The sequence below is a fragment of the Corynebacterium sp. 239_CJEI genome (assembly GCF_001055995.1).
Classification (GTDB): domain Bacteria; phylum Actinomycetota; class Actinomycetes; order Mycobacteriales; family Mycobacteriaceae; genus Corynebacterium; species Corynebacterium jeikeium_D.
Genome location: NZ_JVOW01000035.1, coordinates 57672 through 109585, shown reverse-complemented (window position 1 = coordinate 109585; position 51914 = coordinate 57672). Strand labels below are relative to the sequence as shown.

The 51914-nt window shown below is 56.6% G+C and carries 51 protein-coding genes, 7 tRNA genes and 1 pseudogene (1 of these 59 only partly in view); 36 read left to right on the top strand and 23 right to left on the bottom strand.

Going from position 1 to position 51914, the window contains the following annotated elements; translation table 11 throughout:
* The 3 genes and pseudogenes from ADB08_RS11710 to ppgK form a co-directional block, all read right to left on the bottom strand.
* Nucleotides 1-230: pseudogene (locus ADB08_RS11710) on the bottom strand (IS30 family transposase); the annotation flags it as partial.
* Between the two features lie 193 nt (nt 231-423).
* On the bottom strand, nt 424-1986 hold the full coding sequence (locus tag ADB08_RS10855) for an RNA polymerase sigma factor (protein ID WP_016422651.1): 1563 nt from the start codon (nt 1984-1986) through the stop codon (nt 424-426).
* Nucleotides 1987-2381: 395 nt separating this feature from the next.
* Nucleotides 2382-3137: a polyphosphate--glucose phosphotransferase gene (gene ppgK, locus ADB08_RS10850; RefSeq protein ID WP_042388657.1), complete on the bottom strand. Its 756-nt coding sequence runs from the start codon at nt 3135-3137 to the stop codon at nt 2382-2384.
* Between the two features lie 118 nt (nt 3138-3255).
* Between ppgK and ADB08_RS10845 the strand changes: the two genes are divergently transcribed.
* Entirely contained in the window at nt 3256-4149 is an 894-nt protein-coding gene (locus ADB08_RS10845; protein ID WP_239660062.1) for an inositol monophosphatase family protein, read from the top strand.
* A 9-nt stretch (nt 4150-4158) separates the two neighbouring features.
* Here the strand turns inward: ADB08_RS10845 and ADB08_RS11430 are convergent, their stop codons facing one another.
* Nucleotides 4159-4767, bottom strand: coding sequence for a LytR C-terminal domain-containing protein (locus ADB08_RS11430; RefSeq protein ID WP_161798523.1), 609 nt, complete (start codon nt 4765-4767; stop codon nt 4159-4161).
* Nucleotides 4768-4970: 203 nt separating this feature from the next.
* Here ADB08_RS11430 and ADB08_RS10835 point away from each other — a divergent pair, with 203 nt between their 5' ends.
* Entirely contained in the window at nt 4971-5267 is a 297-nt protein-coding gene (locus ADB08_RS10835) for a DUF4193 family protein (protein WP_016422655.1), read from the top strand.
* A gap of 109 nt (nt 5268-5376) precedes the next feature.
* On the opposite strand, the gene ADB08_RS10830 is transcribed toward ADB08_RS10835, so the two are convergent.
* Nucleotides 5377-5853: a DUF3093 domain-containing protein gene (locus ADB08_RS10830; RefSeq protein ID WP_049173043.1), complete on the bottom strand. Its 477-nt coding sequence runs from the start codon at nt 5851-5853 to the stop codon at nt 5377-5379.
* A gap of 166 nt (nt 5854-6019) precedes the next feature.
* On the opposite strand from ADB08_RS10830, the gene dut reads away from it, so the two are divergent.
* The 3 genes from dut to ADB08_RS10815 all read left to right on the top strand — a co-directional run bounded on the left by dut (nt 6020) and on the right by ADB08_RS10815 (nt 8770).
* Nucleotides 6020-6472: a dUTP diphosphatase gene (gene dut / locus ADB08_RS10825; RefSeq protein WP_049173041.1), complete on the top strand. Its 453-nt coding sequence runs from the start codon at nt 6020-6022 to the stop codon at nt 6470-6472.
* Nucleotides 6473-6590: 118 nt separating this feature from the next.
* The gene (locus tag ADB08_RS10820; protein WP_049173039.1) at nt 6591-7370 is read left to right on the top strand and encodes a DUF3710 domain-containing protein; all 780 of its coding nucleotides are present in this window, start codon (nt 6591-6593) and stop codon (nt 7368-7370) included.
* 134 nt (nt 7371-7504) lie between these two features.
* Entirely contained in the window at nt 7505-8770 is a 1266-nt protein-coding gene (locus ADB08_RS10815) for a class I SAM-dependent RNA methyltransferase (RefSeq protein WP_016422659.1), read from the top strand.
* On the opposite strand, the gene ADB08_RS10810 is transcribed toward ADB08_RS10815, so the two are convergent.
* Nucleotides 8771-10072, bottom strand: coding sequence for an HRDC domain-containing protein (locus tag ADB08_RS10810; RefSeq protein ID WP_016422660.1), 1302 nt, complete (start codon nt 10070-10072; stop codon nt 8771-8773).
* A 40-nt stretch (nt 10073-10112) separates the two neighbouring features.
* Nucleotides 10113-10667, bottom strand: coding sequence for a DUF3000 domain-containing protein (locus ADB08_RS10805; RefSeq protein WP_053087331.1), 555 nt, complete (start codon nt 10665-10667; stop codon nt 10113-10115).
* Between the two features lie 170 nt (nt 10668-10837).
* Here ADB08_RS10805 and hemE point away from each other — a divergent pair, with 170 nt between their 5' ends.
* The 3 genes from hemE (at nt 10838) to hemQ (ending at nt 14314) form a co-directional block, all read left to right on the top strand.
* Nucleotides 10838-11947, top strand: a complete 1110-nt coding sequence (hemE, locus tag ADB08_RS10800; protein ID WP_049173035.1) for a uroporphyrinogen decarboxylase — start codon at nt 10838-10840, stop codon at nt 11945-11947.
* Nucleotides 11948-12052: 105 nt separating this feature from the next.
* On the top strand, nt 12053-13531 hold the full coding sequence (gene hemG, locus ADB08_RS10795; protein ID WP_049173033.1) for a protoporphyrinogen oxidase: 1479 nt from the start codon (nt 12053-12055) through the stop codon (nt 13529-13531).
* Between the two features lie 84 nt (nt 13532-13615).
* Nucleotides 13616-14314 (top strand): hydrogen peroxide-dependent heme synthase, encoded by a 699-nt coding sequence (gene hemQ / locus ADB08_RS10790; protein WP_049173031.1) that lies wholly within the window; start codon nt 13616-13618, stop codon nt 14312-14314.
* Nucleotides 14315-14405: 91 nt separating this feature from the next.
* Here the strand turns inward: hemQ and msrB are convergent, their stop codons facing one another.
* The 3 genes from msrB to ADB08_RS10775 all read right to left on the bottom strand — a co-directional run bounded on the left by msrB (nt 14406) and on the right by ADB08_RS10775 (nt 17036).
* A complete protein-coding gene (gene msrB, locus ADB08_RS10785; protein ID WP_048733231.1) occupies nt 14406-14831 on the bottom strand; it encodes a peptide-methionine (R)-S-oxide reductase MsrB in 426 nt (141 codons plus the stop codon).
* The gene (locus tag ADB08_RS10780; RefSeq protein WP_222865028.1) at nt 14824-16080 is read right to left on the bottom strand and encodes a glycosyltransferase family 87 protein; all 1257 of its coding nucleotides are present in this window, start codon (nt 16078-16080) and stop codon (nt 14824-14826) included. Before ADB08_RS10780 ends, msrB begins: the two co-directional genes overlap by 8 nt.
* Before the next feature lie 143 nt (nt 16081-16223).
* Nucleotides 16224-17036 (bottom strand): dihydrofolate reductase family protein, encoded by an 813-nt coding sequence (locus ADB08_RS10775; RefSeq protein WP_049173027.1) that lies wholly within the window; start codon nt 17034-17036, stop codon nt 16224-16226.
* 103 nt (nt 17037-17139) lie between these two features.
* Here ADB08_RS10775 and ADB08_RS10770 point away from each other — a divergent pair, with 103 nt between their 5' ends.
* A complete protein-coding gene (locus ADB08_RS10770; protein WP_049173025.1) occupies nt 17140-17637 on the top strand; it encodes a ferritin in 498 nt (165 codons plus the stop codon).
* A 335-nt stretch (nt 17638-17972) separates the two neighbouring features.
* On the opposite strand, the gene ADB08_RS10765 is transcribed toward ADB08_RS10770, so the two are convergent.
* From ADB08_RS10765 to ADB08_RS10740, 6 genes are all read right to left on the bottom strand, one after another.
* A tRNA-Gly gene (locus tag ADB08_RS10765) sits at nt 17973-18045 on the bottom strand.
* Nucleotides 18046-18072: 27 nt separating this feature from the next.
* A tRNA-Val gene (locus ADB08_RS10760) sits at nt 18073-18147 on the bottom strand.
* A gap of 64 nt (nt 18148-18211) precedes the next feature.
* A tRNA-Gly gene (locus tag ADB08_RS10755) sits at nt 18212-18284 on the bottom strand.
* 27 nt (nt 18285-18311) lie between these two features.
* A tRNA-Val gene (locus ADB08_RS10750) sits at nt 18312-18386 on the bottom strand.
* 32 nt (nt 18387-18418) lie between these two features.
* Nucleotides 18419-18489: transfer RNA gene (locus tag ADB08_RS10745), tRNA-Cys, on the bottom strand.
* Nucleotides 18490-18555: 66 nt separating this feature from the next.
* Nucleotides 18556-18628, bottom strand: a tRNA-Gly gene (locus tag ADB08_RS10740).
* Between the two features lie 351 nt (nt 18629-18979).
* Between ADB08_RS10740 and ADB08_RS10735 the strand changes: the two genes are divergently transcribed.
* From ADB08_RS10735 to ADB08_RS11190, 3 genes are all read left to right on the top strand, one after another.
* A tRNA-Val gene (locus ADB08_RS10735) sits at nt 18980-19054 on the top strand.
* A gap of 203 nt (nt 19055-19257) precedes the next feature.
* Nucleotides 19258-19830, top strand: coding sequence for a DUF6230 family protein (locus ADB08_RS10730; RefSeq protein ID WP_049173023.1), 573 nt, complete (start codon nt 19258-19260; stop codon nt 19828-19830).
* Between the two features lie 88 nt (nt 19831-19918).
* Entirely contained in the window at nt 19919-21016 is a 1098-nt protein-coding gene (locus ADB08_RS11190) for a DUF6114 domain-containing protein (RefSeq protein ID WP_053087330.1), read from the top strand.
* 7 nt (nt 21017-21023) lie between these two features.
* Here ADB08_RS11190 and ADB08_RS10720 read toward each other — a convergent pair whose 3' ends face one another.
* From ADB08_RS10720 to ADB08_RS10705, 4 genes are all read right to left on the bottom strand, one after another.
* Nucleotides 21024-21737, bottom strand: coding sequence for a TetR/AcrR family transcriptional regulator (locus ADB08_RS10720; protein WP_049173022.1), 714 nt, complete (start codon nt 21735-21737; stop codon nt 21024-21026).
* A gap of 49 nt (nt 21738-21786) precedes the next feature.
* The gene (locus tag ADB08_RS10715) at nt 21787-22878 is read right to left on the bottom strand and encodes an NAD(P)/FAD-dependent oxidoreductase (RefSeq protein ID WP_049173020.1); all 1092 of its coding nucleotides are present in this window, start codon (nt 22876-22878) and stop codon (nt 21787-21789) included.
* Nucleotides 22875-23051: a rubredoxin gene (locus ADB08_RS10710; RefSeq protein WP_049173018.1), complete on the bottom strand. Its 177-nt coding sequence runs from the start codon at nt 23049-23051 to the stop codon at nt 22875-22877. The genes ADB08_RS10715 and ADB08_RS10710 overlap by 4 nt, the downstream gene beginning before the upstream one ends.
* Before the next feature lie 93 nt (nt 23052-23144).
* Nucleotides 23145-24362, bottom strand: coding sequence for an alkane 1-monooxygenase (locus ADB08_RS10705; protein WP_049173049.1), 1218 nt, complete (start codon nt 24360-24362; stop codon nt 23145-23147).
* A gap of 354 nt (nt 24363-24716) precedes the next feature.
* On the opposite strand from ADB08_RS10705, the gene ADB08_RS10700 reads away from it, so the two are divergent.
* From ADB08_RS10700 to ADB08_RS10640, 13 genes are all read left to right on the top strand, one after another.
* Nucleotides 24717-25286, top strand: coding sequence for a copper resistance CopC family protein (locus tag ADB08_RS10700; RefSeq protein WP_049173016.1), 570 nt, complete (start codon nt 24717-24719; stop codon nt 25284-25286).
* Between the two features lie 4 nt (nt 25287-25290).
* On the top strand, nt 25291-25899 hold the full coding sequence (locus ADB08_RS10695; protein ID WP_049173013.1) for a copper chaperone PCu(A)C: 609 nt from the start codon (nt 25291-25293) through the stop codon (nt 25897-25899).
* A gap of 286 nt (nt 25900-26185) precedes the next feature.
* Nucleotides 26186-27412 carry a Dyp-type peroxidase gene (locus ADB08_RS10690; RefSeq protein WP_049173010.1) on the top strand — a complete coding sequence of 409 codons (1227 nt, stop codon included), beginning with the start codon at nt 26186-26188 and terminating at the stop codon, nt 27410-27412.
* A 159-nt stretch (nt 27413-27571) separates the two neighbouring features.
* Nucleotides 27572-29566 (top strand): threonine--tRNA ligase, encoded by a 1995-nt coding sequence (thrS, locus tag ADB08_RS10685; RefSeq protein WP_239660064.1) that lies wholly within the window; start codon nt 27572-27574, stop codon nt 29564-29566.
* Nucleotides 29567-29716: 150 nt separating this feature from the next.
* A complete protein-coding gene (locus ADB08_RS10680) occupies nt 29717-30352 on the top strand; it encodes an HIT family protein (RefSeq protein WP_042388668.1) in 636 nt (211 codons plus the stop codon).
* A complete protein-coding gene (pgsA, locus tag ADB08_RS10675; RefSeq protein WP_049173006.1) occupies nt 30346-31047 on the top strand; it encodes a phosphatidylinositol phosphate synthase in 702 nt (233 codons plus the stop codon). Before ADB08_RS10680 ends, pgsA begins: the two co-directional genes overlap by 7 nt.
* Nucleotides 31048-31058: 11 nt before the next feature.
* A complete protein-coding gene (locus ADB08_RS10670) occupies nt 31059-31961 on the top strand; it encodes a phosphatidylinositol mannoside acyltransferase (protein ID WP_049173004.1) in 903 nt (300 codons plus the stop codon).
* A gap of 2 nt (nt 31962-31963) precedes the next feature.
* Nucleotides 31964-33106 carry a glycosyltransferase family 4 protein gene (locus ADB08_RS10665; RefSeq protein ID WP_049173000.1) on the top strand — a complete coding sequence of 381 codons (1143 nt, stop codon included), beginning with the start codon at nt 31964-31966 and terminating at the stop codon, nt 33104-33106.
* Nucleotides 33107-33159: 53 nt separating this feature from the next.
* Nucleotides 33160-33663: a hypothetical protein gene (locus ADB08_RS10660; protein WP_016422677.1), complete on the top strand. Its 504-nt coding sequence runs from the start codon at nt 33160-33162 to the stop codon at nt 33661-33663.
* A gap of 139 nt (nt 33664-33802) precedes the next feature.
* On the top strand, nt 33803-34705 hold the full coding sequence (pdxS, locus tag ADB08_RS10655) for a pyridoxal 5'-phosphate synthase lyase subunit PdxS (RefSeq protein WP_049172998.1): 903 nt from the start codon (nt 33803-33805) through the stop codon (nt 34703-34705).
* A 2-nt stretch (nt 34706-34707) separates the two neighbouring features.
* On the top strand, nt 34708-35586 hold the full coding sequence (locus ADB08_RS10650; protein ID WP_049172996.1) for an acyl-CoA thioesterase: 879 nt from the start codon (nt 34708-34710) through the stop codon (nt 35584-35586).
* A complete protein-coding gene (gene pdxT, locus ADB08_RS10645) occupies nt 35586-36206 on the top strand; it encodes a pyridoxal 5'-phosphate synthase glutaminase subunit PdxT (protein WP_049172994.1) in 621 nt (206 codons plus the stop codon). Before ADB08_RS10650 ends, pdxT begins: the two co-directional genes overlap by 1 nt.
* Before the next feature lie 79 nt (nt 36207-36285).
* Nucleotides 36286-37038 (top strand): YebC/PmpR family DNA-binding transcriptional regulator, encoded by a 753-nt coding sequence (locus ADB08_RS10640; RefSeq protein ID WP_049172992.1) that lies wholly within the window; start codon nt 36286-36288, stop codon nt 37036-37038.
* Nucleotides 37039-37193: 155 nt separating this feature from the next.
* Here ADB08_RS10640 and ADB08_RS10635 read toward each other — a convergent pair whose 3' ends face one another.
* Complete coding sequence (locus tag ADB08_RS10635) at nt 37194-37658, bottom strand: DUF3817 domain-containing protein (RefSeq protein ID WP_049172991.1); 465 nt, start codon at nt 37656-37658, stop codon at nt 37194-37196.
* A gap of 115 nt (nt 37659-37773) precedes the next feature.
* Between ADB08_RS10635 and ruvC the strand changes: the two genes are divergently transcribed.
* The 8 genes from ruvC to ADB08_RS10595 all read left to right on the top strand — a co-directional run bounded on the left by ruvC (nt 37774) and on the right by ADB08_RS10595 (nt 47109).
* Nucleotides 37774-38331, top strand: coding sequence for a crossover junction endodeoxyribonuclease RuvC (gene ruvC / locus ADB08_RS10630; protein ID WP_049172989.1), 558 nt, complete (start codon nt 37774-37776; stop codon nt 38329-38331).
* Nucleotides 38332-38413: 82 nt separating this feature from the next.
* Nucleotides 38414-39034: a Holliday junction branch migration protein RuvA gene (gene ruvA, locus ADB08_RS10625; protein WP_049172986.1), complete on the top strand. Its 621-nt coding sequence runs from the start codon at nt 38414-38416 to the stop codon at nt 39032-39034.
* Nucleotides 39035-39100: 66 nt separating this feature from the next.
* Nucleotides 39101-40213, top strand: coding sequence for a Holliday junction branch migration DNA helicase RuvB (gene ruvB / locus ADB08_RS10620; protein WP_049172984.1), 1113 nt, complete (start codon nt 39101-39103; stop codon nt 40211-40213).
* Between the two features lie 68 nt (nt 40214-40281).
* Nucleotides 40282-40743: a preprotein translocase subunit YajC gene (yajC, locus tag ADB08_RS10615; protein ID WP_049172982.1), complete on the top strand. Its 462-nt coding sequence runs from the start codon at nt 40282-40284 to the stop codon at nt 40741-40743.
* Between the two features lie 300 nt (nt 40744-41043).
* Nucleotides 41044-42969 (top strand): protein translocase subunit SecD, encoded by a 1926-nt coding sequence (gene secD, locus ADB08_RS10610; protein WP_049172980.1) that lies wholly within the window; start codon nt 41044-41046, stop codon nt 42967-42969.
* Between the two features lie 6 nt (nt 42970-42975).
* A complete protein-coding gene (gene secF, locus ADB08_RS10605) occupies nt 42976-44193 on the top strand; it encodes a protein translocase subunit SecF (RefSeq protein WP_049172978.1) in 1218 nt (405 codons plus the stop codon).
* A gap of 110 nt (nt 44194-44303) precedes the next feature.
* Nucleotides 44304-44840, top strand: a complete 537-nt coding sequence (locus ADB08_RS10600; protein WP_049172976.1) for an adenine phosphoribosyltransferase — start codon at nt 44304-44306, stop codon at nt 44838-44840.
* Between the two features lie 7 nt (nt 44841-44847).
* Nucleotides 44848-47109, top strand: coding sequence for a RelA/SpoT family protein (locus ADB08_RS10595; RefSeq protein ID WP_038628875.1), 2262 nt, complete (start codon nt 44848-44850; stop codon nt 47107-47109).
* A gap of 122 nt (nt 47110-47231) precedes the next feature.
* Here ADB08_RS10595 and ADB08_RS10590 read toward each other — a convergent pair whose 3' ends face one another.
* A complete protein-coding gene (locus ADB08_RS10590) occupies nt 47232-48104 on the bottom strand; it encodes a peptidylprolyl isomerase (protein ID WP_191620908.1) in 873 nt (290 codons plus the stop codon).
* A gap of 608 nt (nt 48105-48712) precedes the next feature.
* Here ADB08_RS10590 and ADB08_RS10585 point away from each other — a divergent pair.
* Together ADB08_RS10585 and hisS are read left to right on the top strand one after the other, a co-directional pair.
* A complete protein-coding gene (locus ADB08_RS10585) occupies nt 48713-49384 on the top strand; it encodes an MBL fold metallo-hydrolase (RefSeq protein WP_049172972.1) in 672 nt (223 codons plus the stop codon).
* A gap of 43 nt (nt 49385-49427) precedes the next feature.
* The gene (gene hisS / locus ADB08_RS10580) at nt 49428-50711 is read left to right on the top strand and encodes a histidine--tRNA ligase (RefSeq protein WP_016422691.1); all 1284 of its coding nucleotides are present in this window, start codon (nt 49428-49430) and stop codon (nt 50709-50711) included.
* Between the two features lie 27 nt (nt 50712-50738).
* Here the strand turns inward: hisS and ADB08_RS10575 are convergent, their stop codons facing one another.
* The gene (locus ADB08_RS10575; protein ID WP_049172971.1) at nt 50739-51626 is read right to left on the bottom strand and encodes a neutral zinc metallopeptidase; all 888 of its coding nucleotides are present in this window, start codon (nt 51624-51626) and stop codon (nt 50739-50741) included.
* Nucleotides 51627-51897: 271 nt separating this feature from the next.
* Between ADB08_RS10575 and aspS the strand changes: the two genes are divergently transcribed.
* Nucleotides 51898-51914: the beginning of an aspartate--tRNA ligase gene (aspS, locus tag ADB08_RS10570; protein ID WP_016422693.1), read on the top strand. 1813 nt of this gene lie beyond the right edge of the window; the window shows 17 of its 1830 coding nt (coding positions 1-17); it begins with the start codon at nt 51898-51900; its stop codon lies off the right edge, out of view.

Here is a 51914-nt window from a genome sequence, read left to right as displayed (position 1 = left end):
GAGCCGGCCATAAGCATCTCGTAGATCACGCGATGCTTATCCATCATCGATAACTTCGGGTAGTGCGATTGGTGCTGGATCTCAATTCCGGCTTGTCGCGCCCACCGCCTGACAGTTGGTGAGGGAATCGCTAAATCGCGCCCAACCGCGCTTGCTGATGCCCCGTTGGCAATGTGTTGAAGCGCAATCGGTTTGATGGCACTGTATTTCGTTCGGCGGGTTTGCTTCACTACTTCTCCTGGTCGAAAGTGGTGATGCATTCACCGCCTGAACCTACCAGGCTATTTTTGACATAAACGCAGTCAGTAACTCACTAGCGCTGACACCAAAAGAAGAATCGGGCTTGAATAAGGTGTGAAACCTCATTCAAGCCCGATTCTCTGGGGCTAGCTGTTAGCCCCTGAACAACTTCAGGTTAAAGCTTTACTCCAAGTAGTCGCGCAGAACCTGCGAACGCGATGGGTGACGCAGCTTGGACATCGTCTTGGACTCGATCTGACGGATGCGCTCGCGTGTCACACCGTAGACCTGGCCAATCTCGTCAAGCGTACGCGGCATGCCGTCGGTAAGGCCGAAGCGCAGGCGGACGACACCGGCTTCACGTTCGGAGAGAGTCTCCAGAACGTCGCCAAGCTGGTCCTGGAGGAGCGTGAAGCTGACGGCGTCCACAGCGATGACTGCCTCTGAGTCCTCAATGAAGTCACCGAGCTGGGAGTCGCCCTCGTCACCGATGGTCTGGTCCAGCGAAATGGGTTCACGAGCGTACTGCTGAATCTCGAGAACCTTTTCCTCGGTGATGTCCATCTCCTTAGCGAGCTCTTCCGGAGTGGGCTCGCGGCCCAAATCCTGGAGCAACTCGCGCTGGATACGACCGAGCTTATTAATGACCTCGACCATGTGAACCGGAATACGAATGGTTCGAGCCTGGTCGGCCATTGCACGAGTAATGGCCTGGCGAATCCACCACGTTGCGTAGGTGGAGAACTTGTAGCCCTTGGTGTAGTCGAACTTCTCGACCGCACGAATCAGGCCGAGGTTGCCTTCCTGAATCAAGTCGAGGAAAGCCATGCCACGGCCGGTGTAGCGCTTTGCCAGGGACACCACAAGACGGAGGTTGGCCTCGAGCAGGTGATTCTTGGCGCGCTGACCGTCGCGAGAAATCTCGCGCAAGTCGCGCTTTTGGGCGTAAGCGATGCGCTCGCCGGCTTCCTTGGCCTCGTCAATCTTGTACTGCGCATACAGACCGGCCTCGATGCGCTTTGCCAGACTGACTTCTTCCTCGGCAGTCAGCAGCGCGACCTTACCAATCTGCTTGAGGTAGGCGCGGACAGAGTCGGCGGAGGCGGTGAGGGCAGCATCTTTGCGGGCCTGACGCAGACGAGCGGACTCGTCCTCGTTCCAGACCTCGTCGCCCTCGTCCTCTTCATCCTCGTCTTCGTCTTCGTCCTCGTCGTCCTCTTCTTCATCATCGTCGAGGTCGTCGTCTTCGAGGTCGTCATCATCCAGATCGTCGTGAAGATCATCGTCTTCGAGATCATCATCCAGATCCGGGTCGTAGTCCTGCTCCTGCTCCAAGTCGTGGTCGAGTTCCTCGTCCTCGAGCTCTTCGTTCTCAGTTGCGTCGAGAGCCTGCGCGTCCTTCGCCTTCGCTGCAGCAGCCTTGGCCGCGGTGGCCTTCGCAGCCGTTGTCCGCTTAGTTGCCTTCTTGGCGGCGGCCTTACGCGTGGTCTTCTTAGCGACGGACTTCTTGGCCGCCTTCTTCACGGTCTTCTTGGCCGCTGCCTTCTTAGCGGTCGTCTTCTTCGCCGCAGTTTTGGTAGCAGCCGTCTTTTTGGCAGCAGTTTTCTTCGCGGCAGTCTTCTTTGCCACGGTCTTCTTCACTGCCTTCTTGATGGCCTTCTTTACAGCCTTCTTTGCAGGAGTAGCTGAACCGGTGCCACTCCCGGTGGATTGGTCCTGAGCTTGCCCCAGTTCGTTGCCTGCCACGAACGCCCTTTCACGATGTACGTTGTGTGCGCCGCCAAAGCCGCCGCCAGCTTCTCTCGGTCGAAGAGAAGCTCAACGCGCCAGTGGTGCGCCTTTACTTCGTCTATAGCCAACTAGCCGAATGGAAAACATTCAGAGCTGACCTTTTCGTGCCACGGTCATCAGTGTTGCTTTCTGGCTCCTAGCGAAGAAGTAATCGGTGAAAATCCTCATCGAAGCAGTGCGCTGGAATTCGATTTTCCCAATCCTCCTCGAGCCTGTTGATTATTCAACCTTGCCGTGAGTCAACTTCTTATTGTAAACCAATTCTTAAAATCGCCGCCACGGGGCATGGCTTCAAGCACGTGTCACGCCCGACACGTAGCTACCAATCCCCATATAAGAAATGAAAGTGGTTAAGGGTAAAGTCCCTGGTCAGCTGCAAAGGCGGCGCCAGCAATACCCGCATTATTATCCAGACTTGCGGGGACAACTGGAGTCTTACATGTCAACAGCGGAATCCACTTTTCGTGTTCGCGACTGATTCCGCCGCCGACGATGATCCGTGACGGCCAAAACAGCGCCTCGTAGGTCTTAAGCACCTTGCTCACGCGCTCAGCCCACTCTTCGAAGCCGAGCCCCTCCACATCCTTAACTCTCGCGGATGCAAAGTGTTCGGCCTCCATGCCATCAATGATGAGGTGGCCTAACTCCGAATTGGGGTAGAGCAGTCCGTCATGAATAAGCGCGGAGCCGATGCCTGTACCAAAAGTTAGCAACAACACGGCGCCTGTCTTATTGCCCGGATCGCCAAACTGGACTTCAGCGAGGCCGGCAGCGTCAGCGTCGTTAAGCACGTGCGCCTTGTTGTTGGGCAGGTATTTAGCGAAGAGCTCTTGGCAGTTCGTATTAACCCAAGAACCGTCAATATTGGCGGCCAGCAAGGCAATCTGATTCTGTACGACGGACGGAATCGTGATGCCGACATCGGAATCCCACTTCGCAATGTCCACAATTTCTGCAATGGTCTCCGCAACCGCTTCCGGAGTTGCCGGCTGTGGCGTGAAAATTTTAATGCGGTCGCCAATAAGCTGCCCAGTTTCAAGGTCTACGCGGCCACCCTTGATTCCAGAGCCTCCCACGTCGATGCCAAATCCAATTCGTTGTCCCATAGCTCAAATTGTACGAAACAGACACAATGGGGGCATGAGCATGAACTCGCGTGGCACCGAACAACTCGCTAGCAGGGCAGATAATAGGGGGTTTAGTGCGTCGAATAGCCCCGGTTCCGTGCGACCCAGCGTCAGGGATCTGCGTGACCGCGCGGTACTTATCGCCCGCGCAGCCGCGGCGCACATCGCCAGTCGTCGGGTCGAACTCGGCTCCGATGGCGTTTTAGCAAGTTCCGAAACGAAGTCCTCAGCTGTAGACCCCGTCACCGTTGTCGACCGTGAATCTGAGGAGCTCATTCGTTCGCTTATCAAGACGTTTAGCAGCTCTGACCGCATTTTGGGCGAAGAAGGCGGGCTTGACGACGGCGCGAGTTCCCCAGCGCAGGCTGCCAACGAGGGCGAAGCGGTGACCTGGATTGTAGACCCCATCGACGGTACGGTGAATTTCCTCTACGGCATGCCCAATTTTGCTGTGAGTATCGCTTGCGCCGTAGGCGATGAGGTAGTGGCGGGTGCAGTGGCAAATGCGTCCTCGGGAGAGATTTACAGTGCAGCTAAGGGAGAGGGCGCTCAGGTTTCTCGACGGGACGGCACTGTGCAGACGCTTAGTTGTTCCCCAACGGCCGAGCTGGAAAAGACACTTGTGGCAACGGGATTCAGCTATTCCGCTAGTCTCCGGCAGGTGCAGGGCCGGATAGCGTCGCAGTTGCTGGGGGAGTGTCGAGATATTCGGCGCATGGGATCGGCGGCGCTGGATTTGTGCATGGTGGCGCACGGCCGTGTTGATGCGTATTACGAACACGACATCAAGATTTGGGATTATGCAGCTGGTGCTCTGATTGCGGCTGAAGCAGGCGCAAGGATTAGGGTCCCGGAATTCACTCAGTGTGCCAACGTTACTGGCCGGCCGGAGGGAGACCCGCTCGACTTTGGTGTCGGTGCGGCGAACTCTGAAGTTGCCGATGCGTTCTTCGAGGCATTGGATGGTGCTGTCGCGCAGGCTAGGAATTAGTGCGTCGGTCTAGGAGCAGGTGCTCGAGCCTAACGAGCTCAACCCCTCTAGGTCGGCTTGTTCGCCACGGTTCAATGCGGACATCGTTTCCTCAACCTGGCTGGCTACTTCGAGATCCTTAAACCCCTTACCCAAGGACACATCGACGGTTGCATCCGGCCGACCATCGTGGATGAGCTCAAAGCAGGGGAAAAGAGCGTGAAGCGCTGCGGCGTGGCCATTGAAGTCCTCGCCATAACGCAGCTGGCCGAAGCAACCGAGGTCTTGGTTTTCCACAATAGGGTCGTTGCCGTAGGGAACCTGCTCATCGAGGACAAAATCGAGCTGCCGCAATTGCTCGGCGACGGTTGTAGCCTGGCCGACTTTGCCGTTGGCATTATAAACGCGCACATGAACATCCGACGGTGGAACGACGTGCTCTCCGATTAGCGTGGTGGAGGAAACAGGGGGCCCAGCCGCGGGGAGGGAACAGGACACCGGATAACTTGCCGGTTGGCTGCGGAATGCCAACACCCACAACGTAGCGGCAATCACTACAGCAACGACGGAAACCACCACGTAGCGAACAATTTTTCGTCGATGTGACGTGCTCGAAGTGCTCGCGGGGCCTGAACTCATAGCCATCATGTTATCCTCTCCTCGGCTTATTGGCATAGAAACCTATTTTGACCTGCAGAGATGACAGATTGCGTGAATTGCCTTAATATCCGCTGAGAAAGGCGCTGGAGAGTACAGGGTGTCAATCGTCTCAACGCGTTGTATTCTCCGAGAAAAAGTCAGTTCACAATGTCTAGCAAAGGTCCAGAAAGAAGGTTTGGGACATGGCTGTAAACTACGATGCCCCGCGTACTCGTGAAACCGAAGAGCTGGAGACCGATTCCCTCGAGGGCCTTCAGGCTGCATCTGCTGAGAAGGAAATCGACGACACTGACGACGGCGAAATTGTTGAGCCGTTCGAGTTGCCGGTTGCCGACATCGCGGGTGAAGAATTCGATATGGATGTTGCCCCGAAGGGGGAGGATGAATTCACCTGTGGCTCCTGCTTCATGGTGATGCACCGCTCAATGATCGCAATCGATAACGGCGATGGATTCCCCATCTGTCAGGACTGTGCCTAATCCCCGCACAGCCGGGATAGCTTCCTAGGAAAAAGGAAAACCGCCACTACCACGGTTCTGGCGGCGCTGGGGCCGTCGGCAAGCGTGTAGCGGCGGTGAGAGATTTGACCTAGCGGTCGAAGAGACTGTCAAGCAGTGCCTCGGGGTGGCGGGTGGAGACCAGCCAATAGGGGGTGGGGTCGTCCGGATCGTCGAGGACTAGCAGCACCATCGTGGGAATCCACGTGTGTGTAACCAGGAACGCTGCTGGATCGAGCTGACGGCCCAACGCATTGCGCTGCGCGGACTTCGGGACCACCAGGGATTTGGCAACAACCGATGCTGGCAAAACTGCCGTGCCAGCGTGAAGCCAGCGTTCACCAGTGCTGTCCACTTCCACGGACACCGTGGTCTTCGACATAGTCAACAGCACCCACACGCCCACGGCCAGACAAATAATGCCGCCGATGACAAGCCAAATCGGTGAACGGTTAAAGCCAATCTGGGCCGTGCATACAAAAACGGCAGCAGCGCCGAGTACCCAGAACCACCAGGGAACCCAGAGCTTTTCGGAATAGACAATCGATGAATCTCCGCTCGAGCTCATTGCTATTGCCGCACCTTCAGAGACGGATGCTGAGCTGTCGTCGCGACGAGGCTGCAGGTTATCTTTTCCACTCACGGTTATCCATTCTAGGGCACGGCTATGCTCGGTACTGACAAGGCCGAAGTGCGGTTCTTAAAAGACGCGACAGCGAAGGATATACAAAGAGATGACTTATGCCCCGGTGCAAGTGAAAAAGCTCGCTAAAGACGCTGTGATTCCCCAGCGTGCGCATGCCGATGATGCCGGTGTGGATTTGAGCTCAGTGGAGGATGTCATCCTAGCACCAGGGCAGCGGGCGCTCGTGGGAACCGGTATTGCCATTGCTTTGCCGGCGGGCACAGTGGGATTGGTTCATCCTCGCTCCGGATTGGCTTTCAAAAAGGGGCTGTCCATCGTCAACGCACCCGGCACTATCGATGCCGGTTACCGTGGTGAGCTTAAAGTCTGCCTGATCAACTTGGACCCGACCAATGCGGTGGAGATCGCCAAGGGCGATCGAATTGCCCAATTGGTTGTGCAGAAGGTCGAGCTCAGCCCGATGGTGGAAGTCGATGAACTCGATGAAACTGAACGCGGTGCGGGCGGTCACGGGTCAACCGGAGTGTCCACGACGCTTTAAAACACCTCTGATAGCGCGGGGATCCTACTAAGTGTGGTTCAATGCGTGAAGAGCTCAATAAAGTGTTTACAAAAGCGTATACAAAGATTTCTTTTTAGCGAGGTGTCAATAAACCACCATGTGGCCATTTGGAAAGAAGAACCAGCCAGAAGAACCAGCTGCTGAGGCAGAGACCGTTGCCACCGACTCTGCGGCGCCAGCTTCTGAGGAGGCTACCGCAACCGTGCATGACGACGCGTCGGAAACCGCCGCGGAGAACGCACCAGCAAACGGCCCCTTCGATATCAACAGCGCTAGCCCGACGCAGTTTGATTTTTCGGACTTCGCGAAGGCCAGCCTGAACCTCGGTTCGATGCTGCTGCCTATTCCTCACGTTGGTGATATTCAGGTGGAGATGGGGCCGACAGGTCCAACCATGCTGCACGTCGCCACTGAGCATGGCCGCGTAACTCCTGTAGCATTCGCTGCTCCGACGTCGGGTGGCCTCTGGGAGGAGTCCGCTCAGGAAATCAAGGACGGTCTTGAGTCCGATGGCCTCGATGTCCATGTCGAGCAGGGGCCGTGGGGTTCTGAGGTCGTAGGTCGCACCTCCGATATGGAAATGCGAATCATCGGCGCCGACGGCCCGCGTTGGATGCTTCGCATGACGGCCTCCGGTCCGGCTGATCGGGCGGAGGAACTTGCGAATCTCGCCCGCGGTCTCCTTGCCCGTAGCTTCGTCTCTCGCGGTGAGAACCCGATGCCAGCAGGTCAGCCGCTTCCGGTTACGCTGCCGTCCCAGATGGCCGAGCAGATTCGTCAGGCATACCAGCAGCAGACCCAGGCTGCTCAAGCTGAAGGTGAACCTGGACAGGTGCCAGGCGCTACTGGTATCAACCCGGATGGTTCCACCAATTAGTTTGGTTAACCCTACAGCATAGAGAGGCTAGCTGCTTGACAAGGTAGAAGAGGATCTGCAGGTGCCACTGTGCACTGCCCGCCGCCGTCACCCGACGGCGGCTTTTCTCTTGTCAGCGGGTAGTATCACACTGCGTGAACATCGAAGTGACTATTGACCGTCCCGCTGCCGGCGGAGAATTCATTGCCAGCTATGACGGACGTATCGGTTTCGTCACCGGCGGTATCCCCGGCGAACGCGTTGTTGTCGAAATTGCCAAACCTGATGCCAAGCTTTGGCGCGGCAATGTCGTTGAGGTTCTGGATGCCTCAGAGCATCGAATTTCGCAGCGTTGCGAAGCAGCTCAGCAGGGCGCGGGCTGTTGCGACTGGGGTTTTATTGATCCTGAGCACGCGGCGCGTCTCAAGGCTGATGTCTTGACCGATTGCCTGCGCCGTCTTGGACGTTTCACCGCCGACGAGCTGCCAGCTATCGATGTTCTTCCACTGGCTCCGACCTCCCGTTGGCGCACGCGCGTGCGGCTGGGTGTGGATTCCCAGGGACGAGCGGGATTACGTCGTTCCCGTTCCCACGAGCTCGTCATCGGCTCCGAGTGCGTCCAAACAGTTCCCAATCTCATCGCTGGCTTTTCGACGGCCGGAACCATCCCTGTTGCTAAGCCTGCTCGCGGTCGAGGGAGCAAGAAGCCGAAGCCAGGAGAACTCCATGTGGCCATGGACACGGAGGGTAACCGAAGTGCTGTATACGTTTCCGGCAGCGGCAGGAACCGCACGCAAACGTTGATTGAAGGCGAGCCAACTACACAGCACACCGTTCACGGAATTACTTTCGATGTGCCGACGACCGGTTTTTGGCAAGCCCATTGCCATGCCCCTGAGTTCTATGGATCGCGCATCATCGACCTGTTGGTTGGTCAGTCTTTCTCCTGCGGTTGGGATCTTTACGGTGGCGCAGGCGTTCTGTCGGCGGCACTGCGCAAGCTAGTTGACGCAGAGGGTTCAATTCTCTCTGTCGAGGGTTTTGCCGCGGCCGCGACGGCGGGGCGCAAGGCTTTCACTGCAGCTGACCACAGTGGAAATGCGTCGCCTGCGGCACCAGTCCGGTTCGTAACCGGGGATGTCACCAAGGTAGTGCGCCGCGAAGTTGCTAATGCGGAAACACCAAACCCGGATATCGTCGTTCTCGACCCTCCGCGCTCCGGTGCTGGTAAGGATGCCATTGCCGCTATTGCAGAAGCCAAGCCACGCACGGTCGTACATTTCGGTTGCGATCCGGCGACTTTTGCCCGCGATGCCCGGTACTGGGCTGACTATGGCTACGCGTTCAAACACCTCGAGGTCGTGGACGCATTTGGTCTAACGCATCACTTTGAAACCATCGCGGTGCTGGAGCAGCTGTAGCTAGAGTGGCTGCCGCATGGGCGCAAGAACGTTGGCGCCGATCACGTCGGCAAGCAAATGTGCCTGCCATGGGCGGAAACCCTGTTCCCTGAGGTGAGCGGAGATTTCTGTAACGGCTGGCAGGCCGCCAGCGTAGTTGTCGTGGTGGCGGAATACGAATGAGCCGACTGCGCGACTGTGAATCCACCACACCAGTTCACGTGTCTGCGCGGAAGTGATGAGTGTGTCTTTGCGCAGGTGTATTTGGGCACAGACGTTGTCGATGCAGTCTCGCGTGGTTTCGAAAATCTCGGCGGCTTGTGGGGCATGTTCAGCCCAACGGCGAAAGTGGGGCATCTGGTTGGGAGCCTGCTTCTGGGGCTTCGGCCATGACGACCTGGGTTCCTGACGGGCTTCATTAACGACCTTCAACCAAGCGTCCGCGGCACCGCGACGGCGACGTGGAAATCCACGGATTGCAGTTAGTTCACGCTGCGTACCGGGGAGTTGTTCTGCGATTGTACGTAGAACGCTGTGACCCATGACGTGTGTTGGGGAGACATCACGGCGCTGCGCGATTTCGTCACGCTCAGTCCACAGTGCACGGGCGACGTGAAGTTGTTCGGGAGTGCGCAGCTTCCCAATCCCTTTGAGCCCCTGCCACGAGTGTCCGACGTGCAGACCATCGAGGTATTTACGGTTTAGAGCGAGTTCGCGTTCGCATTCCTGTTCCAGCCATTCCAAACGGTCGAGCTCAGTCAGCGCCTGACAAAGAACCTCGGCGAGTTCGATGAGCAGCTCGACATCCAAGGCTGCGTAGTCCAGCCAATCTGCTGGCAGTGGACGAGTAGACCAATCCTCTCGACCGTGCCCCTTGGCAAGTCCAACTCCGAGGAGTCGCTCTGTCAGAGCTGCTAAGTTGACTCGCTCCAGGCCGAGAAGGCGGCCGGCCAGCTCAGTGTCAATGACTTTGGTGGGGTAGAGACCCAGAGCTGCGAGGCAGGGAAGGTCAGAATGAGCGGCGTGAATAATCCAGGTCAGGTCGTTGACTGAGGAACCAAAAACGGCCATCGCCTTGCGACCATCTTCGGGATCGATGAGAAAGGTGCCCGCTCCACGGCGGCGAAATTGAAGCAGGAAGGCGCGGTCGTCGTAGCGATATGCCGAAGCTCGTTCAGTATCGACTGCGAGCCAACCGTGTCCTTTGGCCAGCTGCTCACCGGCGTCAATAATGTCGTCGATGGCAGAAAGCACGCGTGGAGTTCCCTCGGCTGGGGCAAGTCTTACTTCTACGTCGGGACTAGTTTCCACGTCGGAGCTCATCGCACGCCTCTTCGGTCGTCGGTATCAGCAGTCGCCGGTATCAGCCCAGCAGGGAAACGCCGACGGGTGGCAGACCAGCGACGTTCGCTAGTACCTGAGCGAAGGATTCAACGTGGGTGCGCAGGTCGGTGCCACGAGCAGTCCACGATGCGCGCATTTCTAATTGAAAGGCCTGTGGCTTGCCGCCGATCTCGCCATAGCGGACAGAGTTCGTAGTAGTCACCGTGCCACCCAAGTTCGACAGTTCGGCGTTGTTCTCAGCCAGAGCCTCGGTGAGCCATTGCCAGGCAACCTGGGGAAGCAACGGATCTTCCGCGAGGGAGGCATCCATATCCGCCTGGATGTATGCAACCAAGCGCATGTCACCGTCCCAGGTTTCCTCACTGCGGGGGTCATGGAGCAAAATTAAACGACCAAAGGCATCGTCGTTCGAGGACTCGGGGACGATATCAGCTTCGGGCTGCGTGACCTCAAGCGAGACAGCGTGGCTAAACGGTGCCAGCTTCTGCGGTGGCCGAACGGTGCCCAGAGCAATCTCAGGTCGCAGTTCAGCAGAGTGCATTGACTGGACCGCGGCGCGGAAGTTCTGTGGCATTGAATCGGTTCCATTCACGCGCCTGAACTTAGCCATATGACGCTTGCGTTAGTGGGAGGCGCGCCGAAAAGAGTGGGAAGCGACCAAGCGGTTCGTCGAAAACGCACAGCAGGGCGAGAGAATTTCCTGTTCTTAGTACCCCACATATCAATTTCTAAGGTAAGTGGGGCATGATTGTCCGTATGAACAATCGTCGCACTTTGACTGATGCCCCGATTCTTGATGCAGCTTACGGTCGAACTCCTTCGCGCCGCCCGGTGTGGTTTATGCGGCAAGCTGGTCGTTCACTGCCTGAGTACCGTGAGGTGCGCAAGGACATCGGTATGTTGGACTCTTGCTTCCGCCCGGAACTGCTCGCTGAGATTACTATGCAGCCGGTACGTAGGCACGACGTTGATGCTGCGATTCTTTTTTCCGATATCGTCGTGCCGCTGAAGGCTGCGGGTGTCAACCTGGATATTGTTCCTGGCCGCGGTCCAGTAATGGATACTCCGGTGCGCTCGGAAGCAGACATCAAGGCTCTACCGGAAGTCACGGAAGAGCAACTCGCTCCGGTGGCCGAGGGTATCGGCCTCATTCTGCAAGAGCTGAATGATACCCAGGCACTCATTGGTTTCGCCGGTGCACCGTTCACCTTGGCGTCGTACCTGATTGAAGGCGGTCCATCCCGCAATCACGAGCGCACTAAGGCGCTGATGCACTCGGACCCTGAATTGTGGGATCACCTGATGCAGAAAATCACTCCGATGGTGATTGCTTTCCTGCGCGCGCAGATTGGCGCTGGTGTGGACGCTATTCAGCTCTTCGACTCCTGGGCTGGCTATCTCACCGAGCGTGATTACCGCCGCTTTGTGTTGCCGTACTCGAAGGAAATCTTCCAGGCTGTCGCCGACGCCGGCATTCCGCGCATCCACTTCGGTGTGGGCACCGGCGAGCTTCTCGGTGCGATGGCTGAAGCCGGCCCAGAAGTCATGGGCGTCGACTGGCGCGTGCCACTGGACGTTGCTGCCAACCGCATTCGTGCCACGCTTTCCGACGTTCACCGAGGCGCAGACCCGGCGGAAAACAGCCTTGCATTGCAGGGCAACCTTGACCCGGCGATTCTCTTTGCCGGTGAAGATGCAATGACCCAAGAGATTCAGCGCATCTGCTCTGAGGCGGACCGTGCAATTAAGCGTGGTGACGCCCGTGGACATATCTTCAACTTGGGTCACGGGGTGCTACCGAATACCGATGCCGACGCGATTACGCGCGCCGTTGAGATCATTCACGCAACGTAAAAGCCGACGCAACAGGCGTGTAAAACACGCACTAGCTAATTTCCTACAAGTCTTATCGACCGTGCCCGCTCGAGGCGCGGGCATAGAGAAAGCGTACGAAATACCGTGGTTGCACAACCTTCTACCATTGCCGTCATAGGTGGCGGTATCTCCGGCCTGAGCGCAGCGTATGAGTTGCGTAAAAAGCTCGGACCCGCCGCAAGAATAATTGTCATCGAGTCCAGTGCACAGGTCGGCGGCAAGCTGAAGACTCGACCAGGAGCTAACGGCCCTCTTGAGGCGGGCGCTGAGGCGTACCTGGCGTTCCGTCACGATGCCACCGATTTTTTCAAGGAACTCGGGTTGGCAGATCAGCTAGTCGCCCCTTCGGGGCTGCCTTCCAAGCTCTACATTGGCGGTGAACTCAAGGACCTTCCGCGTAACACGGTCACCGGTATTCCAGGAAGTTCAGAAGGGTTGGGCTACCTCCTCAGCGAGGCCACCCTCGCCAAGATTGATGCCGAGTCGAACCCCGAGCTCACTCCAGCCTTGCACTGGGTACTGGGTGACGACATGAATGTCGGCCAGCTGGTCGCGGCGCGGCTCGGTGAGGAAGTCGTTGACCGCATCGTCTCCCCGCTGCTCGGGGGCGTCTACTCAACCACCGCATACGATCTGGGTCTGCGTGCGACCATCCCACAGTTGGCGGCAGCGCTTGATGAAATGGCTAGTGTCGGTGACCATGTCAGCCTCACCGGCGCTGTCCAGCGCGTTCTGGAAGCACGTAAGGAGGCGCAGCAGGCGCGTCTGAGTAGTGAGGCTGCGACAGATTCGACGAAGACGAAGCGACCGGTGGTCTTCCAAACGTTCCGCGATGGCTTCGAGGTTCTCTACAACACGCTTGTCGACGAATCGGGAGCCGAACTCCTCTTGTCGACGAAGGCTACTGGTCTGCGCCAGCATGACAACGGCTTTGAGGTGACAGTGGAACTGCCGTCGGAAAGCGGCACGAGCATTAGCACTATCGACGTCGACGGTGTTGTCGTGGCGGCACCTTCTGCAACCACATCGGAGCTGTTGAGCAATCTTGCGCCAGAGGCGGCCGAGCTCATTGGTGGGGTAGACACGTCGAACTCGGCGGTGGTCGGTATGTGTTTCGACTCGTCGGAAGGACTGCCGGAGATCAACGGCGTGTTGTGCGAGATTGGTGCTGACCTGTCCGCGAAAGCTTTTACAGTGTCGTCCCGGAAGTGGCCACATATTGGTGAGCGCTACGGTGCCGTTGTGAGGGCAAGCTTCGGCCGTTTTGATGATGACTCGCACGTGCATCGTAGCGACGAGGACCTCATCGCCAGGGCAAAAGCAGATTTGGCTAAGGCGACTGGCTTTGATGCCGAACCGACAGCGGTTTTCGTCCAGCGTTGGTGGGCGGGGATTCCACGCTTCGATATGGGGCATGGAGGCCTGATGGATTTTGCTCGCCAGGATTTGGCCGAGGTGCCTAAGCTTGCAGCAACAGGGGCGTGGCTCAGTGGCCCGGGCATTCCGGAATGTATCTCCAACGCCAAGGCTGCGGCCAGCAAGATTGCTGCGGAGCTGGCATAAAGCTGCGAGATTGGTGCTGAGTACGAAACTGGCGCTGACCCATCGTTTTTAAACAAACCTTTCAACCGAACTAGGAGACAACTAATGACCAAGCTCGATTTCAAGAAGCTCAACGACACCATCCGCTACACCATGTGGTCTGCCTTCAAGGTGACCCCAGGTGCACTCGGTGATAACCGCGAAGAGGCAGTGGCTAAGACCAAGGAATTCCTGGCTCGTTACGAAGACACTGATCTGATCATCCGTGGTTTCTACGATGTTTCGGCCATGCGTGCTGAAGCCGACTTCATGTTCTGGATCCACGCAGAGAAGCTGGAAGACCTGCAGGCGTTCTACAACGCCTTCCTGCGCGAGACTCCGCTGGGCAAGGCATCCACTCCGCACTGGTCGAACGCTGCGCTGCACCGTCCAGCTGAGTTCAACAAGTCGCACCTGCCGTCGTTCATCATGGGTGAAGAGCCGGGACGATGGATTGCGGTTTACCCCTTCGTTCGTTCCTACGACTGGTACCTGCTGGAGCCGACCGAGCGACGCCGCATCCTTGCTGAACACGGTATGGCCGGTCGTGACTACCCGGATGTGCGCGCCAATACTGTCCCGGCGTTCGCACTCGGTGACTACGAGTGGATCCTTGCATTCGAGGGGCCGGAGCTCGACCGCATTGTGGACTTGATGTGGAAGATGCGTTACACCGAGGCTCGTCTGCACGTCCGCGAAGAGATTCCGTTCCACACGGGACGTCGCGTCGATGACATCGCAGAGATCATCAACGTTCTGCCGTAGCTCACGCAATCAACGAGAGAATCAGCAGCGCCGCTGGTCAAGCCCCGTTAACTGACGGGATTTTGACCAGCGGCGCTGCTTCTCTATCTAGTTATTCAGCCGTCTTGTCCGGTTCGAGCGTGAGTGAAATTGAATTGATGCAATAACGCAGGTCGGTCGGAGTATTGTATCCCTCACCCTCAAAGACGTGGCCGAGGTGAGACTTGCAACGACTGCACAGCACTTCGGTACGGACCATACCGAGGCTGGTGTCTCGGCGCTCAATAATCCGGTCTCCAGCTAGTGGAGAGAAGAAGGATGGCCAACCGCAGTGAGAGTCGAACTTCTCGTTCGACCGAAACAGCTCGTAACCACAGGCCCGGCAGCGGTAGACACCTTGAGTCTTGGTATCGGTGTACTCACCGGTGAAGGCGCGTTCAGTACCTGCCTGACGCAAAACCTGGTACTCCGCGGCACTGAGGCGTTCGCGCCATTCTTCTTCGCTCAGATTCCAGTCTTCGCTATGCGAATCAACCATTCTGAATAGCCTCCTCAGACTTGAGATCAGATTCCTGATTAGACTTCCTGCCTGCTATCTTCCAGTCGCTCAGCCAGCTGAAGCCGGATGCAAAGCTACGCCCATTGACGGCATCCACAATCGTCATTCGAATGAGTGCTGCCGTGATGGAGAGAATAAGAACGGCCCATCCAATACCGCCGATTGCAACCGTGAACCACGGGAAAAAGAGGTCATCTTCATCAATCCACCAATTGGCGTAGAAGAAACAGAGTACGACTCCGAGTCCTGCGCCCCAATTCAACATGACTGTCGAACCAATATTTCCTTCATTGTCGCGAGCCAAAACCAATGGGCGAAGCACGGTGAGAACCATTGGCAAGAGCGTCATCGAGTAGTACTGCTGGCCCAGGCTGGAAAGGAAGAACGCGCCGGTGAAGAGAACTCCGGAAGTCGTAGCAATCCAGAATTTCTCATCCCTTTCGAGCCAGCGAAGAAGGAGCACGACGGATACCAAGACGAAAATGCCGAAAAAGATCTGCCACAGCAAAATCAGGGTCGGATGGGCACCTAGCCAAACAAGCTGTCCAGTCAGTGAAGCATTTGCAAAGTCACGGACAACTCCCAGGTAGGGGACGGTGATATCTAGGTAGTCACGTGGTTGGACCATGAGCGGCCACGCAATGACATTGGCTGCAATTACCACTCCGATACTGGTCAGTACCGTAGAGAACTGCCTGCGCATGAACGGTAGGAACAGCATTGGCAAGAAAACAGGTTTAATGGTGATTGCGATACCGATGATCAGGCCGGCCAGGATATTGCGCCGCTCGGTCAGAGCAATAAAAAACAGCACTAATGCAAGGAAGAGTGAACCGTTGACGTTCGTAAAATCAAGGGTGTTGGTAACGGGTTCCGTGAGGTAGAGCAGTGCTATCGACGCTGGAATGATGGGGCCAGAGCGCGCAATACCAAGCCACCTCAGCAGCAATACAATTGCCGCAATGATTGCAGCTGACTGAAACACCGCAAACCAGATTCGGCCCGATTCAAGCGAGCCGAACAAATCAATCGGGGCTAAAAGTAGGGTAGCGCCTGGGGAATACAGATAGTGCGGATCGGCTGTTACGTAGTCTTCCGAATAAACGGGTACCTGCGATACGAATCGATTAATTGCCGACCAGACGGTCGTAAAGTCATCTGTGCCAGAAACGTCTTTCGGCAAAACCCAGGTGCGGTGAAAAATCACCACAGCTGCGATAGGCCACAAGAAAGCGCTGAGTCCTCGCGACACGTGCCGAGACAGAGGGCGTGGAGCCACCGAATTTGTCTCTGGCGTGTCCTTGGACGTTTGCGTTAATGCCGTTGCGCTTGCGCTCACGTCGATTTTTGGTTTACTCACAATACTCCACCCTACTGGGTGAAGCTGCGGGAATAGCGTAGGAAGATGTGTGAGTCGGAACGTAGGATATCCCGCACTTCAAAAGCCTGCGGGTTCGTCGAGTTCCCGTCATCATCAGGGTCGTTCTCGCCGAAAGCCAGGGGACCGTTACCCACCCACATCGGCGACAACGTCAGGAACAGTTCGTCGACGCACCCCTTTTTGAATGCTTCTCGATACATCGTCGGTCCACCCTCTACGACAATGTCCCGATACCCATGTTCAGCCAGCCAGGTTAACGCCGCTTTTACCGAGGGGTTAGGGAGCTTAACGACGCGAGCCCCGGCCGACTCCATCTTTTTAGCTTTGTTCTTGTGAGCGGTCTTTGCTCCTTCATCATTAAAAGCGTCCTCAGTCGGGGTGAAGATTATCGGAGGATTGACTTCTGCATTCGCGAAAAAGTCGGATTCTATATCTAGATCCAACGAGCGCGAAAGTGTGGACATCGCCACGTGCTCGGAGCGACCTAGCTTCTGTCGAACGGCCTCTAGGTACTCCGGTATCTCAACTGGCCCGTACCCCTCGGACGCAATGGTGCCTGTACCAACGAAAACGACGTCGGCAAGCGCGCGAAGCGTGTTGAAAACCGTGGCATCGGTGTCGTTGCCAAGCTGGCCCGAGGTGCCTTCGACGGCGCCGCGTCCGTCCAAGCTGGTGACGGCGATGGCCGTGACGGTGGAGGTGTTGTGAGACGCCGCCGCTGTATCATGTGTCGTTTGCGCAGGTCGAGAAAGAAAATGCAGAATTTCGTCGGTCGATGGGCTTACGGAGGTGAGTGTAGCCATACCGCCGAGGTTAAGCCGACGATTGCAGAATAGGCAAGGCCTGGCTTATAAGGGAAGTGTTATAATCGTTGTCATTTATAAGGGTTGGACTTATAGTAGGGGCATGCGACTAACAGATACTCTTGAGAAGGCATTCAACGACCAGATCACTATGGAGCTCACCGCTTCCCACGTCTACCGCCAGCTGGCAATCGAGCTGGACCTGCTGGATCTCTCCGGCATGGCAGACTGGATGCGTGCACAGGCGGATGAGGAAGTTGATCACGCGAATCAGTTCATCGCACACCTCGATGCTCGCGACAACCACCCGCAGATTGGTGCTGTCGACGCACCGGAGGTGAAGGTCACTTCCGCAATCGATGCATTCCGCATTGCTCTCGAGCATGAAGAGAAGGTTTCGGCATCTATCCGTAACCTCCGCAAGCTTGCTGATAGCGAGGGTGATCTCGACTCCCGCCCGCTGCTGGACAGCTTCGTGGTTGAGCAGATTGAGGAAGAGGACACCGTGCGTGGCATCATCGGTCGCCTGGAGATTGTCGGCGACGACGGTTCTGGCCTGCTGCGTATCGATCGAGAGCTTGGCGCTCGCGACGCAGCCTAATATCGAGCTCGGTTTACAGTTTCGATAGAAATGACCGCCCCAGGGGCTAAGTGCCTGGAGCGGTCATTTCTATTCAGCTGGAGTATCAATTGATGGGCTTGGCGTCCAGCCAAACCGAAATTCGTGGAGCTGCCATGGGGTAAGCTTCCATAGCCTCTAGCTGAGCGAGGAGTCCAGCCAAGCCCGCCGAATTGAGAAACCCGGCAGCCGAGACGCCAGGCGGAAAGCATATTTTGCTGCTTAACCGAGGGGGAGCGGTAGGACTCAACGAAAATGGTTGTCGAACAAGGCTAAACGAAAACTCCCTCCCGGATGCCCTGGAGGGAGTTAATCTGAGCGGATGACGGGACTCGAACCCGCGACCCTAACCTTGGCAAGGTTATGCGCTACCAACTGCGCTACATCCGCAAATACGTTCGCCCATAAGGGCTTACGTGGTGCGCGATACTAGGATTGAACTAGTGACCTCTTCCGTGTCAGGGAAGCGCTCTCCCACTGAGCTAATCGCGCTGGGTTAAAAGCTATATGAAAGCTTTCATGCGCAACCCCCTTCTGAGAGAAGGGGGTTGCACTGAGCGGATGACGGGACTCGAACCCGCGACCCTAACCTTGGCAAGGTTATGCGCTACCAACTGCGCTACATCCGCAAATACGTTCGCCCATAAGGGCTTACGTGGTGCGCGATACTGGGATTGAACCAGTGACCTCTTCCGTGTCAGGGAAGCGCTCTCCCACTGAGCTAAACGCGCATTACATCGAAACCTTAAAGGAATCTCTGCTGAGGTGGAAACGGGAATCGAACCCGTGTACACGGCTTTGCAGGCCGTTGCCTCGCCACTCGGCCATTCCACCGTGAGGCTGCCGCCTCAGTGGTTGCCTCGAAGTTATACCACAGGGTCTAACTTCTTGGGAAACCAGAGCGGATGACGGGACTCGAACCCGCGACCCTAACCTTGGCAAGGTTATGCGCTACCAGCTGCGCTACATCCGCATTGCGATGCAAGGAAAGGCGAAAACGATAATCTCATTTGCTCCCTTGCGGTGCGAAAGATACTTTAGCGTGATTGTGTGAGGGATTACAAATGCCCTGGTGAATGTGTTTATTGGGGCAGTCGAGGTATGGCTAGTTTGGTGATTGTGAAGTGTTTAAATGGCAATGATGTCATTTTGAATCGGGCGGACGTTATTTGGCTGGGTCAAGCCATGTGGTAGCGATGTCGGGCGTAGTTGAAGTTCTGTATTTAAAGAGGGTGATCCTCCGAACAGCGTAATTATGGAAAATTCTAAGACGCGTGCTAACTTATTGCGCAGAGCAGTGAGGTTCACTTGAGTCGCCTGCCATAGTCCCATAGCTCAGTGGAAGAGCGTTCCGTTCACACCGGAAAGGTCGCTGGTTCGAACCCAGTTGGGACTACCACGTGTAAGGAGCTCCCAATTTTTTGGGAGCTCTTTTTTGTTACTTCGAACTGCGATGTGTCGCAGGTGCTCGCTGAATTCCATGGAAGCTGAGACATGAAGTCTCATAGCGACTACCGTTTTCCTACAAAACGTTTGTGTGTAAACAAACCTATGGTTTTCAAATATAGGTTTGTGCTGGAGCGGTAGGAGGGTGCCGTAAACATGGGTTACGTGAAGAAGGCCAGGTTTGCTGGGATTTTGAGTGTCGGCCTCTTTGTTGCTGGTGGTACAGGCGTCGCCATGGCTCAAAATGGACTGTCCGCTAACCTTGCTCTGTCTGGCACCGTGATGACACTGACCGTGGACGAATTGGTAGGAGACTCCTCAAGCCTTTTCGTTGGCGCTGAGAAGGCAGGGGAGTCGGAAAAAGGTGTGTCCAAGCTGCGCTTTGGTAAGGCATCCGGCACCGATGTGTGCCTTTCTGCACCAATAAAGAACATACCTGGCGTAGGTGAAGCCACATTCAAATTGCTTGTTCCCGGGAAGAGCTTGTCTGCGGATAATCTACTCGTAGGTGCAAAGGATATTAATGGGGCCATAACCATGAGCCATCCGCAGATCGGCATTGATGCAAGCCAAGCTGACAGTAGAGCCGGTCGGGGGACTTGGGGGTTGGTAGCTACGCAGATGATCGTTCGCAATCAGCGCTTGCAAGTCACTTCGTTAGCTGCAGACTCGCTTACCATTTCGGGAGCCAAGGTCACTGTGGAATCGGGTGAAGGTCATGGATGCTAAATCATCCGCTGGGCCACAGAATAAGGCGTCGTTAAGCGTTCGGTTTAACAATTGGCGCAGAATGAGACCCTTCGGAGCAGGGCTATGCATGATTATCAGTGGGCTGGTTATGCTAACTCCTGCGTATCTGACCATTGATGTGCAGGGCATCCTCATAAGTATTTCCACACTCTCGGGTGTGTCGACACTTTTGATCGGGCTATTGCTCATCGCTGCCGGCGTTTTAACCTGGACGGGCGGAAGCTCCAGGATTCTGACGGGCACCACTGCTCTTGTACTGTCCATTGTCGCTCTTCCGACATCGAATTTTGGTGGATTTGTACTCGGCACAGTTCTGGGGCTGATTGGGGGAGCTTTAGCTCTGTCATGGTACCCGGATTATGAGATGGAAACTGGCGACGAGGGGGACCAGAAAGACGTAGAAACTCCTAGTAGGCCGAAGGGGAAGCAGTTTCTCGTAAGCACTATTTTGGCTGTGGGAGGCGTTCTTATGGGCATGTTAGCTCCAGCTCCGCACGCTTCTGCAGCTCCTGGCTTCGCGCCACTACCGATTCCCGGGATTGCCAACTTTAATCAGCTGCCAACTCTGCCTGAAATACAGCTGCCTCCAGGGAACTCGATTACAGATTCGCCATTACCAAGCGGTGTCTCGAATTCTCTAGTCGACGAAGCGGATGGAATTTCCCTGCGGGAAGCTCCGACGCCACAACCCGGTGAACTAGGGCTTTCGGATACCCTCGAGATGATTACAGCCGATTCTGTTCGACTTATCGGAAACGTTCACTTTTCGCTTGTCGACCTGACTATGCCGGCAGGTGATAGCGTGCAGGCAATTAGATTGGACGCGAATCGAGTGGAATTGAATAATCTGGGGTTGAGCATCCCCGGCGGCGGTGTGCAATTAGCGACGGGTCCCGGGAGCGCCTCAATCTTGGATGGCAACTTCCATATCATTGTGCGGAAAATGACTGTAAGTCCTGAGGTGGCTGGATTGAAAGGCCCGTCCATTTCCCTCGATTACCAGAGTCTCCAGGACAAAGATGTGCGTTCGGTTATGAGTGAGGCTCTTGGGCTACCCGACTGGGCTACTAGTCAATTAGTGCTACATGACGTGATCTTAGAGACATACGTTGTTCGTTCCGACGCGCTCGAGCTACCGTCGACAACCCAGATTTCAAACTCGTAATCACAATCTAGCCGGCTTGTGCCATACGCCGGTCAGATTGCAGCACTCGCTTGAGCTCGGTGATGAAGACATCGTCGGATGTAGCTTCGTATTCGCACACCACTGCCTCAAGTAGTCCCGCAAGCCGTTTCGTGATGAGGTCTGCCGATTCCGTAGTTTTCTTGTCGTTGGCTCGCTGTTGTAGCCAATCACGTACCTCGTACTCGGCAGCTGCTATCCATGCTCTAAGGGCCCGACGACCCAACGGAGTTTCTTCGATGGGATAGATACGCCGAGAGATTTCGGCAGCCACGGCATCGCGCATCCCCTCTGCAATTGAGCCCTGGCCCTGATTGTCCAATAGCAAAATGACATCAGAGCGAAACATATCAGCGATGCGCAGAAACTCCCTGATGCCAGCGATCAGCTCCAGCCACTGATTGTCGAATCCGAAACCTGAAAACATTCGAGTTTGGAATGCTGTAGCAATCCGACCAATAATGCAGGCGCGGAGATCCTCGAGCCCTCGAAATATTCGATAGAAGGTCGCGCGGGAAACTCCGGCTTTTCCAATCACGTCGTCAACTGTGAAATCCGTCGGTTGGCCGGAGACATAAAGATCAGCAGCGGCGTCGAGAATTTCTTCGCGTCGCTGCTGCGCTGATAAACGACGGCGTGGAGGACTACCACCGCCGTCGTCTTCCTGAAATGAATTAATAGAGTCTCGTCTGCGCTTACCCATCACAGAGCCAAGGATAACGGCGCGTGTGAGAAATGGTCCGTAATTCCCGCTACTTGTCGTTCCAATGCTTGCCAACGGTAGCTAGAGTGCCTCGAGGATTTGGCTTTTCTCCAATAGAGACAGCGCCGATGACAATGCCATCCCGAACCACCGCTGATTCGAATGTCCCGGATAGTGGTGAGGTGGCCACGTGTTCTACGCCGGAGGATACGTCTCCGACGGTGGTGACGCGGAGACCTGCTTGCATGCTCCAGCGGCGGGAAACAGGGAGCTCGAAGGAGGGGGAATTCTTCATTTCTCCAGCATCCACGAGGATGCCCGTAGCACTACGTATGCCCGACGCGCGGGCAGATGCTAGATCCTCGTCCCGACGATGGTCATTGCCGATACGTAAAGTAGTGCAGTCGCCTGCCGCATATATCCCAGGTCTGGATGTACGGCCGAGAGCATCGACGACGATTCCATCCATTACTTCGATACCGAGGCTGTTCGCCAATTCGGTATTAGGAGTAATGCCGATGGATACTACGACGGTATCGGTGCTAGCCAATGCGGCGGAGGTTCCCAAAGCAAAGTGAGTGCCACGGCTTTCGTGGATGTGGCGGAGCCACTTTGCGGCTTGACCGGGTAAGAATCGTTGCATTACCTCTGGTGCTATATCGTGGACTACTACCTCGTGGCCGAGGGTCGTCAATGCGCTAGCCGTCTCCATGCCGAGTACCCCTGCGCCGAGGACGTGGACTGTGCGCGCGCCACCGGAAAGATGCTCTCGTAGACGTTGCGAATCTCTATATGTGCGAAGCACGAATCCATTCTCGAACGCTGGGAGTGACTTAGGCGTGCCGCCGGTTGCGAGGACTGTAGGTCCTTCTATGTGCTGGCCATCATTGAAACGAATGAGCCTGCCGTCCTTGACTTTGATCGTCTCACCTTGGTGTAAGGTAACTGACTCAGGTAGTGCGCCTAGCGCAAAATCAACAGGTGTGGCCTCACTGGTCAGAAACGCCTTAGAAACCTGTACTCGGTTGTAAGGGGTCTGTGGCTCTTGGCCATAGAGGTCAACTGACCACCCAGCTCGTCCGAGTTGGCGAGCTGCTGCCCAACCAGCAGGGCCCGCCCCAATTACGTTTGCGTGATTCAAGGGGAAACCTCAACCATTTCGAAGTCAGACTTCGAAGCCCCACAGTCGGGACAGGACCAGTCGTCAGGAATATCCTCCCAGCGAGTGCCAGGAGCAATTCCTTCCTCTGGCCAGCCTTCAGCTTCGTTGTAGATGAAGCCGCACTGGAGACATTCGTAGGTTTTGTATGGCATTGTGAACCTTTCGGATAGCGAAGTGGACTGGGGGAGAGATAGCGGGCAAATTCGCGCGGTACAAACGCTTAGTGTGGCCGCTGAACCTCCCTGTTATGCCTGGTGTCGTGCGGCAATAGCCTTCTCTAACTTTGGTAGTTTGGACGGCATGACGTTGATTCGTTCGACATCTCCTTCCGAAAGGTCAATTACACGGTTGTCCATGATCGCTCGCCACAGCGGTGGAAGCATTGCGACCGCGATCATGGCGGCATAACCCGAGGGAAGATTGCCCGCCTCGTCGAATGAGCGAAGGATCTGGTACCTACGAGTCGGATTAGCATGGTGGTCCGAATGGCGCTGCAGATGGTACAAGAAAACATTTGTCACGATGTGATCAGCGTTCCATGAATGGCGAGGTTGGCACCGTTCGTAGCGACCATTCGGTAGCTTCTTTCGGCGTAGGCCGTAATGCTCGATGTAATTGACCGTCTCCAGGTAAAGAATGCCAATGAGCGCCTGCATAATCAGGTACGGGGTAATTTGCACTCCGAATACTGCGATAAGTGTTCCGAACAAAACGATTGTGATGGCCCAGGCATTGAGAACGTCATTATCTGGGTTCCAGAAGCTGCGCTTTTGCCTTTCAGCGCGCTTTTTCTCAAGTGCGATGGAGTGAAGAAGGCTGCCCCAGCCACTTCGGAGCACGAAGGTGTAAACGGTTTCGCCCCAACGTGCTGACGCGGGATCTTCTGGGGTCGCGACGCGAACGTGGTGCCCACGGTTGTGCTCTACATAGAAGTGACCGTAAGCCGCGGGTGCCAGGGTAATTTTCGACAACCAGCGCTCGAGCTTGTCTTTCTTGTGTCCAAGCTCATGGGCTGTATTGATGCCAATGCCCGAAGCGACTCCGGCGGTGAGTGCCAATCCTATGCAGTCCCACACGGAAAGGTCTCCGCGGCCCCATAGATACGCTGCCGCAATGAGAGAGCCATATTGTAGAGGGACGTAAGCGTAGAGCACCCACTGGTAGTACTTGTCCGCCTCAAGTCGAGCCATGATTTCGTCAGGTGGATTGGAGCCATCGTTGCCGACAAAGTAGTCAAATAGCGGAATGATGATGAACACCACAATAGGGCCGCCCCACCAAACCCAGTCAGCGCCAAGCCCGGTGAACCAGATACTGAGAATCGAGTGGATGCCCCATGCAATAAGTACCGCTGCAGCAGGAATCAACCCCAGAAACCAAAGATAGCGTTTCGGGTCTTTCCATGAGTATGGACTTACCTGGGAATTGAGCTGGGGGTCGGCTGCCACTCGGCGCAACCCCATGGCCTCAGTTCGCGACCGTCGGCGGGACGCATCGATGTGTGAAGTCAATGTTCTGCTCCTGTCTATGTGGAGACACCGCGCAGGCAAAGTGAACCAACCACGGCGATAGAGGGCTATGAGACGCAATGTCTCATAAGGGGATTTTCTATGACAGGGGTCAAATTGTCAATAGGGTTTGACAACAAAAGTTGAAAATCATGGCCTCACCGGGAACTTTCATCCTCGATGCTACGACTAGTAATTGAACCACTTCGATGCTTCATCCCTCCCTATGGGTTTTATTGGCGTAAGCTTAGGAGTGGTTTGTAATGAACTGGATTCTGACCATGAGATAAATGGGGAGCGGTAGATTCTGTGAATTCTTCACGCAGTCGTTGGGGAAGGTCGAGCGCTGTTAAATCGAGTGTCGCCACGCTTGCCGTATCTGTAGCTATCTCGATTTTTGCCGCTTCACCTGCGGTAGCTCACGACGCGGTGATGTCATCAACGCCAGGCGACAAGCAGGTTCTCGATGAATTTCCGCACCACGTTTCTCTCAAGTTCTCTGGTAACCCCAAGAACAATTTCAACACCGTTGCAATTAGTGATGCGGATGCCAAGAAAGTCCTGTACTCCCATGAGCCAGAAGTAGTGGGTAACGAGGTCTCTTTGGATATCCCTGAGGATATTAATCCAGGCCCTGGTAACTACATCATTGGTTTCCAGATCACGTCCTCGGATGGCCACTCCACTCGGGGTAAGACCACTTTCTCAGTGGCTGATCCGGATGCGGTAGACGCAACTGAAGTTGGTGCAGAATCTCGTCAAACCGGTGCGCACGCCGAGGAAACGAAGTCAATACCACTATGGGCTTATGGCCTCGGTGGTGGACTCATCGTCATCATCGCCGCTGTCGTCACCGTTATTAATCGAAAGGCAAAATAGACACATGAAGCTCAATCGCACTGCAACTGCACTGATCGCTGGTTCCGCAGCTCTGACCCTTGCTCTGGCAGGTTGCTCGTCCGACGATAACACTGCTGCTGAGGTGACTGAGTCCGCAACCTCCGCTGCGACCGAAGCTACCTCTCAGATGGAGAAGAGTGATGCTGCTGTGCAGCTGGCCGATGCCTACATCAAGGAAAAGCCGGCTGACAAGGGCATGACCGCCATCTTCGGTACGCTGACCAACAACACCGATAAGGACATCAAGGTTTCCTCCTTCAAGCTTGAGGGGCTGAAGGAAGGCACGAAGTTCGAGCAGCACGATACCAAGGACGGCAAGATGTTCGAGGTGCCGGAAGGTTTGACGATTCCTGCTAATGGCGAACTCGTTCTCGAACCGGGTAGCACTCACTTCATGATCATGAACAATGATGAAGCTATGGATGTGGGAGCTGAGTACAAGCTCGTCATTGAGCTTTCCGACGGCTCTAGCATTACCCAGGACGTTGAGGTTCGTGTCCAGCCAGCAGGTGAAGAGGACTACGGTAATGACGGTGACCTGAACAACCCAGAGCACATGGGTGGCGGTGAGATGGATCACTCGGGCCACTAATTTTTGTGACAAGTTGATCAAGCAATCGTTCGTCGTAAAGCGGGCGTGAGCTCAGGTACGTCGAGGAATTGACTAGCTGAATCTAATGGTGGCAGAAGCGCTGGAGTTGGCAGGTTATTGCAGCATATGCAACGAACTCCGGCGCTTTTCTTTTTCCGAAAAAGGTTTTCGATACGGTCGAATTGGATAGGCCAGTGGTTGCGTTGAAGCTATTGAAAAGTTGGCGGATCCCCAGCCATCTCATGTGTTCCAGTTCGAAGTAATCAGAAAGGTAAGAGTGCACAAAATGTCCGAAGGCTTTTCCAGAAGGCGTTTTCTTGGCGGGCTCGGCACCGCCGCAGGAGCCTCAGCGCTCGCCCTGGGGGCGCCGGAAGCCCAGGCGATTGGGTTGGAACGTCCACAGGAAGAGCCACCGAAACCGCCTTTGCAGACAGCAACCGTACCTTTTGATGGCGCTCACCAGGCGGGGATTGCGACGCCCGCACAGGCGAATCTATGGCTAATAGCCTTCAACGTGAAGAAGGGGGTCGATCGCAATCGCCTCCAAAACCTCATGCGTGCCTGGACGGATGACGCCCGCCGAATGACAGCCGGCAAGGCTACTCGAACGGATTTGGAACCCGAGCTCATGGGGAGTCCGGCCAATCTGACTATCACAGTTGGATATGGGGAGAATTTCTTCACAATCATCGATAGGGAAGACCAGAAGCCTGAGTGGCTGGGAGATCTGCCAAAGTACGTTAACGATGAGCTCCGCCCGGAGTGGAACGGCGGAGACCTGTGCCTGCAGATTTGTGCGGACGACCCAGTAATGGTCTCCCATGCGGCCCGAATGATGATCCGAAATGCAGGTTCTTGTTTGGATGTTCACTGGGTGCAAGCTGGTTTCCAGCACGCCAATGGTTCTACGCAGGAAGGCGAGACCCCGCGCAATCTCTTCGGTCAGAAGGACGGTACGGTCAACCCGCGCACTCGTGAAGAATTCGACAAGCAGGTGTGGATTGATAGTGGTCCGGATTGGTTGCGGGGCGGTACAGCGATGGTTGTCCGCCGTATCGAAATGGATATTCCAGGCTGGGATGTGTTGGACCGCGAAAGCCGCACTGTTATTACCGGCCGAGATATCGGCACCGGCGCGCCAATTGGAGGTAAGGACGAGTTTGAGACCGTCGACCTGGCGAAGACTGATGAATATGGTCTGCCTCTGACGGATCCGAACAGCCATGTTGCACTGTCCATGCCTCCGAAGGAGAAACCTAATCAGCGGATTCTGCGACGGGTCTACAACTATGACCTGCCACCGGAACCGAATGGTCGATTCGAGACCAACACTGGCCTGGTATTCATTTGTTTCCAGAAGGACCCGTTGGAGCAGTTCAATCCGATTCAGGAGCGGCTGTCTAAGAACGACCGTCTCAATCAGTGGATTTTCCACATTGGATCCGCCGTGTTTGTTATGCCGCGAGGAACTTCTGAGGAGGAGTACTGGGCGCAGGACCTTTTCGAGGCCTGAGTTTTGACCGTGCGGTAAAGTGTGTGAACGACTGACGAAGGTCACCAGGTATGTGATTTTCGAAGACATTTTGAAAAGGAGTACACGCACGCCGTGTCAGAAGAATTTGCAACCCCAGCACCGTTTTCCGTGCCCGCAGGAGTTTCTGCGGGCGAGGCGATGAGAGACTTGGGTTTCCCGAACAAGGGCGTTGACGCCATCGTTTGTGTCCGCGATCCTGAAGGCAATTTGAAGGATTTGTCCTTTAAGCCAGAAGTGGAAACCGTCTTCGAGCCCGTTCCGGCGAATACTCCGGACGGTCGTGATGTCATTCGCCACTCTGCGACTCACGTGATGGCTCAGGCCGTGCAGTTGGAGTTCCCTGGGACGAAGCTGGGCATTGGCCCTGCCATCGACAATGGTTTCTACTACGACTTCCGTGTCGATGAGCCTTTCTCTCCGGAGGACCTCAAGCGCATCGAAAAGCGTATGAAGAAGATCATCAAGTCTGGTCAGCGATTCGAACGCTTTGCGTTCGAGTCTGCTGATGAGGCGCAGGAAGCGCTTGCCGACGAGCCGTATAAGCTCGAGCTGATTGTTGAAAAGTCGGCCGGCAAGGTGTCCGAAGATGATGAGGCCAATGTCGACGTCGGTGGTGCAGGCACGACCTTGACCGGCTACCGCAACGTCAATCCGCGTACCGGTGAGACCGAGTGGTTTGATCTTTGCCGCGGCCCGCACGTGCCGACCACCCGCTACATCCCTGCTTTTAAGATCACGCGTTCTTCCGCTGCGTACTGGCGGGGTGACCAGTCTCGCGATAACTTGCAGCGTGTTTACGGCACTGCGTGGGAGTCCAAGGAAGCGCTGGACGAGTATCTTGACCGCATGCTCGAGGCTGAGAAGCGCGATCACCGCCGCTTGGGCTCCGAGCTGGATCTGTTCAGCTTCCCAGATGAGATTGGTTCTGGTTTCCCGGTATTCCATGTCAAGGGCGGCATCATCCGCAACGAGATGGAGCAGCATTCCCGTCGCCGTCATATCGAAGCGGGCTATGACTTTGTGAACACCCCGCACGTAACCAAGGGCGACTTGTTCAAGAAGTCCGGTCACCTGGACTTCTACGCGGATGGCATGTTCCCGCCAATGCAGCTCGACGGCGAATATGACGAACACGGCAACTGCACCAAGGCTCCGCAGGACTACTACGTCAAGCCGATGAACTGCCCGATGCACAATCTCATTTTCGCATCGCGTGGTCGCAGCTACCGTGAACTTCCGATTCGTATGTTCGAGTTCGGCACCGTCTACCGCTACGAGAAATCGGGTGTTATCCACGGTCTGACCCGAGCCCGTGGCTTCACGCAGGACGACGCCCACATCTACTGCACCGAGGATCAGCTGGAAGAAGAGCTCACTAACGTCCTCGACTTCATTATTTCGCTTCTTCGTGACTACGGCCTGGATGACTTCTACCTGGAGCTGTCTACGAAGGACGAAAAGAAGTTCGTCGGCTCGGATGAAATTTGGGAGAAGTCCACGGCAATTCTCCAGCGTGTTGCCGATGCTTCTGGCCTCGAGCTCGTTCCTGATCCGGGCGGAGCCGCTTTCTATGGTCCGAAGATTTCCGTCCAAGCCCGCGATGCCATCGGCCGTACCTGGCAGATGTCGACCGTTCAGCTCGACTTCAACCTGCCGGAGCGCTTCGAGCTCGAGTACACCGCACCTGACGGCACCAAGAAGCGCCCGATTATGATTCACCGTGCGCTGTTCGGCTCCATCGAACGTTTCTTTGGCGTCCTATTGGAGCACTACGCGGGTGCTTTCCCGGCCTGGCTGGCTCCGGAACAGGTTATTGGTATCCCGGTTGCGGATGACTGTATCCCGCACCTGGAGGACTTTGCTGCACAGCTGAAGTCTCGTGGCATCCGCGTCCACGTGGATACGTCGGATGACCGCATGCAGAAGAAGATTCGCAACCACACCCAGGCCAAGGTTCCGTTCATGATTCTGGCTGGTGCCCGCGACATTGAGGCAGGTGCCGTCAGCTTCCGGTTCCTCGATGGCACCCAGATTAACGGGGTGGCAGTTGAGAAGGCTGTGGACATCATCTGTGATTGGGTTGCTTCGCGGAATAACGAACAGCCGAACAAGGAGAATGTCTCTGCTCTCTAGAGGTCGCTAACGCTCTCTAATTCGACCGTGTTGTTTTAACTGGTGAACCACGCGTGGTAATCCAAAGAAGTTGACCGCGAGGTCGTAAACTACAGCAGAGAAACATATGTGGTCGGGGCTCGAATGGGGCCCGGCCACGCAACGAAGGGGATGGCAGTGAATCAGTCGGGAAGTGAAGAGTTGCCTCCGCAACAGCAGGGCAATGCCGGCCAGCAGGAATCGTCTGATGGCGTATACGTCGACAGCGGTTACGGCGAACCGGATCGGCTCACGCGCTTATGGGCACCGTACCGGCTGGACTACATTGTCAAGCGTGGTGTGCATAACTCCAAGCCATCCCGTAACCCCTTCGTTGATTTGCCGAAGCAAAGCGATGAGGAAGCACTCATTATCGCTCGCGGCGAGTGGGTGTACGCCGTTTTGAATCTGTTCCCGTACAACCCAGGGCACCTCATGGTGGTTCCATATCGCGAAGTTGCCAACCTTGAGGACTTGACCGACGAAGAAACGGCCGAGATGATGCGGTTTGCCAAGCATGCGGTTCGTACTCTCAAATCGGTTTCGCGTCCGCACGCCGTCAACGTAGGTTTCAACTTGGGCAAGGCCTCCGGCGGTTCGGTTGCTGACCACCTGCACATGCACGTTGTGCCGCGCTGGTCCGGCGACAGCAATTTCATGACCGTGATTGACGGCACCAAGGTGTTACCGCAGGCGCTTCGTCAGACGCGCGAATTGCTTGCCGACGGCTGGCGTGCCCTCAATCAGGAGGATGGGGCAGCATGCTGAGTGTCCGTGGCAGGGCTCCAATCCGCCCAGTAGTTGAACCGGTAGCCGCTGCACTTTTGCGGGTCGGGATTAGCCCGAACACGGTCACCCTGGTGGGAACTGCAGTTTCCGTTCTGCTTGCGGTAATCCTGATTCCTACCAACCATCTTTTTGCAGCGGCGGTTTCAATCGCTATTTTCACAGCTTTTGACCTGCTCGATGGCACGATGGCCAGACTTCGAGGGCAGGGAACGAAATACGGAGCGACGCTCGATGCTTCCTGTGACCGCATTACTGATGCTGCACTGTTCGGGGCGATAGCGTATTGGGTGGTGTATCACCATGACGCGGATCCAGTGCTGCTTATTCTGACACTGATTACCATGGGGTCTTCCCAGGTCATTTCCTACGTTAAGGCTCGGGCAGAGGCCAGCGCCCTTAAGGTCAACGGTGGTCTCGTCGAACGTGCGGAGCGCCTGATTATCGGCCTAATCGGCATTGGGCTCCAGGGGCTTGGCGTCGACTATGCCCTCTACGTCGCGATGTGGCTCCTAGCGATTGGGTCGGTATTCACCGTCGTCCAGCGCTTGTACATGGTGGCTAAGCAGCCAGGAGCGTTGGATCCCATCGCCCCGCCAGAAGGCGCAGCTGATAGTTCATCTATTAACCCTGACTCTGCTCCGAAGTCCACGGGTTCGGCTGATTCCAACAACTAAAGGAGGACACAGTGACTAGTTTCTTCCTGCCTCGATCGAAAGAAGATTTCGTTGCGCTCGGCTATATGGCCGGGTGGAAAATTTTTGGTCTGCTGCCGGAACGCGTGGCCTACCGTATCGGCAACATAGCCGCCGATCGTGTAGCAGCAAATCCCGCGACTACCCGCCAGCTTCGCAAGAACTTGGCTCGCGTTATGGGCTGTCCACCTGAGGAAGTGCCGCAAGGTCTTATTCGGGCTTCCATGCGCTCCTATCTACGTTATTGGGTGGAGGCATTCCGGTTGCCCTCCATCGCGTCGCCCGAGTTGGCAGACACGGTCGAGTCCACCAGCGATGGGCTCGAACGAGTTGCTGAGGCCCTCGAGGCAGGAGATTCCATCGTCATCCCACTGCCGCATTCTGGTAATTGGGATATGGCAGGTATGTGGCTCGTTTCCCGGCATGGCCGGTTCAGTACCGTGGCGGAACGGCTGAAGCCAGAGGTGCTTTACGACGCTTTCGTGGAGTATCGCGAATCCCTCGGATTCCGCATTCTCCCGCTTACCGGTGGCAAACCCGCGATGCCGGAACTGCAGAAGCGATTGGAAGACGGTGGCGTTGTGTGCCTGCTGTCTGATCGTGACTTCGGCGGCCACGGGGTCCCGGTCACTTTTTTCGGCGAGCAGACTACCATGCCGGTCGGTGCAGCAAAGCTGGCACTGGACACTGGCGCTCGGCTTATGCCCGCGGGCCTGTCCTACACGCGCGATGGCTGGCGTTTTGTAGCGCATCCATTCGTGCCGACTGAGGGGCGCAATCTAGCTGATATTGTCCAGGACATCGCTACTGTTTTTGAATCTGATATTGCCCAGCATCCAGCGGATTGGCACATGATGCAGCCACTGTGGCCAGCGGATAAGAAGAGGTCAAAGTAGCTGTGCGAATCGGAATGGTGTGCCCTTACTCGTTCGATGTCCCAGGCGGTGTTCAAGCTCACGCGATTGACTTGTCTGAGGAGTTCATCCGTCGCGGCCACGAGGTCAGTCTTATCGGCCCAGCTAGCGCGCAGGCGGACGTGCCGGATTTCGTTGTTCGAGGTGGTGCCGCCATCCCGATTCCATACAACGGCTCGGTCGCTCGGCTGTCTTTTGGTCCCCGCACCAGCCGTCGAGTCCGCACGTGGATTGAGGAGGGTAGCTTTGACATCCTTCATATCCATGAGCCGAATTCGCCCAGTTTTTCAATGCTGTCCTTAGTGAACTCGGTCGGCCCAATTGTCGCGACCTATCACTCTGCGGCGACGGACTCCCTGGCATTGAAGTTGGCCACGCCATTTTTGCGGAAGTACCTTGAACGCATTCGGGGAGGCATCGCTGTCTCGGAAGTGGCTCGCCGCTGGCAGGTTGAGCAACTCGGCGGCGACCCGGTTCTCATTCCCAATGGTGTTCGTGTTGGAGATTTCGAGTCCTGTCCGGCCGCCTCATCGTTGCCCGAGATTCCGCCGCGGCGTGAGGGGTTCTATCGGCTTGTGTTCCTCGGACGCTTCGACGAATCCCGCAAGGGCTTTGACGTTCTGCTCGACGCGTTGCCGGCAATATGTGCGGAGATTCCACAGCTTGAGGTCTGTGTTGTTGGTGATGGTGATGTCGCAGCAGCACGTCGTAAAGCGGGCAGAAACGCAGATGTCCTGCATTTCGTCGGCAGACTGTCGGAGGACGCTAAGGCGTCAATCCTCGCCGATGCGGATGCGTACATTGCCCCGCAGCGTGGTGGGGAGAGTTTCGGCATCGTGCTGGTAGAGGCGATGGCGGCGGGTGCGCCGGTGATCTCCAGCGACATCGATGCGTTCAAACTCGTGCTTGACGACGGCCATTACGGGCTCCACTTTGAAAACGGTAACTGTTCAGACCTTGCGGATGCAGTCGTACGCCTTTTGAGGCAGCCAAAGTTGGGGGAGGAGCTTCGCGTACTCGGGCATAAACGGGCTTGGGAGTATGACTGGTCGCAGGTCGCCGACGGCGTTTTGCGTGTGTACGATACGGTGCGCATGGATGGCGAAAAAGTCGTCATTGCGCCATAGAGATTTCCGTCGTGGCAACTGATTAAACGCAGCGGAGTGAAAGTGGGTTTTCGGTGGACGTAACCGTTCCAATCTGGGTCGTTGTCCTAGTCATTGCGCTGATTGTCGTGCTTGTTAGCGGTTTGGTGGCTTCATCGACAGCGACGCGTTTGAACCGTATGCACATTCGCACGGACTTGGCGCGTTCCTCATTGGAAGCAGCGTTGGGGCGAAGGGCCGCAGTTGCTCGTGCCGCCTACCCGGAGCTCGCCGGCGTAGTGACAAAGGTGGAAGCCACACCACTTCGAGCCAACAACACTGGGCAGCGCGCAGACGTGGAAAACGAACTGACTAGGAAAATTGTGGCGCTCTATGAGGAACAACCTGTGGACCGGACGATGGCAATTGAGCTTTCTGACGCACACACCCGGCTCGAGCTCGCCCGCCGTTTCTACAATGATGCGGTAACGGATACGAAAGCACTGCGAGCCAGGCCGCTAGTGCGCGCGCTGCGGCTGGCGGGCACTGCACCTGAACCGGAATATTTCGATGTTGCAGACGGGCTGACAACGGCTTAATTGTGGGAAAAACCGCCGTTGTGCTGGAAGTTCGTTGTGTTTTCTGACTCAATGAACAGCACTGTCTAGTTCAGGCGTTATAGTGTTAGACGACTACAAACAGTCACATTCACCAGTTTTATTAGGGAAGTAGGGTTCGTTGAGCACGGTTGAGAACAACTCCGGGCAGGGCACCGCACGCGTGAAGCGCGGTTTCGCTGAGATGATGAAGGGCGGCGTCATTATGGACGTCGTTACTCCGGAGCAGGCCAAGATCGCTGAGGATGCCGGCGCAACTGCCGTGATGGCGCTGGAGCGCGTCCCCGCCGATATTCGCGCAGAGGGTGGCGTGTCGCGTATGTCCGACCCGGACATGATTGAGGGCATTATCAATGCCGTCTCCATCCCGGTTATGGCCAAGGCCCGTATCGGCCACTTTGTTGAGGCACAGGTTCTGCAGTCTCTCGGTGTTGACTTCATTGACGAGTCCGAGGTTCTGACCCCGGCCGATTACTCGAACCACATCGACAAGTTCGAGTTCACCGTGCCGTTCGTCTGTGGTGCGACCAACCTGGGTGAGGCTCTGCGCCGCATCAACGAAGGTGCTGCCATGATTCGCTCGAAGGGCGAGGCCGGTACCGGTGATGTCTCCAACGCTGTAACTCACATGCGCACCATCCGCGCTGAAATTAACCGTCTGCGTTCCATGGCTCCGGACGAGCTCTATGTTGCTGCCAAGGAGCTGCAGGCGCCGTACGAGCTGGTACGCGAGGTCGCTGAGACCGGTAAGCTACCGGTCGTGCTGTTCACCGCAGGTGGCATTGCGACTCCAGCTGACGCTGCAATGATGATGCAGCTCGGTGCCGAGGGCGTCTTTGTTGGTTCCGGTATTTTCAAATCCGGTGATCCGGAGAAGCGCGCCAAGGCTATCGTGCAGGCAACCCAGCACTACGATGACCCGAAGGTCATTGCAGATGTCTCTCGCGGTCTCGGCGAGGCGATGGTTGGCATCAACGTCGACGAGATTCCGCAGCCGCACCGACTCGCTGAGCGTGGCTGGTAAAAATGGCTAACATCCGCGAGGTATTAGATCTGGAACAGATTGACCGGGACATTTTCCGTGGCCCAGTCATTAAGTCAATCCTGCAGCGCACTTTCGGTGGCCAAGTTGCCGGCCAGTCCCTCGTCGCGGCGACGCGTACGGTGGGTAATACCTTCGCGGTGAACTCCCTCCACGCCTACTTTGTAGGCCCGGGTCGCCCCCATATCCCGACGGTGTACATGGTCAAGCGTATTCGCGATGGCCGGTCTTTCTGCCACCGCTCCGTCGAAGCTGTGCAAGATGGCCGTACGATTTTCGTCATGCAGGTCAGCTTCCACCGCAAGGGGGATGAGGGACTCGAGCACTCTGACGTGATGCGCAAGGTGCCAAATCCTGAAGATGTGATCACCGACACCTCAGAGATGACGAACACCCGCCGCCTGCTTATGCGCGAGTGGGCGGATTGGGATATCCGGGTAGTGCCGGATGATCAGTTCGAACACAACAAGTACACCCCGTCCCAGCAGTTGGTGTGGTTCCGGTGCAAGGATCGCCTGCCGGATAACGAAACCTTCCACGTCTGCACGCTGGCGTACATGTCGGATATGACGTTGCTGTCATCGGCACTCGTTCCACATCCAGGCGTTGAGGTCCAGGAAGCCAGCCTCGACCACGCTATGTGGTTTATGCGTCCGTTCCGTGCGGATGAATGGCTGCTCTACGACCAGATTTCGCCATCGGCGCACGCTGGTCGCGCACTGACTCACGGTCGCATCTTTAACCAAAAGGGCGAGCTCGTGGCCGTCGTCACGCAGGAAGGGCTGACCCGAAGCCTGGCCCCGGGTGTCGAGCCCGTGCCAGTGGCGACGAACTTCGATGCTCGCAGTGAGAACCTAGATTAATGACACAGGAAACAATCGGTATCCTCGCTCTTCAGGGCAACGTTGCCGAACACGGATATGTTCTCGACCAGCTCGGCGTGCGGCACCGAAAGGTGCGCTTGCCGCGCGATGTCGAAGGGCTTAGTGGCCTTATTTTGCCCGGCGGCGAATCAACGACCATGAGCAAGTTGATGGTCTTCAATGAGCTTGAAGATCCGCTGCGGGAAGCCCTCCGCGATGGCCTTCCGGCATACGGCACCTGCGCAGGCATGATTTTGCTTGCCGACGAAGTGCTCGATACCCGTCCGGATGCCGTTAGCCTGGGAGCGATTGACATTACCGTCCGTCGTAACGCATTTGGGCGGCAAGTGGATTCCTTCGAAACTGACTTGGATATTCCGCAGCTGGCGATTGGCGGTGACCAGCCGCCTGTGCACGCCGCCTTTATTCGTGCTCCGTGGGTCGAGCGTGTCGGTGATGATGTTGAGGTGCTAGCGCGGGTGCCAGAATCGGCCGGAGAGACCGCAGGTACAGTGGTCGGAGTACGGCAGGGGTCTGCGATGGCCACCAGCTTTCACCCGGAGTCGACGGGGGAGACGCGGCTCCACGAGTTCTTTTTGCGAGAGCTTGTCGGCATTTAAATCCCCGGTTTGTATAATGAACACTTGACGAATTCCCATCTACATGGGTATTGACGAGAGGAATGGTAGGAACTAGCACATGGCGGGTCATTCAAAATGGGCAACCACAAAGCACAAGAAGGCTGCTAATGACGCCAAGCGCGCCAAAGAGTGGGCAAAGATGATCAAGAACATCGAGGTCGCGGCTCGTACCGGCGGCGGTGATCCTGCTGGTAACCCCACCCTCGATGACATGATTAAGAAGGCCAAGAAGGCCTCGGTTCCCAACGACAACATTGAGCGTGCCCGCAAGCGTGGTTCCGGCGAGGAGTCCGGCGGTGCTGACTGGGAGACCATTGTCTACGAAGGCTATGCACCTGGTGGCGTCGCTTTGATTGTGGAGTGCCTGACGGATAACCGTAACCGTGCTGCTTCCGATGTGCGCTCGGCGTTCAACAAGAACAACGGCAACATGGCGGACAACGGCGCCGTGGCGTACCTCTTCGAAAAGAAGGGTGTCGTCGAGTTGCCGAAGGGCGAGCTGACCGAGGATGACCTGCTCATGGCGGTTCTCGATGCCGGTGCAGAGGAAGTCAACGACCTGGGTGAAAAGTTCGAGGTTGTCTCCGCCTTTACCGATCTGATGAATGTCCGCACCGCTCTTGTCGATGCCGAAATGGAGTACGACTCCGCAGATCAGGACTACCGCGCTTCTACCACAGTCGCTCTCGATGCTGACGGCGCACGCAAGCTCTTCCGTCTGATTGACGCTCTCGAAGAGTCCGACGACGTGCAGAACGTCTACTCGAACGCCGACATCAGCGACGAGGTCATCGCCGAACTCGACGACTAGGCGTTTTCTTGTCGACGGTTCTGCTGACTGGCTTCTCGGCGTTAAAGGGTGCCCGTGGTAGGGCAGTCCGCAGCGCTGAATTGCTCGGCGAGCTGGTGTGAATAGAAAATCCCCATCGGAGAATCGTCCGATGGGGATTGGTTTTTATGGGTGTCCTAGGAGAACCACTGAGTCGGAGGTCCGGCCATCAGCAACAGTGTGAAGACCACCGCGAGAACAATCAAGATGACGAACGCCGAGATAAAGGGGCGACGAATAATCATGGCGAGTGCCCACTCGAATATGCCCTGTGGCTCCTCGGATTCGTCGGTAAAGCGCCAGGGCCGATCCAGAAGGCCTGCCTTCAGGGTGTTTCGTTCAAACGGATAGGTTGCGAATGGAATGATAGAAGAGGCGAGGCCGATGACACCGCGGCCAAAGCTCCACTGCTGGTTGATCCACACCATGATGGTGGTGACTACGTAGCACAGGAACGTAAAGCCGTGGATGCTGCCGAAGATAGTGGTGGCGACGTCCGTGACTTTGAACAGGTACTTCAGCGCCAGGCCTAAAAGCAGCAGAGCCCACGTGACCATTTCAGCTGCAGCGAGAACGCCGTAGAGCTTCTTCGGTGAATTCATGGTGTTAAACGTATCAGAACCAACGGTTGGTACTCCTTCTAGCTACGATACAAACAGCTGTTCGAAATATGGTATTAGTGGAGGAGTGAATTATCGAGCTGGATCTCTGCGGGTGATGGGCATCGACCCTGGCCTTACTCGTTGTGGTCTCTCCATTGCGGAAGGCGCTCAGGGCAGGAAAGTCATTCCCATTGCTGTGGGGGTCGCCCGCACACCTACCACGGCGTCGTTGGAGGATCGTCTTTTACGGCTTTCCAATGCCGTGGAGCAGTGGATGGATGAGTACGAGCCGGACGTGGTTGCGATGGAACGGGTATTCGAGCGCGGCAACGTGTCCACCGTGATGCAGACGGCGCACGCGGTTGGTGTCCTTGTCCTCGCTGCGGCGAGACGGGGCTTGGAAGTGCATATGTACACGCCATCGGAGGTAAAGAAGGCGCTCACCGGCAACGGTCGAGCTGATAAGAAGCAGATGACCATGATGGTGACGAGAATCCTTGGGTTGGAAACTCCGCCAAAACCTGCAGATGCAGCGGATGCTTTGGCCATCGCTATCTGCCACTGTTGGCGTGGTCCGGTTCTGCAACGCCAGCGCGATACCTTGGCTGCGCTTGCGAAGCAGCACGAGGAGCGGGAGTTGGAGCTTTCTCGCCGTGAGAATCGCTCGCGGTAGGGGAGCTTGCTAGAGAACACTTGTGAGTTCGGCGTTTATCGCGGTGTCTTTAGGGAAGCCGTAGTGAAAGGAATTGTGAGAAGTGATTGCATCTCTTCGCGGTGAAGTTATCGACCTCGGTGCGGACTATTGCGTTATCGAGTGCGGTGGTGTCGGGCATTTGGTCACCATTACAGGCAGGCTAGCTTCCCAGTTGGTGAGGCATGAGCAGACTTTTATGTTGACCACAATGGCGGTTCGTGAAGACGCGATTACGCTCTTTGGTTTTGCCAATTCACAGGAACGTGAGATGTTTGCGCTCTTGCGCACTGTCTCGACGGTGGGGCCGAAGGTAGCGATGTCTGTTCTTTCTGTACTGTCGCCGGCGGAGATTGCCAGTGCGGTCGCCTCAAAGAATGCGAAGGCCTTGCAAGCAGCTAACGGCGTCGGCAAGCGATTGGCGGAGCGCCTGTTGGTTGAATTGAAGGATAAGGTCGAGGTTTTCGCGGACAGGGCGGTATCGCCGCCGGAGGAAGCTGCAAACGGAGCAGCACCTGGCATTGTTTTGAAGGCAGATCTGGATCAGGTCGTTGGTGCTTTGGTCGGGCTTGGGTTCCCGGAAGCTGACGCGAATGAGGCAGCGGAGACCGTTGTTCGGATTGATCCGACCTTGGATACTTCAATGGCGCTGAAGGCGGCGCTAAAGACATTGGGCGAGAAGTAAATCCAGGTCAAGGACCTGCAGCTACATTGATGATGAAAATTGGCAGTGCACTAGGATGAGGGGACTATGAGCGATATCGAGCGCACGGAGTTTAACGTGTCGGGCAATCCCTTCAGGGACTCTTTAGGTGGGAAAGCCAACGACCATTTTGGCGGTGGTGGAAATGGTGCACAACGTGATGTCGATGCCCGCGCTCAGGTCGAGGAAGTCGATGCGGAATCGAACCTGCGACCAAAGTCGTTAGGGGAGTTCATCGGCCAACCCAAGGTCCGCGAACAGCTGGATTTAGTGCTTTCCGGGGCACGGGGGCGAAATGTGACTCCGGACCACATTCTGCTGTCGGGACCTCCCGGGCTGGGTAAGACCACCATGGCCATGATTATTGCGCAGGAGATGGGGAGCTCCCTGCGAATGACCTCCGGTCCGGCGCTTATTCGCGCTGGCGATTTGGCAGCAATGCTGTCGAACATGCTCGAGGGCGATGTCCTGTTTATCGATGAGATTCACCGCATTGCCAGGCCAGTGGAAGAAATGCTGTACATGGCAATGGAAGATTTCCGTATTGATGTCATCGTAGGCAAAGGGCCTGGAGCTACGTCGATTCCACTCGAGATTCCACCATTCACGTTGGTCGGTGCGACGACGCGCTCGGGTATGCTGACTGGCCCACTGCGTGACCGCTTTGGTTTTACCGCGCAGATGGAGTTCTATGAGGTCGAAGATCTGACAAAGGTGGTTACCCGTGCCGCTGGGATCCTCGGGGTAGACATCAGCCCGGAGGCTGCAGTGGAGATTGCGTCGCGTTCGCGCGGTACACCGCGAATTGCCAACCGTCTGCTGCGTCGCGTCCGCGATTTCGCCGATGTCCACTCCGGTGGCGTTATTGATCTTGGTGCGGCTAAGGCAGCGCTGATTGTGTTCGATGTCGACGAGCTGGGGCTCGACCGTCTGGATCGGGCAGTGCTGACAGCCCTGGTCAAGGGACACGGCGGTGGGCCGGTGGGGGTAAACTCGCTGGCACTGGCAGTGGGTGAGGAGCCCTCGACCGTGGAAGAAGTGTGCGAACCCTACTTGGTACGTGCAGGAATGATTGCGCGCACATCCCGTGGACGCGTGGCAACTGCCCGAGCATGGCGGCACTTGGGGCTACAGCCCCCGGAGGGCACTATCGGAGAATAGCTTTCCCCCAAATCCTGTCCCAGGGCAGTGTGGAATAGCGAGCAGGCAATTCGTTAAACTCGACAGACATGGATCAAACTATTCTCCTCCTACTTATTTTCTTGTTCCTGGCGCTGCCGATTTGGCAGATCGTCAAGCAGAACAAGCAGGTGCGCACCATCCGGGAAATGCAGGATAAGCTGGCCCCTGGCGCGGAGGTCATCACCGGTTCCGGCATGCACGGCGTGGTCGTTGATACCACCGACACAACCGTTGACCTAATCATCGCTGACGGCATCGTCACCCGTTGGGAGAAGGGCGCTATTGCCCGCAACCTCACTACCGGCGCGGGAGCTAGCTACGCTCACCGCGACCAGCGTGGCAGAGTTTCCGATGCGCCGGACGACCACATTGGCGATGTGCAAGAAATTACCGGCCACGGTCCGGCTGATAATGCGGCTTCGGACAGCAACGAGCAGGCCGCGAACCCGGATACAACGAGCAATTCGGATAATCCGGGTACAGACGATTCCACTTCCACCGAAAAGTAGTAGCAGTTTTTGTACGCCCACGCCCTGCCGGTTTGCATGCATCCAGGCTGCAGCGTTAGCGGGCGCGACCCAGGTTTCGCCGTCGGCAAGCGTGGGAAGATTTTCACTAAACAGGTACAAGTCAAAACCGGCGCAGGCCGCTAAATCGGTTATCCTCTAGCGGTTGGTGTTTATAGCCTTGCTTGGCGACGCCCGCAATGCCCCTACCTGGTATTGCGCGAGTTCGCGGTGCAGTTATAGACACGCGTTTCAACCCGAAACGTTCAAGTACCTAAACGTCACGATTCAGGAGACTTTGCTTTGAACAGCAAATCCAGATCTGGTGCGAATACATTCAAGAGGAACTGGCCGCAGTGGCTGTTGGCACTGTTTGTTGGCTTCCTCATTCTTACGTACGCACTCGTCTTTTTCACCGGCGGCGGATCAGCCAAGCCAAAGTTGGGCATCGACTTGCAGGGTGGTACCCGAGTAACCCTGGTGCCGCAGGGCGAAAAGCCGACGCGCGATCAGCTGGACCAGGCTCGCAAGATTCTGGAGAACCGCGTAAACGGCATGGGCGTCAGTGGCGCTCAAGTTGTCACTGACGGTGACACGCTGGTCATTACCGTGCCGGGTGAAGACTCCCAGGAGGCACGTTCCCTCGGACAGACTTCGCAGCTGTTTTTCCGTCCGGTAGACCAGCCCACGCAGGGCCCTGATGAAGCTGCCTTTGGTGAAGTAGTCAAAAAGACCGCAGAGGACTGGGTTTCGGTCGGTGTCCTGTCGAAGGAGGACGCCACCAAGCGCGTCGATGGCCTGTACAAGGACATGAACGAGACGCAGAAGCGTGCAATTGATGCCTTCAAGGAACAGAACCCGGACCAGCCGGTCCCGGAGGAACTGTCCAAGTCGCTGGGCGAGGCCCCGAAGCTGGACGCAACGGCTCCGGCAAAGCCGGCGAACTCGATTGAAGCGGCAGAGCTGCGTACGAAGGTTCGTGACGTGCTGTTGGCGACTCGCCAGTCCGACGATCCAACGACACAGTTTGCAGCCGCTGCGCTAATGACCTGCGATAACCGCGATGCAGTTGATCCGCTACAGGGTGCCGATGACCCGGCCAAGCCGCTGGTGACCTGTGCGCCAGAAGGCGGTAAGGCAATCTTCCTGGGCAAGGCTCCTCTGTTGATTGGGCAAGACGACGAGGTCAAGGGCCAGCGTCTGTCCGGCGATGCTATCGACACCAATGCGCCGATTAGCGGTGGCTACGATCAGCAGTCTGGTCAAATCCAGGTCTCCTTTAGCTTCAAGTCCGGTAAGAACGACACCGGCGCTCGTACCTGGACCAAGCTGACCAATGACTACCTGCAGCAGCAGGTCGCCATCGTGTTGGACTCGAAGGTTATTTCCGCGCCGGTGATTCAGGAGGCAACCCCGGTCGGTTCAGCTACTCGAATCACGGGTGATTTCACTATCGATGAGGCACAGGCGCTGGCGAATAACTTGCGTTACGGCGCACTGCCACTGTCCTTCGCAGGTGAGGACGGCGAGCCGGGCGGTACCACTACGACCATTCCAGCCATGCTGGGGTCGGCCTCCCTGGAGGCCGGTCTGCTTGCCGGCATTATCGGTATTGCTCTGATTGTCGTCTACGCAATCGTTCTTTACCGAGGCCTCGGAGCCATCTCGCTGGTTTCACTGGCAGCAGCTGGTGCGATGGTCTACGGCGTACTCGTGCTGCTCGGTCGCTGGATTGGCTACTCACTCGATCTCGCTGGTATCGCCGGTATCATCATTTCCATCGGCGTGACAGCTGACTCCTTTATCGTCTTCTTCGAACGCATTAAGGATGAGATTCGTGCGGGTAGGACTTTCCGCTCTGCGGTACCGCATGCTTGGCGACGAGCACGGCGTACGATCCTGTCGGGTAACTTTGTGTCCATCATTGCGGCTGTGGTCCTCTACATCCTGGCTGTTGGCGATGTGCGTGGTTTCGCATTCACGCTTGGTCTTTCCACGGCATTCGATATTGTGACCGCCTTCCTGGTGACTGCGCCACTGGTCATTCTGGCTACTCGCAAGTGGCCGGCACTGTCCAAACCATCCATGAATGGCTTTGGTTCAGTCATGGAGGTCGCTAACAGGAACAAGTCCGTAGCTACCGGTAAAAAGGCTGTCACCTCCAATGCAGCCGCCAGTGCAGTTGCCGACACCGCTTCGGCTGACTCCGGCGCGAATGAGGGGAAGTAGGAATCCATGAATACTACTCAGACGAATCCGGCGCTGACTAGCGAAAATGACGCGGCTAACGAGGACTCATTCTTCCGCCGCCTCTACACCGGCGAGGGTGGAATCAACATCGTCGGTAAGCGGAAGCGCTGGTACCAGATTGCGATTGCCGTCATTGTCGTTGCTTTAGCATCGATGCTGATTCGAGGGTTCAGCTTCGGTATCGATTTCGAGGGCGGCACCAAGATGACTATGCCGCCTGCGTCAGTGTCGACTGAACAGGCTGAGGAGGTCTTCACCGACGCCACCGGCGTCAAGCCGGAGTTGGTGCAGATCATCGGTTCTGGCGAAGGCCGCATTCTGGAAATCACCTCAGAGAAGCTGACTCAGGACGAGATTAATAGTGCTCGCGTCGCACTGAACGACGCATTCAAACCCGTCGACGCACAGGGGGAGCAGACCCCGGATGCGATTGGTGACTCGACCGTTTCGGAGTCGTGGGGCTCGTCGATTACCAACCGCATGCTGCTGGCTGCAGTAGTGTTCTTGGGCTTGGTATTCGCCTACATCACTATCCGCTTCGAGCGTGACATGGCCATTTCTGCCATCCTCGCCCTGGCCGTGGACGCAATCGTGATTATGGGCATCTACGCGCTGATCGGCCTTGATGTCACCCCGGCCACCATTATCGGTCTCCTGACCGTGCTGTCGTTCTCGCTGTACGACACCGTCGTGGTCTTCGACAAAGTCGACGAGAATACGGCAGGCTATCGTTCATCGACACGTAGAAGTTACGCCGAGCTGGTGAATCTGGCTGTCAACCAAACCATCATGCGTTCTATCAACACCACAGTGTCGACGCTGCTGCCAATCCTGGCACTGATGATTATCGCCGTGGGCATGCTGGGTGTCGGTACGCTGAAGGATTTGGCGCTGGTCCAGCTCATCGGCATTATTCAGGGCACGTTCTCCTCGATTTTCCTGGCTTCGCCGCTGTTGGTAACGCTCAAGTCGCGTCAGCGTGAATACCGCAAGCATGATGAAGCGGTGCTGGCCGCTCGCACAAAGGTATCTGCTGGGGAAGACTCGAACACTGAGTCGGCTGCCGCCGATGCCGCGGAGGGCACGGGCGCGGAAGACGCGTCGACAAGCGAAATGGAACAGTCGACGCCGAAACGAACGGTGAAGACTCCGAAGCTTGAGGGCGATGAAAACAAGCCGCTGTCCTGGCGTCCGGGGCAGTAGGAGGTAGCGCCTCCCAGTGGTTCGGGTGAAACTACTTTAAAAGCGCATTGTGCGGGTATCGTTGACAGGTACCCGCACTTTTTCTTTTTGCCGAAAAGGAGCTTAAACCTGTGTCGTATGCACACGCGCGTGAGGCATTAGCTGATCAGATTCGGTTTGTGCCCGATTTTCCAGTTGAGGGCGTACTGTTCGAGGACCTGACGCCGGCGCTTGCCGACGCCACGACGTTCGCCCTGCTTGTGGACGAGATTTCCGCCAAGGTGGAAGAGTTCGGGGCCGATATTATCGGCAGCCTCGATGCGCGTGGATTCCTGCTGGGTTCTGCGGTGGCATACAAGCTCGGACTGGGAGTGCTCGCTATTCGTAAGAAGGGCAAGCTCCCACCACCTGTGCTGACGGAGACCTATGAACTGGAATACGGTACGGCCGCGCTTGAGATTCCGGCTAGTGGGTTTGAGCTGAAGGGCAAGAAGGCCGTACTTGTCGACGATGTGTTGGCAACTGGTGGCACCCTGTGTGCAGCTCGCGCCCTGCTAGAGACAGCTGGTGTCGAGGTGACCGGGCTGTGCACCGTGCTGGAGGTTGAAGGCATGGGCGCTCGGGAGAAGCTTGCTGATCTGCCTCTGTACGTGGTTAATAAGGGGTGAATGAGCCATGGCTGAAGGGCCCGCACGCCGTTATGGTGCTCGCCTAGCGCGAAGCCTTACCGGAAACAGAACGAAGACCCGCCCGGTGCTAGATCCCCTTGTCGCGGTGCATCGGCAGGTGCATCCGCGCGCGGATTTAGCTGTGCTTCAGCGTGCCTACGATACCGCCGAGCGCCTTCACGACGGCGTGTACCGGAAATCCGGCGAGCCATACATCACTCACCCGCTTGCAGTCGCCACTATTGCCGCCGAGATTGGTATGGATACCACCACGCTGGTGGCGGCGCTGCTGCATGACACGGTCGAGGACACCGATTACACGCTGGAGGACCTGGAACGGGACTTCGGCCCAGAGGTCGCGCGCCTAGTCGACGGCGTGACCAAATTGGACAAGGTTGCGTTGGGCTCCGCCGCCGAGGCAGAGACCGTGCGAAAGATGATTATCGCCATGAGCCAGGACCCGCGCGTGCTGGTTATCAAGGTGGCCGACCGACTGCATAACATGCGCACAATGCGTTTCCTGCCGCCGGAAAAGCAGGCTAAGAAGGCCCGCGAGACCCTCGAGGTGATTGCACCCCTGGCGCATCGTTTGGGAATGGCCAGCGTGAAGTGGGAGTTGGAAGATCTCTCCTTCGCCATCTTGTACCCGAAGAAATACGACGAGATTGTGCGTTTGGTCGCAGACCGAGCGCCGCAGCGGGACCGGTACATCCAGGAAGTCTCCGAGATGATTCAGAAGGATCTGAAGGAGTCTCACATTGCTGCTGAGGTACAGGGCAGGCCGAAGCACTACTGGTCGATTTATCAGAAGATGATTGTCCGCGGCCACGAGTTCGACGAGATTTTTGACCTGGTCGGACTTCGAGTTCTGGTGGACACGACCAAGGACTGCTACGCCGCCATGGGTGCCGTCCACTCGCTATTCAAACCCATGCCGGGGCGATTCAAGGACTATATTTCCGCGCCGCGCTTCGGGGTTTACCAGTCGTTACACACAACGGTCATTGGTCCAGGTGGGGCCCCGCTAGAAGTGCAGATTCGCACCCATGAGATGCACTACAACGCTGAGTACGGCATTGCCGCACACTGGCGCTACAAGGAAACAAAAGGCTCTCATAAGGGAGATTCCGCCGAAGTCGATCAGATGGCGTGGATGCGTCAGCTGCTGGATTGGCAGCGCGAGGCCGCAGATCCTAACGAGTTCCTGGACTCGCTGCGCTATGATCTCTCAGTCACTGAAATTTTTGCGTTCACGCCGAAGGGTGATGTCATCACTTTGCCCGCGGACTCCACGCCGGTCGACTTTGCCTACGCGGTCCATACTGAGGTTGGCCACCGCTGTATTGGTGCCAAGGTCAACGGCAAGTTGGTGGCGTTGGAATCACCGCTAAAAACCGGTGACCGCGTCGAGATTTTCACGTCCAAGGATGCCCATTCTGGTCCGTCCAAGGACTGGGAGAAGTTCGTTAAAACTCCCCGTGCGCGGGCAAAGATTCGCCAGTGGTTTGCCAAGGAGCGACGCGAGGAGGCACTCGATGCCGGACGCGATGCGCTGGCGGCAGAGGTACAGCGCGGTGGTCTGCCGATGCACCGCCTGTTCACTCCGGCGTCCATCAAGCAGATTGCCTCCGAGCTGCACTATGCGGATGTCGATGCGCTCTATACCGCGATTGGTAAGGGGCAGGTATCGGCTCAGCATGTGACGCACCGTCTGATGGCGCAGTTCTCGAGCACAGACGATGCCGAAGAGCAGTTGGTCTCGCGCACTCCGATTTCGAAGATGAGTGTGCACAATACTCCGCGTCGCGCCGACAGCACCGGCGTGCTTGTGGAGGGCAGTGCGGATATGGCTGCCAAGTTGGCCAAGTGCTGTACACCGGTGCCTGGCGATGCCATCTTTGGTTTCGTCACCCGCGGTGGCGGTGTCAGCGTGCACCGCACGGATTGCACCAATGCGGAAAAACTCCACCAGGAACCCGAGCGCATTATCGAGGTTTCTTGGGCGACAGATTCCTCCGGCGCAGTGTTCATGGTCACGGTGCAAATCGAAGCACTTGACCGTCACGGACTGCTCTCGGAGATTACTCGCGTCTTCTCCGATCAGAAGGTCTCAATCCTGTCGACGTCCTCCCATACCTCCGATGACCGCGTTGCCGTAATGCGTTTTAGCTTCGAGGTTTCGGACACTAAGCAGATGGGCTATATCTTCAACATTCTGCGCGGTGTCGAGGGAGTCTTCGATGTCTACCGCATTACTTCTGGTCAGTAGCCGGTTTATCAGCGCATCGATATGTGAATAAAGATTGAGGCCGCGTCGGTATTAAAACAGGGCCAAGGTGAAACACCTTGGCCCTGTTTTTGATGAATTTCTCAATCAGTTAGTTGAGTCAACTACTTGACTTCCGCCTTCTCAATACGGACTTCCTTAGCTGGCTTACCGTCAGAGGTACCGCCACCCTCGATACCATTCTTCGCAATGTCCGCAACCGTCTTGGTGCCCTCGTCAGTCATGGAGCCAAGCACGGTGTACTGCGGTGGCAGCTGAGAATCTGCCCAGTTGAGGAAGAACTGGCTGCCGTTGGCATCCGGGTCGCTCGGGTTTGCCATGGCGATAGAGCCCTTCGGGTACACCAACGGGGTGTTCTGATCCAGACCGGAATCCTTGACCGGCCACTCGCCAGCGAACTTGAAGCCCGGGCCGCCGCTACCGGTACCAGTCGGGTCACCACACTGCAGAACGTTCAGGCCACCACCGGTAATACGGTGGCACACGGTGTCGTCGAAGTAGTTGGACTTGGCCATGTGCTCAATCGCATTGACACCGCAAGGTGAAATAGCGCGGTTCAGCTCCATCGGAATGTCGCCCTGGTTAGTCTTCAGAGTGATGGTTACAGTGCCAGTGGCGGGAACATTGTCGGTAGCTGGCTTATCGATATCCTTCGATGCCTCGCCATCATCCGGGTAGTCACAGGTCACGGTTTCCGGAAGCGCGGAAGAGCGCTTCATCGGAACCTTTTCACCGCTGACGGGAGTAGCTGTCAGAGCTGCAGGTTCGACTGGAGTCGTGGATTCATCAGCGGCCTCATTGTCGTCAGCGCCGCCAGCCGTGGTCAGCAGGTAGATTCCGCCACCGATAAAGAGCAGGATAGCCAAGGTGGTTACGACAACACCCAGTGGCTTCAGCTTCTCGGCACGTGCACGGCGCTTAAGTTCGCGCTCGAGCGTCCGCATCGCATCTTTGCGCCTTTGCTCATTATTGGCCACTAGTCTCTCTCCGTATCTCTTAGTCATCGATTGCCGGTGACGGCACACCAGCGGACGGTTTTGCCCATAGATAGTGACCGAGTTTGAGGTGAAAGCTCAGTCGGTCACCGTCGCGTACACAATCGACCATTATGCCCGGAGTCGGTTCTCATTTGCGAGATGACAGGCCAAGTCGGCATGGGAAAGGGCGTTCCGCTTTAGCACGTAGAGCTTCGACAGCTTCTTTGATGCCGACACCGGGGTGTTGGCGACGGTACTTCTTCACCTTCTCCGGCGTGATGCAGCTCTTACTTCTGCCTGTGCCTTCGACAACACGACTACGACAACGGCGAGTTAGACTCCTTGCACCCAGGCTTATTGCGGCTGACATGAAAAGGATGAAGGCCAGTCGCGGATAACCTGCTAGAGCCGTTCCCACAGCTGTCAGGATGAAAAAGGTGATAGTGGCTGAGTACGTAATCTGCATAAAAGCTTCCAATCGTCAGTTCCAATTGCCAAGAACAGTTCTACGAGTTTCGCCACCTATCAGCCGTCGTTTTAGCGGGAACTTAACAGCGTGATAAATGAACCCAGCTCGAGCCAAGCAGACACTCGATAGAATGTGCGCTATGGAGATATTTGGATTTGCAGCCGGCCCTTTTCAGACCAACTGCTACGTGGCAACAGGCGCTCCGGGGATGGACGATTTGGCTACCCCGTGCGTGATTATTGACCCGGGCATGGGAGCGTTCGAGGTAATACGCGGCGAGGTTGAAAAGCGAGATTGGAAGCCGGAAGCAATTCTGCTGACCCATGGTCATATCGACCACGTCCGCGATGTCGCGGAGGCCGCCGACTTCTGGGATATCCCTGTCTTCATTCACGAAAGCGACAATGTGTTGCTGGCCAATCCGAAACTCGGCGGTTCTTCTTTCGGACACCTCTTTGACATCGAATCCATGCAGGCTTATACAAAAGCTGGTTTCTTCGAAGATGGCGACGAAGTTAAGTGGGCAGGGTTAAATTTCGAAGTCATTCACGCACCGGGTCACTCTCCGGGGTGCGTAATGCTGCGCGCTTCCGATGGGGAAGATGAGATTATCTTCAGCGGGGATGTCCTCTTTAAGGGGGCTATCGGTCGCGTAGATTTACCGGGCAGTAGTCCGGAGCACATGCAGCAGTCGTTGAAGGATAAGGTCCTCCCGCTGGCGAATGACCTCATGATTCTTCCGGGCCATGGCTCCGCATCGTCGATAGGCGAGGAGCGCGAGACCAACCCCTTCCTTCAAAACCTCACCTAGCCTGGCTGACACGTCGTGAGAGTTGGCAGGTAGAGTTAGCGGAGTGAACTCTAGCCAGAAGCCAAAGAAGTTGAAGCCATTCTCCGCGCCCAAGGGCGTGCCGGATTACGTCCCGCCGGTCTCCCGCGAATTCGAGGCGGTGCGAAACTCATTCCAGCACCGCGCACGACTTGCGGGCTATGAGCACATTGAGCTGCCAATTTTCGAGGAAACCGGGCTTTTTGCACGTGGCGTAGGTGAATCGACGGACGTCGTCACCAAGGAGATGTACACGTTCGCCGACCGCGGCGACCGTTCGGTCACCCTGCGCCCGGAGGGTACCGCGGGCGTGATGCGCGCGGTCATTGAGCACAATTTGGACCGCGGTCAGTTGCCGGTCAAGCTTTCCTACGCGGGGCCATTCTTCCGCTATGAACGCCCGCAGGCAGGCCGTTACCGTCAGTTGCAGCAGGTGGGCGTAGAGGCAATCGGCGTCGATGATCCTGCGCTGGACGCTGAAGTCATCGCGCTTGCCGACGCATGCTTCCGCGGTATCGGGCTCGAAGGCTTCCGCCTTGAACTGACAAGCCTTGGCGACAACACCTGCCGCCCTGAATATCGCGCTAAGCTGCAGGAGTTCTTGTTTGACCTGCCTCTGGATGAGGAAACGCGCCACCGTGCAAACATCAACCCGCTGCGCGTTCTCGACGATAAGCGACCGGAAATGCAGGAAATGCTTGCCGACGCGCCGCTGATGCTGGACCACCTTTCTGACAGCGCTCGCGGTCACTTTGAAGCTGTGACTGGACTGTTGGATGACATGAAGGTGCCCTATGTCATCAATCCTCGAATGGTGCGCGGACTGGACTACTACACCAAGACGTGCTTCGAGTTTGTTCACGACGGCCTTGGTGCTCAGTCGGGTATCGGTGGCGGTGGTCGCTACGACGGGCTGATGGCGCAGCTAGGCGGCCAAGAGCTGTCTGGAATTGGCTTTGGTTTGGGTGTGGATCGCGCGCTGCTCGCACTGGAAGCAGAGGGCAAGCAGGCCAGCGATGGTCGACGCGTCGATGTGTATGGTGTTGCGCTCGGTGAAGAAGCCGCTCACGCTATGGCGGTGCAGATCAATAAGCTGCGCCAAGCGGGTATCCGCGCAGATATGTCCTACGGCGGCCGCGGTCTGAAGGGCGCGATGAAGGGTGCCGATCGCGCTGGAGCCCGATTTGCGTTGGTCCTCGGCGAGTCTGAATTGGCCGCGGGCGAGGTTCAGCTGAAGAACCTTGAGTCCCACGAGCAGCACGCAGTCGCCCTAGATGCACTGGTTCAGGAGTTGCAGTCGCGCATCTAGGAAACGCGCATTTGTTGAGTGCGGAGTCTAGCTGTAGACGCCGCGCTCGAGAGTGTCGCACTGAGACATCTTTCCTGACTTGTAGCCGGTGAGGAATGCCTTCGTACGCTGCTCGGCCGAGCCGTGGGTCCAGGAGTCCGGTTGAACACCACCGCCGGAATGCTGCTGGATGGTGTCATCGCCAATGGCCTTCGTAGTTTTGAGGGCATCGGCAACTTGCTCGTCGGAAAGCGGTTCGAGGATTGCGTCCGGCCCCTTGTCCGCGTAATGAGCCCAGATACCCGCGTAGCAGTCGGCCTGCAGCTCGATCTTTACAGCGTCGGAATCGGGGCCCGGTTCGTTGTAGTTACTGCGGCCGAGTGTGCCCTCCAACCTTTGGATATGGTGGGCGAATTCGTGGGCCACGACGTATTCCTGTGCGAGCGGTCCGTTGCCTCCGCCCATGCGCTCCAGGGTGCTAAAGAACTCCGTGTCGAAGTAGGCCGTTTGATCGGCGGGGCAGTAGAACGGGCCGGTGGACGAGGACGCTGCGCCGCAGCCCGACTGAGTGGAGCCTTCAAAGAGGACTAAGCCTGGGTTCGTGTACTCGATGCCGGCCTGTGCGGGGAGTTGTTCTTCCCAGACTCGGTCGACCGAAATACCGGCGAATTCCATCCGGCAATCGATGCGGCTGTTGGCATCTTCGCCGGTCTTGCATGGATCCTCGCCAGGGGACTGCTGTGCAGTCTGCGAGGACTGGTTGTTCTGGGCACCTGTCAGCTGTCCCAATTGTCCCGGGTCGCCGCCGAGAAGTAAGTACAGGCCGATGAGGACAAGGCCGCCGATACCGCCACCGCCTACGGCGATAGCGCGGCCACCACCCGAGCGTCGCTCGGCACGAGCCGAGCTCTTTTGGAAGTCATTCCGGAAGGTCATAGGAGTAAGACTATTGCATAAGGTGCGGAAAACGGGCCATTGAATAGCGCTGCGTCATAGTATCCGCATGTAAATCAACGTCAGGATCTACGGAGAACTTTGTCTAAGTGAGTACATGAAGCCCGAGGTAGACCCAACGCGATGACCGGTAATAAGCAAAATAGCCGGGGTCTTCTTCTCACCTTTCTGGCTTCAAGGTAGACTACACGGACGAAACCGCTATCCACAGCGTTAATCCCTATAGCACCAATTTTGGAAGGACCAATTCGCAGTGCTTCGTACGCATCT

Bases quoted from the DNA above. Each gene is read 5' to 3' on its own strand.
- ppgK (WP_042388657.1), bottom strand. From the start codon at position 3,137: ATGGGACAACGAATTGGATTTGGCATCGACGTGGGAGGCTCTGGAATC.
- ADB08_RS11430 (WP_161798523.1), bottom strand. From the start codon at position 4,767: ATGAGTTCAGGCCCCGCGAGCACTTCGAGCACGTCACATCGACGAAAA.
- ADB08_RS10835 (WP_016422655.1), top strand. From the start codon at position 4,971: ATGGCTGTAAACTACGATGCCCCGCGTACTCGTGAAACCGAAGAGCTG.
- ADB08_RS10830 (WP_049173043.1), bottom strand. From the start codon at position 5,853: ATGAGCTCGAGCGGAGATTCATCGATTGTCTATTCCGAAAAGCTCTGG.
- dut (WP_049173041.1), top strand. From the start codon at position 6,020: ATGACTTATGCCCCGGTGCAAGTGAAAAAGCTCGCTAAAGACGCTGTG.
- ADB08_RS10820 (WP_049173039.1), top strand. From the start codon at position 6,591: ATGTGGCCATTTGGAAAGAAGAACCAGCCAGAAGAACCAGCTGCTGAG.
- ADB08_RS10810 (WP_016422660.1), bottom strand. From the start codon at position 10,072: ATGAGCTCCGACGTGGAAACTAGTCCCGACGTAGAAGTAAGACTTGCC.
- ADB08_RS10805 (WP_053087331.1), bottom strand. From the start codon at position 10,667: ATGCCACAGAACTTCCGCGCCGCGGTCCAGTCAATGCACTCTGCTGAA.
- hemE (WP_049173035.1), top strand. From the start codon at position 10,838: ATGATTGTCCGTATGAACAATCGTCGCACTTTGACTGATGCCCCGATT.
- hemQ (WP_049173031.1), top strand. From the start codon at position 13,616: ATGACCAAGCTCGATTTCAAGAAGCTCAACGACACCATCCGCTACACC.
- msrB (WP_048733231.1), bottom strand. From the start codon at position 14,831: ATGGTTGATTCGCATAGCGAAGACTGGAATCTGAGCGAAGAAGAATGG.
- ADB08_RS10775 (WP_049173027.1), bottom strand. From the start codon at position 17,036: ATGGCTACACTCACCTCCGTAAGCCCATCGACCGACGAAATTCTGCAT.
- ADB08_RS10770 (WP_049173025.1), top strand. From the start codon at position 17,140: ATGCGACTAACAGATACTCTTGAGAAGGCATTCAACGACCAGATCACT.
- ADB08_RS10730 (WP_049173023.1), top strand. From the start codon at position 19,258: ATGGGTTACGTGAAGAAGGCCAGGTTTGCTGGGATTTTGAGTGTCGGC.
- ADB08_RS11190 (WP_053087330.1), top strand. From the start codon at position 19,919: ATGATTATCAGTGGGCTGGTTATGCTAACTCCTGCGTATCTGACCATT.
- ADB08_RS10720 (WP_049173022.1), bottom strand. From the start codon at position 21,737: ATGGGTAAGCGCAGACGAGACTCTATTAATTCATTTCAGGAAGACGAC.
- ADB08_RS10710 (WP_049173018.1), bottom strand. From the start codon at position 23,051: ATGCCATACAAAACCTACGAATGTCTCCAGTGCGGCTTCATCTACAAC.
- ADB08_RS10705 (WP_049173049.1), bottom strand. From the start codon at position 24,362: ATGGGGTTGCGCCGAGTGGCAGCCGACCCCCAGCTCAATTCCCAGGTA.
- ADB08_RS10695 (WP_049173013.1), top strand. From the start codon at position 25,291: ATGAAGCTCAATCGCACTGCAACTGCACTGATCGCTGGTTCCGCAGCT.
- ADB08_RS10690 (WP_049173010.1), top strand. From the start codon at position 26,186: ATGTCCGAAGGCTTTTCCAGAAGGCGTTTTCTTGGCGGGCTCGGCACC.
- thrS (WP_239660064.1), top strand. From the start codon at position 27,572: ATGAGAGACTTGGGTTTCCCGAACAAGGGCGTTGACGCCATCGTTTGT.
- ADB08_RS10680 (WP_042388668.1), top strand. From the start codon at position 29,717: ATGGCAGTGAATCAGTCGGGAAGTGAAGAGTTGCCTCCGCAACAGCAG.
- pgsA (WP_049173006.1), top strand. From the start codon at position 30,346: ATGCTGAGTGTCCGTGGCAGGGCTCCAATCCGCCCAGTAGTTGAACCG.
- ADB08_RS10650 (WP_049172996.1), top strand. From the start codon at position 34,708: ATGGCTAACATCCGCGAGGTATTAGATCTGGAACAGATTGACCGGGAC.
- pdxT (WP_049172994.1), top strand. From the start codon at position 35,586: ATGACACAGGAAACAATCGGTATCCTCGCTCTTCAGGGCAACGTTGCC.
- ADB08_RS10640 (WP_049172992.1), top strand. From the start codon at position 36,286: ATGGCGGGTCATTCAAAATGGGCAACCACAAAGCACAAGAAGGCTGCT.
- ADB08_RS10635 (WP_049172991.1), bottom strand. From the start codon at position 37,658: ATGAATTCACCGAAGAAGCTCTACGGCGTTCTCGCTGCAGCTGAAATG.
- ruvC (WP_049172989.1), top strand. From the start codon at position 37,774: ATGGGCATCGACCCTGGCCTTACTCGTTGTGGTCTCTCCATTGCGGAA.
- ruvB (WP_049172984.1), top strand. From the start codon at position 39,101: ATGAGCGATATCGAGCGCACGGAGTTTAACGTGTCGGGCAATCCCTTC.
- yajC (WP_049172982.1), top strand. From the start codon at position 40,282: ATGGATCAAACTATTCTCCTCCTACTTATTTTCTTGTTCCTGGCGCTG.
- secF (WP_049172978.1), top strand. From the start codon at position 42,976: ATGAATACTACTCAGACGAATCCGGCGCTGACTAGCGAAAATGACGCG.
- ADB08_RS10595 (WP_038628875.1), top strand. From the start codon at position 44,848: ATGGCTGAAGGGCCCGCACGCCGTTATGGTGCTCGCCTAGCGCGAAGC.
- ADB08_RS10585 (WP_049172972.1), top strand. From the start codon at position 48,713: ATGGAGATATTTGGATTTGCAGCCGGCCCTTTTCAGACCAACTGCTAC.
- ADB08_RS10575 (WP_049172971.1), bottom strand. From the start codon at position 51,626: ATGACCTTCCGGAATGACTTCCAAAAGAGCTCGGCTCGTGCCGAGCGA.